This window comes from Microbacterium sp. MYb64 (assembly GCF_002979495.1).
In the GTDB taxonomy this organism is placed as follows: Bacteria; Actinomycetota; Actinomycetes; order Actinomycetales; family Microbacteriaceae; genus Microbacterium; species Microbacterium azadirachtae_A.
The window spans coordinates 1-53,377 of sequence record NZ_PCOW01000028.1 but is presented as its reverse complement, the minus strand read 5'-3'; the positions used below and the strand labels follow the sequence as shown (position 1 = coordinate 53,377).

Here is a 53,377-nt window from a genome sequence, read left to right as displayed (position 1 = left end):
CGTGGTCCCCCCACCTTGGGGTCGTCCCCACCAGCGCACCCCAGGGCCTCCGCTGGCGGGGACGACTCGAGGTGGTGGAAGCCCGTACGCTGGAGCCATGACCGGACTTCGCTGGGGCATCCTCGCCACGGGCGGCATCGCCGCCGCCTTCGCCGCCGACCTCCGCACCGCGGGTCTGGACCTCGCCGCCGTCGGATCCCGGTCCCAGGACTCCGCCGACGCGTTCGCCGCCCGCTACGGCATCGCGAGGGCGCACGGCTCCTACGAGGCGCTCGTGGCGGATCCCGAGGTCGACATCGTCTACGTCGCCACCCCGCACCCGATGCACCACGCCGACGCACGTCTCGCGCTCGAGCACGGCAAGCACGTGCTCGTCGAGAAGGCCTTCACGCTCAACCGCGCCGAGGCGCAGGACCTCGCCGACCTCGGCCGCGAGAAGGGTCTGCTCGTCATGGAGGCGATGTGGACCCGGTACCTGCCGCACATGGCGCGGCTGCGCGAGATCATCGCGGCCGGCACGCTGGGCGAGATCCGCACCGTCTCCGCGGATCACACGCAGACCCTGCCGACGGATCCCACGCACCGTCTGAACGCCCTCGAGCTGGGCGGCGGGGCGCTGCTGGATCTGGCCATCTACCCGATCTCCTTCGTCGTCGGCGTGCTGGGCGTGCCGACCGAGGTCAAGGCGGTCGCCCGCCTCCTCGAGACGGGCGCCGACGCCGAGGTCGCGACCGTCATGACGCACGACGGCGGAGCGATCTCGACCACGTTCTCCTCCTCGCGCACGGCGGGACCGAACACCGCGGTCGTGCTCGGCACGAAGGCGCGCGTGGAGATCGAGCGCTGGTGGTGGTCGCCCTCGATCCTGCGGGTGATCGACCCCGAGGGCGTCGTCCTGGAGGAGTTCTCCGCGCGGCCCGCCGAGGGCGAGGGGCGCGGGATGCAGTTCGAGGCGCTCGCGGCCGAGCGCTACATCGCCGACGGATCCCTGGACAGCGACCTGCTCCCGGTGGCGGAGTCGGTCGCGATCATGGGTCTGCTCGATGAGATCCGTGCGCAGATCGGGGTCCGCTACCCGAACGAGACCGTCTGACCGACTCCGGAGGAGAACCCATGGCCGAGCCGCAGGACACCCGCGTCGCCGTCTACCTGGACTTCGACAACATCGTCATCTCCTGGTACGACCGCGTGCACGGACGCAACGCGTACAGCAAGGATCGCCAGCGGATCCAGGATAACCCCGCCGATGCCGAGGTCGCGGAGCGGCTCAAGGCCGCGATGATCGACGTCGGCGCGATCATCGACTACGCGTCCTCGTTCGGCACGCTCGTGCTCACGCGGGCGTACGCCGACTGGTCGTCGCCGGTCAACGCCGAGTACCGCTCCCAGCTGGTGGCACGCGCCGTCGACCTCGTGCAGCTCTTCCCGGCGGCGGCGTATGCGAAGAACGGCGCCGACATCCGCCTGGCGGTCGACACGGTCGAGGACATGTTCCGCCTGCCCGACCTCACCCACGTGGTCATCGTCGCGGGCGACAGCGACTACGTGCCGCTCGCCCAGCGCTGCAAGCGGCTCGGCCGGTACGTGATCGGCGTGGGCGTCGCAGGCTCCACCGCGAAGTCGCTGGCCGCCGCGTGCGACGAGTTCGAGGCGTACGACTCGCTGCCCGGCGTCGAGCGCGCGGCAGCGCCGGCGCCCGCGGCCGAAGCGGCGCCCAAGAAGACGGTCGCCAAGCAGACCCAGGGGGCGCGCAAGCAGTCCCGCGCGACGGCAGAGAAGGACGAGCCCAGCACCTCGGATCAGGAGCAGGCGACCGCCACGCTCGTGCGCGCGCTGCGGCTCGGGCACGACAAGAGCGACGGCGACGAGTGGCTGCACAGCTCGGCGGTGAAGACGCAGATCCGGCGGATGGATCCCTCGTTCAGCGAGAAGGCGCTCGGCTACCGCTCGTTCAACGCCTTCCTGAAGTCGCGGGCCGACATCGCAGAGCTCGAGGAATCGGGCCACGAGCGCCTGGTGCGCCTGCGCGAGAGCTGAGCCGCCCTCTTCACTGGTTGCGGAAGGCGGCGTCGAAGGACGCGGTGGGCTTCGGCCAGAGCAGGGAGCGCACGTACTGCACGGCCTGGGCCGCGCCGTGCAGGCGGTCCATGCCCGCGTCCTCCCACTCGATCGAGATCGGCCCGGTGTAGCCGATCGCGTCCAGCGCGCGGAACGAGTCCTCCCACGGCACGTCGCCGTGTCCCGTCGAGACGAAGTCCCAGCCGCGGCGAGGGTCGCCCCAGGGCAGGTGCGAGCCGAGCACGCCCGCGCGGCCGTTCTGCGGGCGCATCCGGGTGTCCTTGCAGTCGACGTGGTAGATCCGGTCCTGGAAGTCCCAGATGAAGCCCACCGGATCGATGTTCTGCCACATCATGTGCGACGGATCCCAGTTGAACCCGAACGCCTCCCGATGCTCCACGGCCTCGAGAGCACGGACCGAGCTCCAGTAGTCGTACGCGATCTCCGAGGGATGCACCTCGTGCGCGAACCGCACCCCTTCGCCGTCGAACACGTCCAGGATCGGGTTCCAGCGGTGCGCGAAGTCCTCGAACCCCGCGGCGATCACGTCCTCCCCGACCGGCGGGAACATCGCCACGTACGGCCAGATCGACGACCCCGTGAAACCGACGACCGTGTCGACGCCGAGCTTGCGGGCCACGCGCGCCGCGCGCTTCATGTCCTCCGCCGCACGCCCGCGGACGCCCTCGGCGTCGCCGTCCCCCCAGACGTAGTCGCGCAGGATCGCATGGTGGCGGAAGTCGATCGGGGCGTCGCACACGGCCTGGCCCGCGAGATGGTTCGAGATCGCGAACGTCTTCAGGCCGTGACGGTCGAGGATCTCGAGCCGCGAGGCGATGTAGGCGTCGTCCTCGTCGGCGCGCTTCAGATCGAGATGATCGCCGGACGCCGCGATCTCCAGCCCGTCATACCCCCAGGAGGCGGCGAGGCGCGCGACCTCCTCGAACGGCAGATCCGCCCACTGGCCGGTGAACAGCGTGACGGGGTGGGTGCTCAAGAGCGTCCTTCCAGGTAGTTCTCGGCGATCCATGCCCAGCTCGCCTTCGCGCTCGCGAAGGGCTCCATGCTGGGTTTGTCGACCTCGACGAGCACGGTGCCCGCGAAGTCCTCTGGCAGCTCGGCGAGCGCCTCGCGGATCGGGACGTCCCCGAGGCCGGGCTCGAGGAAGAAGCGTCGCGACATCACGTCGAAGTACGGGGTCGGAGTCGTCCGCGCCGACGCCGCAATGCCCAGATCCATGTCCTTGACGTGCAGGTCCGAGATGCGGTCGGCATGCGCCGCGACCCACGCGACGATGTCCGCCCCCGTCCACGCCAGGTGCCCGAGGTCGGGGCCGGCGGCGAGCAGCGACGCCGGCACCGCGTTCAGGACGTGGTTGTACTCGGCCTCGGTCTCGATCCAGGTGCCCACGTGGTTGTGCAGCGCGGGAGTGACGCCCTCGGCCGTGAGCACTTCGGCGGCGGCGCCGATCATGTCGGTCACGCGGTTCAGCCGGGCCGCGTCGTACGCGTGGCCGACGGCCGCCGCCTCATCGATGCGCGGTCGTCCCGGAGCCATGTCCGCGGCGAGGAACACCCGGTCGAGCCCCATGAAGAGCGTCTCCTCCGCACGGCGACGGAGACCGTCGAACCAGCGGAAGCGCGCCTCGTCGTCACCCGTGTGGTCGACCCCGAACTCCTCAGGGAGTCCGATATGCACATACCCCGGGGTGACGCGCAGCCCCGAGTCGGCGACGACCCGTGCGTACGCCTGCAGGGTCTGCGTGGGCAGCACCTCCAGCATCACGGCGGGGAATCCGGACTCGCGCACCTCTGCGAGCACCCGCGGCTGGCGGTCGAGGAAGCTCGGCCGATCGAACTCCCAGCCGACGCTGCCGGGCTCGCCCGTGGACTCCCCCAGCGAAACGGTGATCCACTGCAGGGTGTTGAGCGAGAAGTGCTCCCGTGTGAGTGTCATGTCATCCCTCCTCAGCCGGCCGTGACGTCCGCGACCCAGCGCGCCGTGTACTGCGCACTCTGCACCGGGTCCATGCTCGCGCGATCCACCTCGATGATGATCCACCCGCCGAAGCCGTCTGGCAACGCGGAGAGCGTGTCGACGAGGTCGATCTGGCCGAGGCCGGGCTCCCGGTAGAGCCCGAGGTCCGTCGCGCGCTCGTAGCCCATGCCCTCCTCGCGGCTGCGCCGGGCCAGGTCGAGGTCGAGGTCTTTGAGATGCAGATCCTGCACCCGGTCCGCCCAGTCGGCGATGGCCTGCTTGGCATCGATGCCGGCCCACTCCAGATGGCCAATGTCGAAGGAGGCGCCCAGCCGGGACGCATCGATCGCATGAAGGACGTGCTCGTACTCGTGCTGCGTCTCGATCCAGGTGCCGACGTGGTTGTGCAGGCCGGGGCGCACTCCCTCGGCGTTGAGCACGTCGACGGCCTCGTCGATGAGGTCGGTGAGCTCGTCGAGGCGATCCGGGGAGAAGTCGTGCCCGACGGCCGGACGCTGCCACCGGATCGCGTCCTGGTTCACCTCTGCGGCGAGGAAGATCGTCGACAGCCCGAAGTAGTTCGACTCCTCGGCCTTGCGGCGCACCCCGTCGAACCAGTGGATCCGTTCGAAGCTGCCCCGCTCAAGCCTTCCTCCGTGCTCGCTCGCCAGCGGCACCTGGACGTAGCCCGGCGCGAGCCGAAGGCCCGACTCCCCCACCATCGCCGCGTAGTTCTGCAGCGTCTGGGTGTCGAGCACCTCCAGCATCGTCGCGTCGAAGCCGGCCTTGCGGATCTCGGCCAGAACGCCGGGATACTCGGCGACGAAGGAAGGATCCGCGAAGCGCCACAGGCTCGCACTGTCGAGGTCGTCCGGATCCTCCTTGACGTTGATCCACTGGATGGCGTTGAGGGCGAAGTTCAGATCGCTCAGGGGCATGACGGGTCCTTTCGACGGGTCACTTCAGTCCGGTGGCGGCGACGCCCTGGATGAAGTACTTCTGCAGGAAGAGGAACAGGATGAGGATCGGCAGCAGGACGACCATCGCACCGGCCAGCAGCAAGCCGAACGACACCGTGTTCGACGCCTGCGATGCCACGGACAGTCCCACGGGCGCCGTATAGGTGGCCTGGGACTGCGCCACGACCAGGGGCCAGAGGAAGTTGTTCCACGAGGAGAGGAACGACAGGATGGCCACGGTCGCGAGTCCGGGACCGGTGAGCGGGAGGAAGATGCGGAAGAACAACCGCACCTCCCCCGAGCCGTCCAGGCGAGCCGCCTCCATGAGCTCGAACGGCACCGAGTGCGCGAACTGCCGCATGATGAACACGCTCAGCGGCAGCACGAGCACGGGCATCACGATGGCGGTGAGGGTGTTGACCAGCCCCATCTGCACCACCACGATGAACTGCGGCACGAACAGCGCCACATAGGGCACGATCATCGAGACGATGACGAGCGGGAAGACGAACCCTCGTCCGCGGAAGCGCAGCTTCGCGAGCGCGTATCCGGCCATCGCGCTGAAGATCACGTTGCCGACGACGGCGACGGCGGAGACGATGATGCTGTTGAGCATGTAGTTGCCGAACCCGCGCTCGGCGAACAGTTGCACGTAGTTCTGGATCTGGAACGACTCGGGGAACCAGGCTCCGGGGCTGTGCAGGAACTCGGACTGGGTCTTGAAGGACCCGAAGAGCACCCACACGAACGGCAGCAGCATGAAGACCGTGATGACGGCCAGGGCGGCGTAGGCGAGCGCCTGACGCGTCGGCGAGAGCGTTTTCAATGTTTCGGCCTCAGCATTCTGAACTGGACGATGGCGACGATGCCGACCAGGAGGAGCAGGAGGACGGATCCCGCCATCGATGCGGAGATGTTGCCGAACCCGAACTGCTCGTACACCCAGAGCGCGATCGACTTCGTCGAGCCGAGCGGACCGCCCTTGGTGAGGAGGTAGGGCTCCTCGAAGATGTTGAGGAACGACACCGTCTGCAGCACGGTGACCAGCAGCGTGGTCGGCCGCAGCAGCGGCAGCGTGATCGACCACAGTGTGCGCCAGCGTCCTGCACCGTCGGTCGAGGCCGCCTCGTAGATCTCCTCCGGCACGGCCTGCAGGCCGGCGAGGAACAGGATCATGCAGGTGCCGGCAGTGCGCCACACGCCCATCATGACGACCGTGGTGATCGCCCATCCCGGGTCGCCCAGCCAGTTCGGCTGAGGGAGCCCCAGGGCGCCGAGCGAGTTGTTCACCGGTCCGGTGATCGAGAACGCGTACTGCCAGATCACGGCCGCGGCGACGATGTTCGTGATGACCGGCACGTACGCCGCCGCGCGGAAGAACGTGCGCAGCCGCCGGATCGCACTGTTCAGCATCAGGGCGAGCGCGAAGCCGAGCCCCATGCTCAGCGGCACGCAGAGCGCCACGAACATGACGGTGTTCAGGAAGGCGCTCTGGAAGCCGGCGTTGCCGATGATCTTGAAGAAGGCCTCGAACCCGGTGAAGTTCACCCCGAACGGATCCCGGATGTCCCGGGCGGTCATGTCGGTCAGGCTCGCGCTGAGCGCGAACACGGCTGGGATTCCGGTGAACAGTGCGAACAGCACCAGGAACGGGGCGAGAAACGTCCAGGCCGTGACCGCTTCGGCCCGGGAGCCCTCGTGCGCTCTCCTGGTGCCCCGGAGGCGCCGGGAAGGCACCTCCGGGGTGACAAGGGCACGGGTTGCCGTGGAGGTCATGACGTCCTACTTGCCCGTCCCGATCGACTCGGCCTGCTTCTGCGCCTCATCGAGCGCGTCCTTCGCGGACGTGTTGCCGCGGACGACCTTCTCGATCTGCTGGCCGATGACGTCGCCCACCTGGTTCCAGGTCGCGACCTTGGGCAGGTTCACACCGGTCTCGAGACCGGCCTTGACCGTCTCCAGCACGCGGTCGCCCTTCATGGCGGGATCGTCCCATGCGGCCTTGAGCGCCGGCATGTTGTGGAAGATCTGGTACCACTTCACCTGGCTCTGCGGGGTGGACATGAACCGCGCGAACTTCCACGCCGCGTCCTTGTTCTTCGAGTCCTTGGGAACGAACCAGCTGCCGCCGCCGACCGTGGTCGCGGCGTCGCCGCTCGGACCGGTCGGGGCCACCGCGAGGGACAGGTTCTGGTCGGCCCAGCCCTTACCGTTCGCGTCATCGAACCACCCGATGAACCAGGGACCGCCGTCGATGATCGCCGCGTTCTTCCCGGTCGTGGACCAGGAGACCGTGTCGAGGAACGCGGGCCCGTCCGGCGAGGCGAGGCCGTCCTTGATCAGCCCGGACCAGTACTCGAGCGCCTCGACATTCTCCTTGGAGTTGATCGTCCAGGTCTTCTGGTCGTCCGAGATGAACCCTCCGCCGTTCTGCTTGGCGAAGGTGAGCAGCTGGCGCGCCGTGTACGAGTCGTAGTTCACGTACAGTGCGAGCGGGTACTCGACGCCGGACGCCTTGAGCTTCTCGCCGAACGTGCGCATGCTCGCCCAGTCGGTCGGCGCCTCGACGCCCGCTTTGGCTGCCAGATCCTTGCGGTAGATGGTCATGTCGGCGTAGGCGTACCAGGGCACACCGTAGGCCACGTCGTCGACGACCGAGTTCTCCCAGATCACCGGGAAGAAGTCGTCGGGCTTGACGAGGCCGTCCGGTACGGGGGCGAATCCGTCGGTCGCCAGCAGCGCCGACTGCGACTCGGTGAACGAGTAGATGAGGTCGGGCACGGTACCGGCGGTGATCGCCGCGGTCATCTTGGAGATGAACTCGGCCTCCGGGACCTGGGTCATGTTGATGGTGACGTCGGGGTTGTCCTTCTTGAACTCCGTGAACATGTCCGGGAGCTTGGCGCCGTCGGCGCCCTGCGTCCAGATCTCCACGGTTCCCTTGGCGGGTTTGTCGTCGATCGCGGCGCCGGCGCCGCTGCCGCCGGTGGATCCGGCGTCGCCGCTGCGGCCGCAGCCGGTCAGCAGCAGCGCGCCGGCGGTGAGAACGGCGGTGCCGAGCAGCATTGCTCGACGCGACCGTCGGGTGGTGAGGTGCATCGCATTCTCCTCTGTATCGGGTTCGGGTGGTGTTCGGGTCGGGTGGGTTCGGGTGGTGGATCGCCCGTGCGGGCATCCGGTCAGAGCGCGGCCAACACGGCGCGCGCGATGCGCACCGAGATCGTGGCGCCCGTGAGGGTGGCATTGCAGGTGAGGGCGGTCGGGATGACGCCGTTGCCTGCGAGATAGAGGTTGTCGAAGCCCCAGACGCGCCCGTCCGTGTCGACCACGGAGGTGCCGTCGTCGACCGGGCCCATGCGCACCGTGCCCGTGTAGTGCAGCGAGGCGCCTGCGGGGAGGATCTCGGAGTCCTGCGCGGGGAAGACGCCGATCGCGTTCGCCGCTGCGCGCTGCACGTCCATGGTCCGGCGGATCTCGGCCTGATCGGCCTCGGAGTACGAGAAGCGCACGGTCATGTGCGGCAGGCCGAGCGCGTCGGTGCGGTCGTCGGAGAACTCGATCCGGTTCTCCGGGCGGATCTCGGTGGCGCAGTACCAGCCGACGCCCAGCACGTGCTGCCCCTCGAACTCGCGCTCCATGAGCTGTCCGTGCGCGGGGCGCGCGGCACCGATCGACGGGCTCCAGTACGAGCCGATGAACGGCTCGCCGGCGGGCGGCACCGGGATGTCTGCGGCGGTGAGGCCCAGGCGGGCCGCGTCGATGACGACGTCGCCGTCGATCGAGGCGTGCTCGTTGAGCCGCGTGCCGAGCGCCTCCGGTCGGATGCCCGAGGCCCAGAGCAGCTGGGGCGTGCGCAGCGCGTCCCCGGCGATGAGCACGACCCGTCCGCGGAAGGACTCTTCGTTCCCGGTCGCGAGATCGCGTCCGACGAGCCCGGTCACCCGGGCACCGTCGTGCTCGATGCGGGTGACGAGCAGCCCGGTGCGCAGCGTCACGTTCGGCTCGCTGCCGTCGAACAGATACGGAGCGATGTCACGGGGACCGGTGCGGGCGAAAGGGCGGTCCTGGTGCGGGACGCCCGCCATCGGCATGTACCCGAACTGCCGCTCCGGATCCGGACTCGGCACGGCGTCACGGAGCGCGGCGAACATCGGCTCGGTGAACGGGTTGTCGACGAGCGGTCCGACGTACGTGCGCAGCAGGCCCCGCGCGCTCTCCAGATCCTCGTCCCACTCCGCGCGCGGCAGGAAGTCAGGGATCTCCTCGGCGTAGGGCCACGGGGTGGCCGCAGTCCAGTGCACGCCCATGCCGCCGATGTTCCATGCGACGGAGGCCCCGGGGAACTCCGCGAAGTTGTGGCCGAGGAACGCCGCAGGGAAGATGCCGGTGGAGTCGGCCGTCCAGCCGTCGCCGTCGAGTTCGTTCATCGATGCGGCGCCGCGGACATACTCGATCTGTCGCGCCCGGCGCATCAGATCCTCGTAGGAGGCGTTCATGGCGTTCTCGTCGACCTCGACGAGGTGCTCGCCGTCGACGCCGGTGATCCGGGAACCCGCCTCGACCACGAGGATCGACGCCTCCGGGTTCTGCTCGTGCACCCGGCGGGCGATGATCGCGCCGTTCGGACCGGATCCGACGATGACGAGATCGTATTCCTCTGACATTGCTCTTCCTCTTCTTCGGTTCAGGAGCTCGTGGGTGGTTGCGCGGTGGGGGTCAGGGCGTCTCGGCCGGGACGTCGATCCAGCGCTCTTCGCGGGCCGCGAGGAGCACGGCCTCGGTCAGCTGGGCCGCGCGCACGCCGTCGTCGAAGGTCGGCAGGCCGTCCGGATGCTCGCCGGCGATCGCGGCGTAGACGTCGGCGACGAAGCCGTTGAACGCGTCCTGGTAGCCCTGCGCGTGCCCGACCGGCAGCCGGGAGAAGCGGGCGACACCGGGATGCGCGTTCTGCGGATCGCGGAACAACTGTCGGTTGCCCTCCCTGCGGCCGATCCACAGCTCCTCCGGACGCTCCTGATCGAAGCGGACGCTCTCCCTGGTGCCGTGCAGCTCGAGAGTGAGGGCGTTCTTCCTGCCCGCCGCCATCTGCGAGACCAGCAGCGTTCCGATCGCGCCCGACGAGGTCTCGACGAGGATCGCGACCGCATCCTCGTTCTGCACCGGATGCCCGCCCCGCTCGGCGAACGCCCGGCGGGTGCGGGCCGTGAGCCGCACGATGCGCTCCCCGGAGACGAACTCGAGAAGATCGCACAGATGAGACCCGATGTCGGCGAACGCACGGGAGGGCCCACCCTCGTCGGAGGTCGCCCGCCAGTCATCATCGCTCGGGAGCAGCATCCAGTCCTGCAGATACCCGCAGTCCACCGTCAGCAGCGTGCCGATCTCCCCCGCGAGCACACGAGCACGCGCCTCGCGCACCATCGGGTGATACCGGTACACGAACGGCACCGCGGCCACCACGCCGTGCTCGCGGGCAGCGGACGCGAGCGCTCTCGCATCGATCAGCGACGTCGCGAGCGGCTTCTCGCAGATCACGTGCTTGCCCGCCTCGATCACCCGCAGCGCCAGCGGCGCATGCGTGGAGTTCGGCGTGCAGACGTGCACGACCTCGCTCCCGCCCGCCAGCAGTTCGTCGATCGTGCCCGCACGCTCGACGCCGAGTTCGGCCGCGGCGACAGCCGCGCGCTCCGGTGAAGAGCTGGCGATATCGGCGAGGACCGCCCCCGCGGCACGCGCCGCCCTGGTGTGCGCCTGCGCCATGAATCCCCCGCCGAGGAAGCCGGATCGGATCGTCCCGATACCGGTGTGCGTGACCTCCGTTGTCATGTGGATGATTCTGACACGGATCGACACCCTTTTGTCAAGTACTAGTCAAAAGTCTTTTCGTAACCGACAGATGTCGCTCGTCGGATCCGCAATTGTCGTGTGGTTTACTGACCCTATGAGCGACCCCGACCGGCTGAACGGCGGCGCCTCGCCGGGTACGGGCGACATGCTGCAGCTGCTCCTGGACGGCCAGGCGCGCACCAAAGCCGACCTCGCGCACCTCACCGGCCTCGCCCGATCCACGGTCTCGGCGCGCGTCGACGCCCTGCTCGCCTCCGGCCTCGTGGTGCCCGCGGGCGAGGGGCTGTCGACCGGCGGCCGCCCGCCGTCGCGGGTGGCGTTCAATCCTCGGGTGGGCCTGGTCCTGGCCGCCGACCTCGGCGCCTCGCACGCGACGGTCGCCGTCTCCGATCTCGGCGGTCGGATCCTGGACAGCACGACGCGGCCGCTGCGCATCGCGGACGGTCCCGCGGCCGTGCTCGACGGCGTGCTCACCGACGGCCGCGCGCTGCTCGAGTCAGAGAGTCTGCGCGGCATCCCCCTCGTCGGCATCGGCATCGGCGTGCCTGGTCCCGTCGAGCACTCCACCGGCCGGCCGTACAACCCGCCGATCATGCCGGGGTGGGACCGGTTCGACGTGCCCGGCTACGTGCAGCGCACCTTCGACGTGCCCGTGCTCGTCGACAACGACGTCAACGTCCTCGCCCTCGGCGAGCAGGCCACGAGCTTCCCCGACGTCGAGGACCTGGTGTTCGTGAAGGTCGCCACGGGCATCGGCGCCGGGATCATCGCGGGCGGAAGACTTCAGCGCGGCGCTCAGGGCTCGGCCGGCGACATGGGGCATGTCAAGGTGCCCTACTCCCCCGAGTCCTCGCACGCCCCCGGTGAGGATCGGGATCTCGAGGAGCTCGCGAGCGGGACGGCGATCGCCACGGCGCTGCGGGCGCAGGGCCTCGACGCCGTCACGAGCTCGGACGTCGTCGAGCTCGTCCGCAACGGCAACCCCGCGGCGATCGAGGCCACACGGCAGGCCGGCCGCGACGTCGGCGAGGTCCTCGCGATGTTCGTGAACCTGCTCAATCCGTCGGTGATCGTGCTCGGCGGCAGCATCGCGCGCGCCGGCGAGCACCTCCTCGCGGGCGTCCGCGAGGTCGTCTACCGCCGGTCGATCCCGCTCGCGACGCAGCATCTCGCGATCGTGCAGACGCACACCGGCGAGAAGGCCGCGGTGCTCGGTGCGGCGATCATGGTGGCCCGCCACATCCTCTCCTCGGCGAATGTCGACGCCTACGTGTCGCACGCGACACCCCGCACGGAAATCCCGGCCTGACCCCCCTCTCTATCCGCGAGACTCCTCGCGCCCGTTCGCCTTTTTTGAACATGTTCGATAATGTGGGGACATGACCACGGATCCGCGCTCCTCCTACGCCGCGGCACTCGGCCCGCGCGTGGACGAGCTGCACCCTCGCCTGCGGAGGTACTTCGCGGCGATCCCTCACGGCGCAGTCGGCATCGGACGCGGCACCTTCGAGCGAGTCGGCTGCCGGAACCCCGTGGTGCGAGCGCTGCTCGGCCCCGTGCTGCGCGTCCTGCAGCGCCACGGCGCGGTCTATGCCGGCTGGGCGGAGAGCGTCCCGTTCACGGTGCGCAACCGCGACGGCGCAGGCCGATCCGCAGAGCGCACGCTGCACCTCCCCGACGGGGACTGGACCATGCGCGATCGCGTGCGCACCCTGCCGCACGGCCGGATCGTGGACCGCCTCGGGCGCCCCGGCGTGCTCGCAGCCGTCTTCGACGTGACGACCTCCGACGGCGCCCTCGAACTGCGCAGCACCCGTGTGGGCGCGCGGCTGGGGAGACTGCGGATCCGGTTCCCGCGGTGCATCGCTCCCCGGATCCGTCTGATCGAGAGCGCCGACGAAGACAACGGCCTGCAGCGGGTCGCGCTGACCGTGGACGTGCCGCTGCTCGGCCGCATCCACGAGTACGCCGGGACGTTCCGCTACGACATCGAGGAGGACGCATGAGCGAGCACGCGAACGACGGCACCCGCGGCAGGGTGGTGCTGGGCGGATCCACGGGGTTCATCGGCCGCGACCTCGCGCGGCGCTGGCGCGACGCGGGGCGCGAGGTCGTCACGATCTCCCGGCACGGTGCCGATCTGACCTGGGAGGATCAGGCCGGGATCGACGCGGCCGTCGACGGCGCGACCCTCGTCGTCGGGCTCGCCGGCAAGAGCGTGAACTGCCGTTACACGCCGGCGAACCGGGCCGAGATCTTCCGTTCGCGGGAGAGCACGACGGCCGCGCTGCGCACCGCTGTCGAGCGCGCCACGACCCCGCCCGCGCTGTGGGTGAACTCGTCGACGGCGACGATCTACCGGCATGCGGAGGATCGCCCGCAGACCGAGTCCACCGGAGAACTGGGCACCGGCTTCTCGGTCGAGGTCGCGAAGGCCTGGGAGCGCGAGCTGTTCTCGGGGGACCTGCCCGGTACGCGCCGCGTGGCGCTGCGCACCGCGATCGTGCTGGGCGACGGCGGTGTACTGGGCACGCTGCGGACTCTCGCGCGATTCGGCCTCGGCGGTACGCAGTACGACGGGCGCTGGCCGGTCGGCCGCACCCGGCGCGAAGCCGGGACCGGGCATGACTTCCGCGCCCGCGGCGGGCGGCAGCGGTTCAGCTGGGTGCACCTCGACGACGTGGCCGGGATCATCGCCTTCCTCGAACAGCACCCGGAGCTGGAGGGGCCCGTGAACGCCGCCGCACCGGGCGCGAGTGACAACCGCACGCTCATGGCGACGATCCGGCGCGCCCTCGGGGTGCCGTTCGGACTGCCGCAGCCGCGTTGGATGCTCGAGCTCGGCGCCCTCGGGATCCGCACCGAGACCGAGCTGATCCTGAAGAGCAGATGGGTCGCGCCGGAGAGACTGCTCGATGCCGGATACGCCTTCGCGCACCCCGACCTCGAGGAAGCGGTCCGCGCGTCCTTCGGACACGTCTGACCCCCGGAACAGGGCGAACTCAGCGGTCGCGGATCCGTTCCCGTCGCGACAAGCGTCGCTCAGACGGCCGGTTGGCGGCATCCATTGCGACGGGAGCGATCAACAGCGGCGACTTCTGCGACGGGAGCGCACCAACGCGCCAACGCGCCAACGCGCCAACGCGCCAACGCGCCAACGGACCCGCGGCACGAGGCTCGGGCGGTCAGCGCCCCTGGATCTGGCGCACGGCTCCGTCCAGCTCGGGGAACCGGAACACGTATCCGGCGTCCTCGAGCACCTGGGGCAGCACCCACCGGCTCTTCAGCACCAGCTCGGACTCGGTGCGCAGCACGGCCATCCCCGGCTCCAGCACGAAGCGGGGCGCGGGCAGTCCGAACGGCGCGCGCACAGCCCGGCGCAGGATCCGCATGAGCTCGATGTTCGTCACCGCATTCGGCGAGGCCATGTTCACGGGCCCCGTGATGTCGTCGTGGTCGCGGAGGAACCGGACCGCCTGCACGAAGTCCTGCTCGTGCATCCAGCTCAGCCGCTGCCGGCCTCGCGAGTGCTCGCCGTCGGGCTGCGGAGGATCGGTCGGGTGCGCGCCGATCCCCCGGTACCGCCGGTGCGGGAACCACCATCCGTCGTACTGCGGCCCGCCGAGTCCCAGCCGCGCCAGGCGCAGCAGCATCGTCATGACCGGAGCGCCGCGTCCGAGGACGAGCGACGTGCGCAGCGCGATCCGTCGAGTGCCCGGCAGCTCGCCGGCGAACAGCGCCGCCTCCCACTCCCGCGTCACATCGGGCGAGAAGCCCCTCTCCTCGAGCGGATCCGCCTCCGTGCGCGGCGTATCGAGCGAGTAGCGGTAGGCGGTCGCGGAGCTGCCGTTCATCCAGATGGCGGGCGGGCTCGCCGCCGTCGAGATCGCGTGGTGCAGGGCAGCGGTCGTGCGCAGGCGCGAGCGCAGGATCTCGTCGCGGTTGCGGTCGGTGTAGCGGCAGTCGATCCGCCGCCCGGCCAGGCCGATCACGAGCTCGGCGCCGTCGACGAGGCGCAGGATCCCGGCCTCGTCGTCCCAGCGCGCATCCGCGTCGCCGCCGCGCCCGATCGTGCGCACGTCGTAGCCGTCCCGCCGCAGCGCGTCGCGCAGGGCCGTGCCGAGGTAGCCGCTGCCGCCGCCGATCACGGCGCGGGGGCTGCGCGGCGCGGCGCTCATTCGGCCCCCGCCTCCCCCTGCTGCTTCTTGCGCTTCTCGATCTCGGCGCGCAGCCTCCACTCTTCGATCTCGCGGTCCAGGTCGGCGATCTGCTGCTCGGTGCTGCGCGTGTCGCCGGGCTGGGGCGGCGCCGTGGGCGCCGGCGATCCGGAGCGGCGCTCACGAGGCCGCGGCAGCCGGATCCCCTCCTGATCGTACTCGCGTCCGACCAGGAACCAGATCAGAGAACCGGCGAGCGGGACGATGATCACGAGGATGATCCAGAACATCTTGGGCAGGTGCTTCACCTGGTCGTCGCGCCGGGTGATGATGTCGATGAGCGCGCCGATCATCAGCACCAGCATGAGGATCGTGAACACCAGGCCCATGCCGACAGCCTAGGAGATCACGGATGCGCCCCGGCCACCCCTACGGCAGGGTGTGTCCGGCGGCGCGGAACAGCTCGTACCACTCCGCACGACTGAGCTCGACGTCGGCTCCCTCCGCCGCCTCCTGCACGCGGGACGGCGTGGTCGTGCCGAGCACCACCTGCATGCCCGCGGGGTGCCGCGTGATCCAGGCGGTGGCGATGCCGATCGGGGTGACGCCGTGCACGGCCGCGATCCTGTCGATCGCCGCGTTGAGCTCGGGATAGGCCGGGTTGTCCAGGAAGACGCCCGTGAAGAAGCCCGCCTGGTACGGCGACCAGGCCTGGATCGTGATGCCCTCGATGCGGCAGTACTCCACGATCCCGCCGCCGTCCCGGACGATGCTCTGATCGAGACCTGCCATGTTCGCCGCGAGCGGCTGCGCGATGATCGGGGCGTGCGTGATCGACAGCTGCAGCTGATTCGCCATGAGAGGCTGCGTCACCGCGGCCTTCAGCAGATCGATCTGACGCGGGGTGTGGTTGGAGACGCCGAAGGAGCGCACCTTGCCCGAGGCGTGCAGCTCGTCGAACGCGCGCGCGACCTCCTCCGGCTCCACGAGGGCGTCGGGACGGTGCAGCAGCAGCACGTCGATGCGGTCGGTGCGCAGCGCCGCGAGCGACCCCTCGACCTGTCGCATGATGTGCTCGTAGGAGAAGTCGAACATCCCCTCCGAGGGCACGATGCCGCACTTGGTCTGCAGCGTGATCTCGTCGCGCTCCGCGGCGGACATCCCGAGGGCCGCACCGAAACGCTCCTCGCAGACGTGCATCGCCCCGCCGTAGATGTCGGCGTGGTCGAAGAAATCGATCCCGTTCGAGCGGGCGGTGTCGTACAGCTCGCGGATCTGCGCGTCCGTACGGCCGTCGATGCGCATCATGCCCGCGACGACCGCCGGGGCGGATCCGGATCCGAATCGGATCTGCTTCATGCCCTGCTCTCCTCCTGCGCAGTCTGCTGCGCTGTGTGCGGAGCGGCGTTCGCCGCCCCCTGCTCCGCCGCTCGCGCCGCGAACGACCGGTAGTCCTGCTCGGCCAGGTCGGCGTAGGCATTGGCCCAGCTCACCAGGATATCGGCGAGCTGCGCACCCTTGCCGGCGTATCCGGCGATCTGAGCGGCCGCGGGCGCCTGCGCATGGGCGCGAGCCAGCGTGATCGCACAGGCGACCGCGTACTCGCGATACCCCTCGTCCTCGATCTCGTCGGTGTCGATCGAGCCCTTCATGTCGTGGAACTGACGCACGTAGTAGTCCTCGCGCGATCCCTTGATGTGTCCGAGGAAGGGATCCGAGAACGCCTGCAGGACCCGCTGCACGCCCACGACCCTCGCCCCCTCCCCGCCCTCGCGGATCCGCGCCTGGAGGTCGTCCGGCTGTGCGATCCCGCCGTACTCCGCGAGCACGCTGCGCCCCGCCTGTTTGACCTGCAGGAGCAGGGGCTCGGCATCGGCGGTGCCGAGCACGGCGAGGAAGCAGCGCGTGCCGACGCTGCCCACGCCGACCACGCGGCGCGCCACGTCGCGCACCCGGTACTGGCGCAGCAGCAGTTGGATGTCGATGTTCGCGGAGGCCGCGTACCGCTCGAAGGCGGTGTCGCTGACCTCGCGGATGTCGGGGTCGGCATGCGTCATGACCGGCGGCTGCTCGACGAACCGCAGGTGCCCGTCATCCCCGCGGACGGTGAGCCTGCGCGCCGCGCGCGCACCCGTTCGCTTCTCGGCGGCGGCGATCGCCTTCTGCAGGGTGCGCTGCGAATCGACGTCGAGCCCGTCCCGCGCCGCGGTCGCGTCGAAGTGCGCGAAATACCGCTGCAGCGGATCCGCCGACGCGGCCGCACGCAGCGCCCGCGCGTAGGCGAGGACGCACTGCCGCGCCGCGTCATCCGCGAGCGCCTGCCCGCGGCCTCCTCTGGCGCCGATGACCACGCTCGCGACGAGACGCTTGAGATCCCACTCCCAGGGCGCCCACGCGGCTTCGTCGAAGTCGTTCAGGTCGAACATCAGCGTGCGCTGCGGCGAGGCGAAGAACCCGAAGTTGCCGATGTGCGCGTCGCCGCAGGACGGCACGAGTATTCCCGTATGCGGCTCCCGCGCGAAGTCCGCGGCCATGATCGCGGCCGTTCCGCGATAGAACGCGAACAGGTCGACGGTCATGCGCTCCGTGCGCAGCGGGACGAGATCCGGCACGCGCGTGCTGTTCTGCCGGTCCAGGATGCCGAGCGGGTCGCGACCCGTCGCAGTGATCGTCGCGAGCGCGGTGCGGGGCACGCGGTCGCGTGCCGCCCTCCCCGCCGCGAGCCCCTCCGCGCGGGAGAGCATCGTGTCGCCGACCAGGTTGGTTTCGGTCATGGCCCATTCTCTCCCCGTGCCGGGTCGTTCGTTGCGCTTGCTTTCTGCTTTGCGTCGAGGCCCCCTCGCAGGATCCGCGCCTCCCTGTAGGTGCGTGCGTCAGTGGGGGCGTGGACGCTCAGAGGGGGCGTCGAGCGCCCGTCAATGAGGCACGCTCGAATGTCCGAGGTGCGGCGTAGCTTCGGGAGGGACGGCGGATCCACCGCCAGGGTTTTCCCACTGAAGGAGCGTGCAGCATGGACTGGAAGATCGAGCTCATCTTCGTGCCGGTCACGGACGTCGACCGATCGAAGGAGTTCTACGAGCGGATCGGCTTCCATGCCGACCACGACCAGACGCCGTTCGAGGGATTGCGCTTCGTGCAGATGACCCCTCCCGGATCCGCATGCTCGATCGCGTTCGGCACCAATCTCGGCATCGACCTCGAGCCCGGTCAGCAGAACACGATCCAGGTCGTCGTTCCCAACGCGGACGAGGCCCTCGCGCACCTGCGCGGCGTCGGCGCAGAGGCCACGGACGTCGACGACCAGGCCTGGGGTCGCTTTGTCACGTTCGCCGATCCCGACGGCAATCGCTGGACGCTGCAGGAGCTGCCGGACCGCAGCGAGCAGTCCTGATCCGAGGCCGGGGCGGGGCGCCGCGCGCACCCCGCCCCGGCGCTTCATCCGGCCGGCAGGACGACGTCGGCCCACGGCGACCATCCCGCGCTAGCGTTGACCCATGACCTCCCCGATCGACGCCACCACGACGCCCGCCTGGACCGATCTCACCGCCCTGCGGGAGTCGTTCTCGCCCGATCTGCGCGGCTGGTTCGCCGCCGACGCCGAGCGCGTGGAGAGCCTGACGTTCGATCTCGCCGACCTCCGCGTCGATCTGTCCAAGAACCTCGTGACGGCGGAGATCCGCAGCGCTCTCGTGCGCCTCGCCGAGCAGACCGGCGTCGCCGAGCGATTCGCCGCGATGCTGGCGGGCGAGCACATCAACACCACGGAGGACCGCGCCGTGCTGCACACGGCCCTCCGCCGCCCTGCGGACGCCTCCCCCGCGCTGGTCGTCGACGGCCAGAACGTGGACCACGACGTGCATGCGGTGCTGGACGCGCTGAGCGCCTTCGCCGACCGCGTGCGCTCCGGCGACTGGCGGGGCGTGACCGGCAAGAAGGCCACGCACGTCGTGAACATCGGGATCGGCGGATCCGACCTCGGCCCGGTCATGGTCTACGAGGCGCTGAAGCCCTACGCCGATGCGGGGATCCAGGCCCGCTTCGTCTCCAACATCGATCCGACCGACATCGCGCAGAAGACGGCGGATCTGGATCCGGAGACCACGCTGTTCGTCGTCGCGTCGAAGACGTTCACCACGCTCGAGACGCTGACCAACGCACGCCTCGCCCGCGACTGGCTGTGGGAGCACCTCGCCGCCGCCGGCGTCGACGTCGCAACCGACGAAGCGCGCAGCAACGCGGTCGCGCACCACTTCGTCGCGGTCTCCACCGCGCTCGACAAGGTGGCCGCGTTCGGCATCGACCCGGCCAACGCGTTCGGGTTCTGGGACTGGGTCGGCGGCCGGTACTCGGTCGACAGCGCGATCGGGCTGTCCTTGGCGATCGTGTTCGGTCCGGGCGCATTCCGCGAGCTGCTCGCCGGATTCCACGCCGTCGACGAGCACGTGCGCACCACGCCCCTGGAGCGCAACGTCCCGGTGCTGATGGGCCTGCTCAACGTCTGGTACACGAACTTCCTCGGGGCGCAGTCGCACGCTGTGCTCCCCTACGCCCAGCAGTTGAGTCGCTTCCCCGCGTACCTGCAGCAGCTCACGATGGAGTCGAACGGCAAGTCGGTGCGCTGGGACGGGTCGCCCGTGACGACCGACACCGGCGAGGTGTTCTGGGGCGAACCCGGCACGAACGGCCAGCACGCGTTCTACCAGCTGATCCACCAGGGCACTCGTCTGATCCCGGCCGACTTCATCGCCGTCGCGAACCCCGCCTACCCGCTCGCCGACGACGGTCGCGACGTGCACGGCCTGTTCCTCGCGAACTTCCTGGCGCAGACCAAGGCGCTCGCCTTCGGCAAGACCGCAGAGGAGGTCGAGGCCGAGGGCACGACCGGCGCGCTCGTGGCGGCGAGGACCTTCGCAGGCAACCGCCCGACGACCTCGATCTTCGCGCCCGCGCTGACGCCGGCCGTGCTCGGCCAGCTGATCGCCCTGTACGAGCACATCACCTTCACACAGGGCGTGATCTGGGGGATCAACTCGTTCGACCAGTGGGGCGTCGAGCTCGGCAAGCAGCTCGCCCTGCAGATCGCGCCCGCGATCGAAGGCGATCAGGATGCGATCGCCGCGCAGGATCCCTCCACCCGCGCGCTGCTCGCCTACTACCGCGAGCAGCGCCGCTGACGTCGGCGGGCCGCTGAGAGCGCGATCGCGCCGGCTCTCCGCCTAGAGTGGGCCGGGACCACCCCGTACCACGACGACTGCGGACGTGAAGGAGCCGGACGATGACGACGGAACTGCAGGAGATCCTCGACAGGCACGTCGCGAACGGCACCGCTCCGGGGATCGTCGTCGCGGACGGCGACGCCGCGGGACGGCTCGAGATCCTCTCCTCCGGCGACCTTCAGCCCGACGCGATCGTGCGCATCCAGTCGATGACGAAGCCCGTGCTCGCCGTCGCGACGCTGCGCCTGGTGCAGGACGGACGGCTCGACCTGGATGCGCCCGTGCAGCAGTGGATGCCGGAACTCGCCGATCGCCGCGTCCTGCGCACTCCGCAGTCGGCGCTCGACGACGTCGTACCGGCGGAGGCGCCGATCACGGTCCGTCACCTGCTGACGAACACCTCCGGCTACGGCATGACGACTGCCCCCGGGCCACTGCAGGACGCGATGGTGCACAACCGCACTCAGGCGGGCCAGGATCCTGTCGAGCTCGGCGCCCAGGACTGGCTCGACGCCCTCGCCGATCTCCCGCTGATGTTCCAGCCCGGCGCGGGATGGCGCTACCACCACTCCTTCGGGATCCTCGGGATCCTCCTCGGTCGCATCGCGGACCGTCCCCTGCCCGATCTCCTCGCCGACGAGATCTTCGACCCGCTCGGTATGACCGACACGGGGCACTCCGTCCCGCGGCAGGACGCGCATCGCCTCCCGGCCGCCTATCGCCGCGACGGCGCCGGCGCCCTTGTCGAGATGGAACCCGCCGGCGACGGCTTCTACGTCGCCCCGGCGCCCTTCGACCTGAGCCACGCCGAGCTGGTCTCGACGGCGACGGACTATGCGGCCTTCGCCCGGATGCTGGCCTCCGGTGGCCGGGCAGGCGACCGGGTCATCGTGCAGCCCGCGCTGCTCGAGCAGATGCGGACGGACCGGGTGCCGGCGCAGCTCAAGACGCCCGACAGCTTCTTCCCCGGGTTCTGGGACGGTATGGGCTGGGGATACGGCGTCGCCGTGCAGACGGCGGGGCCGCACCAGGGCCGCTACGGATGGTCCGGCGGGCTGGGCACCGATGTGTACGTCGACCTCGACGGCTCGTTCCGGGTGATCCTGACTCAGGTCGAGATGGGCGCCGAGGCGATGGCGCTCTTCGCGGAACTCGCCTGAGCGTCATTCCGCGAAGACGCCGGATCACACCGCCGCTGCCGCCGCGATCGGGCCCGAGGCGCCGGGATCAGGCGCGCCGGTACTGCCCGACCATGGGGCAGTCGAACGGATCCCGCGCGGCGAGGCCCACCCGGTTGAGGTAGTCGATGACGATCGCGTACGACCGCCACAGGGAGGTCTCCGTGTAGGGGACGCCGTGCGTGGCGCAGAACTCCCGCACGATCTCGCTCGCCTGTGCGAGGTGCATCCGCGACATGTTCGGGAACAGGTGGTGCTCGACCTGATAGTTCAGGCCGCCCATGAGCCAGGTGGCCCACCATCCGCCGCGGATGTTGCGCGACGTGTACACCTGCTTGGAGAAGAAGTCGAGACGCGCGTCGGGTGCGATCACTGCCATGCCCTTGTGGTTCGGCGCGAAGGACGCCCCCATGTACACGCCGAAGACGGCGAGCATGACGCCGAGGAACGCGGCGGCCTTGCCGAGCGGGAGCACCAGGAAGATCGGCGTCAGCACGAGCGCGAAGCGGGCAGCGATCAGGACGATCTCCGTCCAGCGGCCCTTCACGGGCGCGCGGCCGAAGAGATGCTTGATGCCGAGGTAATGAAGGTTCAGGCCCTCGAGGGTCAGCAGCGGGAAGAACAACCAGCCTTGCCGGCGGGTGATCATCCGGATCAGGCCTCGCGACTGCGCCGCATCCTCTTCCAGGAACGAGATGGTGTCGACTTCGATGTCGGGATCCTTCCCGACGCGGTTGGGGTTCGCGTGGTGGCGGCTGTGCTTCGAGTCCCACCACGAGTAGCTGATCCCCACGACACCTGCCGCCAGGATGCGCGCGAGACGGTCGTTCGCCGGCCCGGAGGCGAGGATCTGCCGGTGCGCAGCCTCATGCGCGAGGAAAGCCACCTGCGTGAAGAGGATCCCGAACGCGGCGGCGATGAGCAGCTGGAACCAGCTGTCATCGAAGAGGATGAAACCCGTGATCGCACCGCCGAAGGCGACCGCGAGCCCGGTCGCGATGAGGATGTAGAACCGCGGGGTGCGCTGCATCAGCCCCGTCTCGCGTACCACCCTGGACACCTCGACGAACGCGCGGGCCACATGCGGGAAGTCCTCTTTGCGGGCGTAGGTCTGCCGGACGGGGCCCAGGCGCGAGGGGATTTCGGTGTGTACGGATGACATCGATGAGCGCTTTCCCTGGGTCCGGCGGAGAGGCCGGAGCTGGAGCCAAGGGCGGACGCCGATCGCTGGGACCCACGCTACGCGTTCCCATATGCGTGGACGGGCATGAGCCGCTGTGCATCCACCTCGAAAGCACCCTCAAGAGGCCCTTGGGCCGCGGGCGGTGCGGCGCCTAGGCGATGGACAGGAGACGGCCGTCGCGATCCGCGGCGTCCAGGGCCTCCTCAGCCGCCCGACGCCCCTCCGCGATGAGCCTCGGTACGTCCTTCATCACCCATTGCGCCATGCGATCCATCTCCGGCTGGATGAGGATCACGGTCGGGTCGGCGACGAGGTCGGCGGTGGCGGTGACGGTGCGCATCATCCGCACGTTCTCCCACTTGGCGTGCAGCCGGACGACGATCGTGCGCTCCGCGCCGAGCGCGCGGGTCACCGAGTCCGGGACGTTGTCGACCATGCCGCCGTCGGCGAGCAGAGCGCCGTCGCGACGGACGGGCGGCAGCACGCCGGGGACGGCGACCGTGGCACGGAGGGCCGTGCTGAGCGGTCCGCGGTCCAAGATCACGCCGCGACGCGTGCGCAGGTCGGTGGCGTAGGCGCCGAAGCGCCGCGGCAGGTCCTCGATGAGGGGGTCGTGGCCGAGGATCCGACGGATCGCGACGGTCACCGCATGCGTGTCGAGCAGCCCCCACCGCGGGCGCAGCGACCAGCGGGCGATCGCGCCCCAGCGGAACCCGCGCACCGCACGCTCGATCGTGTCGGCTCCGAAGCCCGCGGCGTAGGCGGCGCCGAGGAGAGCACCTGCGCTCGTCCCGGCGACGATCCCGGGGCGGATGCCGCGCTCGGCGAGCACCTGCAGCACTCCGGCCTGCGCGGCGCCGTACGCGCCGCCGCCGCTCAGCGTCAGCCCGAGGGTGTGATCGTCCGTCACGTGTCTCCCCTCGCCGGCCGTCAGGCGACGCTATCAGTGGCCGCCTTCGCAACGGCTGAGACGGAGGTATGGAGAAGAGTTCATCGTCCTGGTCCCGAACCAGAACGATGACCCCTCTGCACCTCCAGCGGGCGCGGCACTCCCCAGCGCTGCGCCACAGTGAACAACCAGAATATTGGCTGCTCGCTGAGCGTTTCATCGGAACGTTGGGCCTGGACGTCGAGGCCCCCTCTGAGCACCGAAGCCCCCTCGCAGTTGCGTAACTGCGAGGGGGCTTCGGTGCTGCGAGGGGGCCTCGGCGGAAGTGGGGCGCCAGGGACGTCAGCACTCGTCCTCCTGCGCGCCGACGGCGCGCGCCCTCATCGGAGGGAGACGACCGTCCGACCGCGCTCGGTGCGGGGAGCCATCACCGCCGCCGGCGCCCGGTCGAGATCGACGATCTCTCGAATGCGCGCGATCATGTCCTTCGATGCGATCAGGCCCAGCAGATAAGTCAGTTGCGGGCGATCGGCGGCGACGACGAGCGACGTCACTCGCACCCCGCGCACGGAGGCGGGCTCGCCGCCGGGCATGACGCCGACGTATCGCCCGCCGTCAGCAACGACCGCGAGTGCCTCCGCGCCGAGCTGGGCGGTGTCGAACACCGCGTCGTAGGATCCGGCCAAGCCGTCGAGGAAGGCCGCACCGGTCGACTCGACGAACGCGCGGTCGTGGTCTCGAGCGAGTCCGGTCACGGCGAAGCCGAGCTCGCGGGCGATGGCGATCGCGAAGCCGCCGACCATTCCCGCGGCGCCCGTCACCAGCAGGCTGCCCCGCTCTTCGCCGAGCGTGGCGAGCGCCTGGAGCGCGGTGAGGGCGGCGACGGGGACGACAGCACCTTCTTCGGACGAGACACCATCCGGCAGGTGGGTCAGTGCGTCCTCCGGAACGCTGACGTACTCGGACACCGCGCCGACCTCCTTGTCGAACGTGTCGATGATCCCGACGACGCGTTGTCCCGGGCGGAACTCGGAGGACGGGTCGGACTCGGTCACGGTTCCGGCGAAGTCCCAGCCGAGTCCGACGGTCGCGCGCTCGATGTAGCCGAGCTCGTGGAAGACGCCGGCGCTCACCGCGGCATCGCCGGAGTCGATGGCGGCGTGGTGGACTTCGACCAGGACCTCTCCCCTCTGGCGAAGGGGAGCAGCGACCTCAGCGATGGCCGGAGTGCCGGGAGGGGCGACGAGCAATGCGCGCACGAGTGTCCTTTCGATTCGGGCGGGTAGTCTCAGTCTGATCAAGCCGTCCGCGACGCGGAAGAAGGCACTCTCGAGTGCCTATGGATACTGTGGGGATGCGATGACGACGCTCACTGCACGGCAGCGCCGGCAGACGACCCGTGATGCCTTCGAGCAGTTCTTCGAGAGCTGCCCCAGCCGGCAGGTGCTCGACCAGCTGTCGAACAAGTGGGTGGCGATCTGCGTGCTGACCCTGAGCGAAGGCCCGATGCGGCATGCGGAACTCGCGCGGGCGATCCCCTCCGTGACGCAGAAGATGCTCACGCAGACGCTCCGGGCTCTCGAGCGTGACGGCATGGTCCATCGTGCGGTCGAGCCGACGGTGCCCGTTTCCGTGACCTACTCGCTCACCGAGCTCGGAGAATCGCTTCTCGGCCTGCTGGACTCGGTCGTCCAGTGGTCCGACCGCCATATCGACGAGATCGAGCGGAGCCGTAGCTCCCATGTCGGTTGGGAAGCCGGCGCGGCGCCGTCGTCCTGACGGAGACGCCGCGCCGCACGGAACCGCCGTCGCTCCGGCGCTCAGCCCGCTGTCGCGCGCAGCACCTCCCGATGATCCCGCAGGCGTGCGACGAATGCCTCGAAGCAACGGAACGCATCCGCGTCGAGGTCGAACCGCAGAACCTGGAACGTGATCTGCGCCCCACGGGATCCGATCGCGACCTTGACGCCGCGACGACCGGGCTTCGCTTCGATCGTGAGGTATTCCACGTCGAAGAGGAAGATGCCGGGAGGCCAGCGGGTGCTGGCGACCGTGAGCAGATGCGCCTGCCAGGTGAGGTGCAGATCCTCTGCGAGAGCGAGGCGTTCGTAGGGGTGCTCGCTCACGCGGCTACACCGAAGGATTCTGGCTGAGGGCTTTGCGGAAGGCGTCCGCCTTCCTGCGATCCTGCGCTTTCACGCTCAGGCTGGGATCGTTCTTCACATCGAAGCGCACCTCCTCCGACGTCGACTCCACGAGCACTTTCACGGCGGCACCGGCGTCGGGCGGCCAGAAGTCCGTCACCCAGCGGGGTTCGTCGATTCTGGCGCGCATGATGCTGCCGTCGGCGCGGACCACGTCCGCGACCCATTCCCTGGTCGGCGTGAGACCGTCGCCGGACACCCTCTTGATGTTCACGAGCACGATGGTCGCCACCGCGTTCTCCCATTGCCTCTTCCGTCGTCCGAACATGCGGCCGCCCCGTCCCTCCGTGTCGATGCCGGCGGCCCGTCCAGGTGATGCCGCCTTCGGGGCGGCCCTTCCTCCGCTCCCCCGCAATGCTCCGCCTCTCCGGCCGATTCCGGATGAGGGGGCGTTACTCATCTGCGACCGAGCATCACTCAGAGGCAGCCCGGCGATGGCATCAGAGTTCGTCGCGGCCGGCCACCCCGAGCTTCTGATAGACGGCGTACAGGTGGTTGTCCACGGTCCTCGGAGAGAGCGTGAGGCGGGCCGCGATCTGAGGGGTGCTGTGACCGGCACGGGCGAGCGACGCGATCTCGCTCTCCCGACGGGTGAGCCGGGCGGACTCGCCGAGTCGTTCCAGCATCGGCGTGCGCGCGTCGTCGGCGAGACGACGCAGATGCACCGCGGTCTGCCGCAGTCGGGTTGCGGGCCGCGCCGAGCTGTGCAGCGCGGCCGCGGTGAACGCCTCGGCCGCCAGGATGTGGGAGCCCAGAGACTGCCATTCCGTGCCGACGGCGGCGAGTCGATCCGCATTCTGCTCGGCCTCTGCGATCGCATGCTCGGCGAGCAGAGCGATGTCACGACTGTCGGAGGCCTCAGCGATGCTTCTCAGCAGCGGCGCCGCCGCTTCCGGCTCTCCGAGTCGCGAGACGCTGTGCAGCAGCACCGCCGCGACCGCTCGCTCCCCTCGCGTGACGAGTTCTTCCGCGCGCTCGACGAGGCGCCAGATGATCTCCCGGTCCGCGCCGGCGGCCAGATCGACCCAGACCGTCGCGAGGAGCGCGATCGAATTGTGCTCGGCGAGTCGATCGTGGAAACCATCCCGAACGGCCACGGCCTCATCGATGCGCCCCTGCCAGGTCAACGCGAGCGCCAGCCGTGAGGATGCCTGATCGTGGAATCGCGCCTGGTGCTGCGCGCCGACGCTGCCGATCACCTCACGGCACCACTGCTCGCTCCTCCGCAGATGCCCCTGCGCGAGCGCACAGTCGGCGAGGATCAGCTGCGCGTAGGCGATCGTGTGCTCGTCGTCGACCGCGATCGCCTCTGCCAGGCCCAGATTCGCCGTGGCCTCCGCTGCGACCAGCTGCGAACACCAGAGCTGGGCCATCGCCAGGGCGACCCGCGCGCGACGGAGGGTCGTCACCGGCTCGTTCTCGAACATCGCCGCATGCACAGCCGCCTCCGCGATGGCGAGCGCCTGCGCCGAACGCCCCTGCGAGACCGCGGTCAGCGACGACACGACGGCGACAGAGAGCTGATCCGGCCCGATATCTCCGACGTCGCCCTGAAAGGGGCTGGGCCCGAGAGCCGCGGCCGCCGCATCCGCGCGCTCGAGATAGGTGAACAGGATCGCCCGCTGCTCCGCCAGTGTGACAGCGAGCTCCGGGTTCTCTCGTGCGACCTGGTCGAGGACGGCGAGCGCGTCGACCTCCCCGAAGCGGCGCCCGGCGTAGGCGCTCGCAAGGGCACGAGCGATGCTGACGGTCCGCACCCTGGGTCCCGGATCCGCGCTGTCTGCAGCACGGGCGGCTTCGAGCACCGCGATCGACTCCTCGTTCTCTCCGAGGATCCACAGCGAATACCCCTGCAGCAGGAGCATCTCGGGGTCCGGCCCGCCGACGGCGAGGGCCGCGGCCGCGAACCGCGCCATCATCGGGTAATCCTGTGCCAGCGATGCGAGGCTCGCCGCTCGCGCGAGGGACGCCGCGTCGGCGGGTCGCCCGGCGTCCAGGTTCCAGGCGGCGATGCGCAGCTCGTTGCTGCCTCCGGAGGAGATCGCCGCGGTGGCGCGCGCCTGATCGACAAGGATGCCGATGCGTTCGAGCCGCGAGAGCGATGCCCGAATCGCCTCCCCGTACTGCGGGTGGCCGAGCGTGAGCCACAGCGTGCCCTCGTGCTCGCGGAGGGCGATCATCCCCTGCTGTTCCAGCCTCGCGGCATGAGCCGCATCTCCGTCGCCGACGGCCTCCTCGAGCGAGAGAGTGTGGCAGACGGCGAGTCGACGGACGAGATCTCGATCGGGCGGACTGAGCGTCGCGAAGCGAGCGCGGATCAGTTCCTGCAGGGCGATGGTGCCCTGCGGCGGCCCCGAGAGCCGCCAGATGCCGTTGTGCGACTCGAGGTCTCCGGCTTCATGCGCACCCGCGACGAGTTCGCGCAGCATCAGCGGGTTCCCCTCGGACGCGGCATGGAAGTCCCGCACGGCGCGGTGTGCGACCGGATCGTCCAGCACCGCTTCCAGGAGTTCGGCGCATTCGTTCAGAGTCAGCGCCGGCACGTCGACGCGCACGCCGGCCCCACCGGTCCAGAGCGACAGCACGGTGTCCGGAATGGGCTCCCCGTCGCGCAGCGTCGCGACGAGCCGCACTGCCTCGGCGGCCAGGAGCTGTGCGATCAGGGCCAGGGACAGCCGGTCCAGCGACCCGAGATCGTCGACGACCAGAAGGATCCTCCGACCGGCCGCATCGTCGTGCAAGGCCCGCCGGATCGTGTCGAAGGGCGCATTGGAGTGGTGGGCGAGAGCGTCGAGGTCGAGTGCGGCACCGGGGAGGGCAGGCAGGAGCGCGCCGAGCGGGATCTCGGCCAATGCCTTGTCCGCAGTCACGCGCAGCACACGCTCCCCCGCATCGGCCGCCTCTGTCGCGACCTCTGCGGCGATCCGCGACTTGCCGACGCCGGACGGCCCGCACAACAGCAGCGCCTTCGCGCTCCGGGATCGCAGCGCCGCCCGCACCGCGGCGAGCTGCGAGGCGCGGCCGACGAAGGGCCATCTCCCGCGCACGTCGAGAGCCGCGACCGGGACCTTCTCGGGTCGCGTGGTCGAGTGGTCGGCACGCATGATGGGGACATTCTGGCAGGCCCCCTGCCCGGTTCGCATCGACATCTGTCGTGAAGCACGGGGCGAGGCGCGATCCGAGTAGTCGCCGTCACGAATCCGAGTGACGGGCACTCATGCGGAGGGGCTCGAGTCCCTCCAGGATTGCCCTGTCCCTGGGCGGACCCTGCCCGCATGCGCTTCACGGCGCACGAGATACGTCACGAGCTCTGAAGGAGCCCCATGCCCGCTTCACCGCACCGCCGATCATCCCCCGCTCGGAGAGCCGTCCGCCTGGCCGTCGCGGGCCTGGCTCTGAGCCTCACCGGCGCGCTCTCGCTCTTCGGGGCCGGCGCGGCTTTCGCAGCCGATTCCTTCTTCACTCCCGTCGCTGCGACGGATGCTGACGGGACGGTCCAGAACCCGCCTCTGACAACCGCGCCGGAGATGAGCCGCGAGCAGGCCGCGGTAGCGGTGGCCCCCGCGGCGAACACCGCACCGACCGCGAACCCTGACACCTACTCGATGGTGCAGGGCGACGTGCTCGCCATCGATGAGCCCGGGGTGCTCGCCAACGACACCGACGCGGACGGCGATGCGCTGCACGCATCCTCGGTGCAGGGCATCGACAGCGCCACCACCGTGCTCAACCAGGCCGGTTGGCTCAAGTACATGCCTGATCCCTCCTTCACCGGAGTGACGACGTTCCAGTACCGCTCGAGCGACGGTGAGGCCGAGAGCAACTGGGCGACGGTCACGATCACCGTCACCCCGAAGCCCGAGCTCCCGCAGCCGGTGGCGAACCCCGACGCCTACTCGGTGATGCAGGGCGACACCCTCCACGTCGATGCCGCGGGCATTCTCGCGAACGACACCTCGGCGAGCGGGGAGCAGCTGGCGGTGGCACCGCTTTACGTCGGCAGCAACCCCGTCGAAGGCCTCGCGGTGAACGCCGACGGCAGCTTCACCCTCACCACGGAGCCGTCGTATGTCGGCGACTTCCAGTTCTCCTATGCGGCGATCGGCCAGGGCTCCCTGGCGACCAGCAACGTCACGACGGTCACTGTCACCGTGCTTCCGCGGGCGGCGTCCGAGCGGCCCGTCGCTCAGGACGATCAGTACACGACGTCGAAGGATGTGCCGCTCGTGATCCCGGCCGCGAGCCTCCTCGCGAACGACTCGCTGCCGAACGGCGACATCGCGGACTGGTTCGAAGACGCCGGCGAGGTCTCACGCCACCTCGACGGCAGCTTCGTCTACACCCCCGCCCAGGGCTTCGTCGGCACGAAGACGTTCACCTACAACATGGCCGCCCATTCCGACGACCCTGTGAGCATCCAGAGCAACTGGGCGACGGTGACGATCACGGTCACCGATCCGGGGACGGCACCCGGCCCTGGCGCCGCACCCGATCCCGGCACCAAAGCCGAGGGCACCACGCTTGCGCAGACCGGCGGGGCGGACTCGACGCCGGTCGCGTGGGCCGGTGCCGCGCTTCTGCTGCTGGGCGCCGCAGCGTCCGCGATCCCGGTGCTGCGCCGCGGGCGGACACGAGGCCTCTAGCTCGACTGTTCCACCCCGAACCCGAAAGAGGTCCGGCCCGCGAGATTTCGCGGACCGGACCTCTTTCCGACGCTGCGTCACTCCGCGCCCGTGTTCCGGTCCGGATGAAGTCGCGCCATCAGAACCAGCTTGCCGGCCCGCCCCGTCGGCTCGGTGCGATGCGCGTCCGCCGCGTGTTCGAGCGCGAACAGTCCGCCCACGACAGGCCGCAACTGTCCGCGCTCCAGCATGTCCTGAACGGCGGAATAGGCATCGTCCGCGTCCGCCGCGCTCATGTTCCAGAGAGCGGTCCCGCGGATGTCGGCTTCCGCGGCCATGAGCTCTCGCGGCGCAATCGTGACCTGCCCGCGCGCGCCCACGATCACGACGCGCCCATTCGGAGCCAGGACGCGCAACACAGTGCCGAGATTGAGGTCGGCCCGCATCTCGATGACGACATCCGCGCCGCGTCCGCCCGTGAGACGCCCGACCAGCTCGAGGTGGGCAGGATCGCTGTGGTCGATCACGTGATGAGCGCCGGCGGCACGGACGATGCGACGTCCCTCTGGCGTCGACGCGGTGCCGATCACCGTCATGCTCCGGGCCACGGCGATCTGGACGGCGGGCAGCCCCACCCCTCCGGAGGCACCGTGGATGAGAACGGTCTCGCCTGTGCGGGCCTGCCCCCGCTGGATGAGCGCCCGGTAGGCGGTGATCGCCGGTACTCCGATTGCAGCGCCTTGCGCGAAGGAGAGATGGCTGGGAAGAGGGTGGACGAGGGCGGCGTCGCAGTCCAACGTGTCGGCGTAGGCGCCGGTGATGCGGGCGGGAAGGAGGGACACCCAGACCCGCTCGCCGACGTGCCGGTCGGTCACCCCGGCGCCGACATCGACGATGATGCCTGCCGCGTCGAATCCCGGCGTGTAGGGCAGCTCCGGGGCGAGGAACTCATAGGTTCCTGCACGGATGTACGTGTCCGCGGGGTTCACTCCGGCCGCTTCGATGGCGACCCGGACCCGTCCCGCTCCCACGGGCGCCGATGCCGGAGGGTCGGCGACGAGCTCCAGGACGTCAGGCTCTCCGAACCGCGCCACCCTGATGCGCCTCATCAGAGCTCGCTCGGGTTGCTCATCGCCTGTCGGAACGGCCGGACCTCGACGTCATCCCACACGCGCCCCACGACGTACGGGTCGTCCGCAAGCCAGGCGTCGAGCGTCGCGCGGTCTGCGAACTCGACGTGCAGCGACGAGCCGATCGGAGTCCCGCGGGGGCCGAGGATCGCGCCGCCGCTGAGTACTCGGCCCGCGCTCAGGTCCTGCAGTCTCGCGAGATGCGCAGGTCGCATGCGGACGCGCCTCTCCTGCGCTCCATCATCCGGGTGGTCGACAGCCGTGATCACGAACTGCTCCATCTGTCCGTCTCCTCTCGGAATGGTCCATGCCTCGGGGGTGAATGCGCTCGATCGCGGTGATACCGGGACCCGTCACAGTTTCGCGGTGGTCGCGAGGAATCTCATCTCGGCGATGTGGCCAGCTGCGGGAACGACGTCGCGGGGACGTTCGACATATCCTGGCAGCTCCCGCAGACCATCGGCGCCCTCGATGAGGCGGAGTTCCAGCGGCCCGGCGCCCTCTGACCGGATCGTCATCTCGATCTCGCCCTCCCGCAGCGCCTCGATCTGCAAGGAGGGAACGCCTCCGCTCGCCACGAGCCTGCCCTCGACAGTGATGGACCGAATCGCGCCTCGAACCGGCTCGAGGTACAGCGTGCGCGCCGAACTCCGTGACGAGAAGCGGACCGTGAGCTCGCGGTCTCCGTCGGTGGCACCCTCGCTCAGGACCGTGACGACCGGCGCCGGTGCTCCGCTGGGCTCGGCCGTACCGGTACGGCCTCCCTCCTCCAGCATCGGGAAGGACCCTGTCAGATCCTCGTGACGGTCCACGAGACGATCGCTCCAGCCTGTGGGATCGGCGTCACCGCTGACCCAGTGCGCCTGGCCCGTGTCTCGGTCTTCGACGTACGCGAGCGCGACCGGAATCGGATGCGAGCGGGTGTTCGCGTTGACGACGAATCCGGCGACCACGAGGGCGCTCGCGACGACGAGCGCGCCGACGGGGAGCACGAGGCGCCGGAACACCGCAGGCCGGAGCCGGTCGGACCCCGCGGTGAAGAGAAGGTCGGCGACCGGCGTGAGCAGCAGGAGCAGCAGCGCGGCGAGGAACAGGGCGAGACCGCTGCCCGATATCCCTGCTACCGGGAGCAGCAGGACGACGCTGGGCACCAGGATCAGGATCGCAACCGAGCATGCCGCGACCGTCGACACCGTCGCCCAACGTGCGCGGACTCTTCCTCGGATCCCGGCTGCTCCGACCGATGCGGTTGCGATCAAGGAGAGGCCTCCCGCGAGCGCCGGCAACGCGAAGACGTACGATCCGCCGGGGACGGCGGCAGCGGCGAACAGAGCGAGCACGGCGGTCCAGACGAGAGCGCCGAAGAAGAGCGAGCTCCCCTGATCCCACCGTCGGGCCAGGGCCAGCCAGCCGAGGTGGACACCGATCACGGCGACGACGAGGCCGGCGCGGAACCACCCGGGGTTCCATGGCTCGTCCAGTTGGGCGTATGCCGGTTGGACACCCGTCATCAGCGCCCACAGGCCCGCTCCCAGGCCGAGCGATATCACGAGCGGCGGCATCGCCATCAGAACGCCGAGCGCCAGACGCCGCAAGGTCGCCGCACCGCGTCGCACCAACAGCACGCCTGCCGTGAGCACGATCGACGCGGCGACCGCGGCGATCGGCCAGACGAGAGCAGCCGGATAGTGCGCGAGCCGGCCGAGGAGCGGGAAGTACGTCGCATCGCGCGGAGCCGGTTCGCCGAGTTCGGCGAGGTCGGCGTCCGCGAGAGCCCTCGTCACCGCGAGTGCGTTGGAGCCCTGATGCTGCAGGGAGTCGATCGACTGTCGTTCGATGCTGTCCTCGGGCGAGTGGTAGACCGCGGATCCGTCGAGGTAGGAGCTGTTCAACCCGGTGAAGCGTCCCGAGTCGAGCACCGGGGTCAGGTCTGTGTCGTTCGGGAGGAGCCGGTAGAGGTCACCCGCGAGGCTCGTCGCGACCGGATACGGCGCATTCGCACCGAACAGGTCGATGAGTCGCTCATTCCCGCTGCTCGTCTCGAACATGACGGCCGGCCCGGATGCGCCCCGTGACTCGATGTTCAGCGCGACCCCGCCTCGTCGACCATCCGGATCGGATGCCACGAAGGCCTCCGCGCCGAACATCCCGGGTTCCTCCGCGTCTGTGAAGAGCAGGACGATGTCGTTCTTGGGGGTGCCGTCGTTCGCGAGCGCGCGACCCACCTCGAGAAGCGTCGCGACACCGGCGCCATCGTCGCCCGCGCCCAACGAGGCCGGGGCCGCGTCATAGTGGGCGACGAGCAGCACGGTTCCCGATGGATCGCTTCCCGGGATCTTCCCGACCACGTTCTCGACGTGCGCTGCGGCGGGATACTCGGTGTCCCCGGACGATCCGACCGCGCTCTGCACGCGCGCGTCGATGGCCGAGGCACGCAGCTCCTTCAGGATCCCGCCCCGCACGACCGCCGCCTCGGCGGAGCCTGCCGGATGCGGGCGCCGACTCGCATCGGCCTGATGCACCCGCGCCCGTTCTGCGCTGAACCCGCTCGCCTCATCGCCGATGCGCGCGGCATCCGGCGGGGAGACGCTCGCGGCGGCCCACCAGGCGAGGAGGGAAAGGACGGCGATGGCGACGAGGCCCGCGAGAGCAGGGCGCGCCGAACGTGGTCGTGAAGTCATCTCATGGCCCGCTGCTTCTCGTTTCGATGTCGGGTCGGATCCCCGGCAGGATGCCGATGGGAAGGGCTAGTACTCCTTCACCACGGTGACCGAGCGATCGAGTTCCCGGAACCCCAGCCGGCTGTAGAGGCCGACCGCGCCGGTCGGGCTCTCGCTGTCCACGTCGAGCACGGCTCGCTCGAGCCCCTCTGCGCGAAGAGCGCGCAACGTGTGCGCCAGCAGCGCCTGGGCGATCCGCCGTCCCCGCCACCCGCGTGCCACGCCGAGCATCTCGATGTAGCCGAAACGGAAGCCGTTCGGTTCCCACTCCGCCTCGTTGATCATCGTGCCCAGCACGCCCACGACGTCCTCGGAATCGTCCTCGCGCTTCGCGAGCACCACCGCGCTCAGTTCCGGGCGGAAGCTCTGGAGGCGAACGAGCGCCCCCCAGTCGTCCGGGGTCAGCGGCTGGGTGCCCCAGTGATCGCGAAAGGCGTCGTTGATCACCTCGCGCGCAGACTCGGACCACTCGTCCGCAAAGGGCGCGATCCGGAGATCCGGAGCGAGCTCCACCTCCGGGATCGCGTCACGCAGATCACGGTCCATCGTCAGCCACCATCGTGCCGGGACGAATCCCGCCGATTCCAGCAGCGCGCGCTGGGCCGTCGCCTTCGACTCGATGCCGGCATTCAGCCATCCGGGCAGGTCCGACTCCGACGCGGCCAGCAGCTGCAGACCGCGGGCCTCCTGCCAGGCGAGCAGCGCCGTCCCGATCCCCTCCCGCCGGCGCGAGGGGTGGACCTTGCCGTCGAGGCGCACCTTCACCAGCGTGGAGGCCTCGCTGCCGGTGGTCGCTTCGCCGTAGGCGACGATGCGACCGCCGGCGTCGAAGGCGATCGCGCTGTCCGTCTCGGGGTCGAAGGTCGGGGCGTCGAAGCCCTCTTCCAGCATGTCGAGAGTGTGCACGACCCGCGGGTGATCGACGGCGCCGCACGCCCGATCGAATTCGAGCAGAGCGGGCAGGTCCGCCCGCGTCACGCGCCGCCACGTCAGGTCGTCGCCCGCGTCCGGCAAGGAGACGGAAGCGGGAGCGTCGACCCGGGATCGGAGCGGACGGGCCTGTGGCGGTGAATCGAACGTCACTGAGTCTTCCTTTGGTGAATGCGTCGGACGGAGAGCGATGAGGACGCCGCCTCAACACTCGCTCGACTTCCCTGGTCGTGTCGAGATCTGTTGCCGGTTCGGCACATCATGTCGGCCCACCTGCGGGACGGGGCGAGATCTCGCCTCGGGACGCATCAGGGCGATCGCTCCCCTGGGCTTCCGCCTTCGCCCTCTCGGCATCACCCTTTCTGCGGGTGTGGGCTCGCACGTGCATCATCTCCCCCTGCGTGCCGAACAGGCTCAGCAGCTCGACCGGGCCCCTGCCTGTCGAGCCGAACCAATGCGGCTGCTCGGTGGGGAACTCTGCGACCTCACCGGGACCGAGGTGGACGTCATGCGGACCGAGCCTCAGGCGCATCGTGCCCGAGAGCACATACAGCCACTCGTACCCCTGGTGGGTGCGGAGCGACGGCTTCGATTCCGTGGCGGGGATCACGAGTTTGTACGCGCGGGGCTCGGTGTTCTGGCGCGTCAGCGGCACGACGGTTCGCCCCTCCACCCGCGCATGAGCGAGCTGGACCCGCGGGTCCTGGACGCTGGGCGCGGCGACGAGATCCGCGAGGGGGACCTCGAGCGCCATCGCGACGCGCAGCACGAGCTCGATCGTGGGTCGTCGCTGCCCGGACTCGAGTCGCGAGAGCGTGCTGGACGAGATGCCGGTGCGACTCGAAACCTCGCTCAGGGTCAGGTCACGTTTCTCGCGCGCCCGCCGCAGGCGCGAAGGCAGCTGATCGAGCGCGGCCGCGACAACGTGCTCGATCGCCATCCCGCCATGATCCGACGCCCTCGCACGGCCCGCAACACGCGTTGCGGAATCAGCAAACGTGGTCGGCGTTCCCACCCCGTGGATGCGACGATGCCCCCGGACGCCTGGGGATCGAGTCGGGTCGAGAAGTTCCTCTGGCTGTTCTGGCAACGCCGCTCTTCTTCTTCCGACGTTCGGGTGACCATGAAGGTCACAACAAGGAGGTCTGGACATGTATTGGGACGCAATCGTGCTGGGCGGCGGTGCCGCGGGGCTGAGCGCAGGCATCGTGCTCGCGCGCACTGGGGTCGAAGTGGTGCTGGTCGAGGACCGCACACCGCGGAATGCACCTGCATCGCAGATGCATGGCTTCCTCTCCCAGGAGGGGACGAACCCCGAGGCGCTGCTGCAGAAGGGCCGCGAGGAGATGATCGGGTTCGGCGGACGGATCCTCGCCGCCCGCGCCATCCGGACGTCGCGACGTGCGGGTGACTTCGTCGTCGCACTGGAGGACGGCAGCGAGATACAGGCACCGGCCGTCCTCGTGGCGACGGGTCTCCGTGACGTCCTGCCCGCCGTCCCCGGCGCCGAGACCCTGTGGGGCGACCTGGTGCACCACTGCCCGCATTGCCACGGACGCGAAGTGGAGGGACGGAGCATCGCCGTCATCGGCGGGAGCAACGAACCCATGTCCGTTCACCAGGCAGGTCTGATGAGGCGGTACACGGACGACGTCACGTTCTACACCAACGGGATCGCGCTTCCAGAGCAGGCACGCACCGAGTTGGATGCCGTCGGCGTCGTGATCGACGACATCCCCGTCAACGGGATCGAAGCGACGACGGGAAGTCAGGTCGTCGTGTCGTTGGAGACCGGACGCCAGATGACCCACCAGAGCGTCTTCGTCGCCCCGACGATGGAGCCTCGGGACGCCGTCGTCGAGGAACTGGATCTGACGCGCGCACCCGGTGGATCGTGGATCGAGGTCGGCCCCACGGGGAGGACGTCCGTGGCCGGCGTGTGGGCCGCGGGGAACGTGGCGAATCCGCGCGCCCAGGTGATCACGGCGGCGGGCGAGGGCTCGGCCGCGGCGGTCGACATGTCTGCGTACCTGCTCGACCGCGACCTCCGCCGCGCGGTCGGCGGAGAAGCCGCCTCCTGGTTCGTGCGGTAACGGGCGGCGCCGGGGACCGGCCCGGAAGAGGGGCCGTCGAGGGGTGGCGATGGGATCGCCACCCCTCGACCCGTATCTCAGCTGAGAGCCTTGTCGACCCTCTCGGCGAACGCGTGCAGAGGCATCGCCCCGGAGAACGAGCTCAGCATCGTGTCGCCCTGAGCGATCGCGAACGTCGGCACGGCTGTCACCCGGTACTTCAGGGACAGATCGGGATTCGCGTCGACGTCGACCCGCGCGACGGTCACGCTCGCGCCGCGCTCGGCCGCGAACTGATCGACGATCGGGATCATCGCGCGGCACGGCGCGCACCATTCGGCCCAGAACTGGATGATGACCGGTGATTCTCCCTCGAGGGCCGACTGCAGCGTGGCGCTGTTCGCTTCCAGGACAGGCATGGGCGGGTCTCGCTTTCTGGTTGAGGACGAAGAACTCCACACTCGCTCCTCTACATGCCCGCGGTCGAGAATGATTGCTGCTTCAGCACCGCCGCCTCGAGCCGTTGCGCCGCGAGAGCGCGCTCGACGTCCGCGAGGTGCTCCTCGATCAGCCGGCGGAGCCCGTGAGGAGCCTCAGGAGTCTCGTCGAGCCAGCGCCTCGTCGCCCGCGCGAGCTCGGGACTCGCCAGAGGGTGCGGGTAGAAGCCCTGGCTCAGCTGTTCTGCGACCACGTGCCCCCGCGACTCCCAGGCGGGGAGCATATCGGTGAAGAACCGCTCGGTGAAGGGCTCGAGCACCGACGCGTCCTCCACCTCCAGGAAGCCCTCGCCGATCGCCTCGATCATGAGATTCGACTCTTCGCCGCTTCCGAACGCCGCGGACCAGGCACGCGCCTTGTCCTCGAAGGAGGGAAGGGCCGCTCTGACACGCGCGGCTGCCCTCTCTCCGGATGCGGTGGGATCCGCTGCGAGCTGCGTGTCGATCATCGTCTGCGTCACACGCCCGCCGGCGGCGAGCGTGGTCAACAGCGTCCAATGCATGTCGGTGTCGATCGTGAACCCCGAGACGGTGACGGTCCCCGCACCCAGCGCAGCGATGACGTCGAGCTGGTCGGCGGTGACGGCGAGCTGGAGGAATGCGGTGCCGAACTGGAGCTGCGCATCGGATCCGGGCTGCGCCCTCGTCGCAAGCGCCCAGACCGCCTCGGCGGCATCCGCGCGAGCCCGGCGTCGTCCCTCCGGCGGCACGAATGTCGAGACGGCGTCGAACAACTGCCCGAGCAGCAGGCGCAGGATCCCCGAGTGCGTCTCCCCCGCCGCGTTCGCCAGCACGACCTGAACGAATCGCGAGGCGGGATACTCCGCGTCGCGCGTGGCATCCCACAGCGTCCCCCAGATCAGGGCGCGGGTGACCGGGCTCTCGATGGTGGCGAGGCCGCCTTCGGCGCTGCGGAGGGAGCGCTCATCCATCCTGATCTTGGCGTACGTGAGGTCGTCCTCGTTCAGGACGAGGAGGTCGGGCCGGGCGACGCCGACGAGTTCCGGCACCGCCGTGAGCGCGCCTTCGACGTCGATCTCGATGCGTCCGACCCGGTGGATCGAAACGCCGTCGTCGTCATACAGCCCGATCGCGAGGCGGTGCGGTCGCAGGGTCGGCTGGTCGTGCGACGCGGTCTGCCGGACATGGAAGGAGCTGAATCTCCCCGCTCCGTCGAGTTCGAACTCCGCGCGCAGAGTGTTGACCCCTGCGGTCTCGAGCCATAGCGCAGACCACCGCGCGAGGTCCCTCCCGCTTCGCGCTTCGAGATGATGGAGGAAATCGTGGAGTCCGGCATTCGCGTACTGATGTGCGACGAAGTAATCGTGCACCCCCAGGAGGAACGACTCGCGACCGACCCATGCGACGAGCTGCTTCAGTGCCGAGGCGCCCTTGGCGTACGTGATCCCGTCGAAGTTGTTCAGCACGTCCTCGAGGTCCCGCACTTCGCCCGCGACCGGATGCGTCGAGGGCAACTGGTCCTGCCGATAGGCCCAGGCCTTGTCCGATGCCGCGAAGGTGGCCCAGCCGTGGGTCCACTCCGCGGCCTCCACGCTCGCCAGGATGGAGACGTAGTCCGCGAACGACTCATTGAGCCAGAGGTCATCCCACCAGCGCATGGTGACGAGATTGCCGAACCACATGTGTGCGAGCTCGTGCAGGATCGTCACGGCTCGGCCTTCGCGCCGTGCTTCAGAGACCCGCCCGCGGAAGAGGAACTCCTCGTCGAACGTCACGGCGCCGGCATTCTCCATCGCTCCCGCGCTGAGCTCCGGAACGAACAGCTGGTCGTACTTCTCGAAGGGGTACGGGTAGCCGAAGATGTCCTCGAAGAACGCGAGTCCTTCCCGTGTCGTGGCGAAGACCTCCTCAGCGACGAGATGCTGTTCGAGCGACCTGCGGCAGAACACGCCCAGGGGAACCCTCCGCCCGTCTCGGCTCCGCCACTCGCTGCGCACGGCCGCGTACGGCCCCGCGATGAGCGCGGTGATGTAGCTCGAGACCACGGGCGTCGGTGCGAACGCCCACCGCGCGATGTCCTCGCCATCGCGGTCGCCGACGGGAACGGGGACGGGCGTCGATTGATTGCTGACGACCTGCCAGCGCGCCGGCGCGACGACGGAGAACTCGAACGTCGCCTTGAGGTCGGGCTGCTCGAAGACGGCGAAGACGCGCCGGGAGTCGGGCACCTCGAACTGGGTGTGCAGATACACCTCGCCGTCGACCGGGTCGACGAAGCGATGGAGCCCTTCTCCGGTGTTGGTGTACCGCTGGGTCGACTCGATCCTCACGTGATTCCGCGAGGCCAGGCGCGGGAGCTGGACGCGCGAATCCGCATACGCTTCTCGAGGATCGAGCAGACGGCCGTTCAGTTCCACGCTCTCGACGGAGTCAGCGATCAGATCGAGGAACGTCGCCGCCCCCGGTCGGCTCCCGAACCGCACATCGGTCACAACAGCGAAGGTGTCCTGCCCGCCGGTGAGGTCGATCTCGACGACGTAGCCGTCGACGCGGATGAGTTCGGCGCGCTCGTGCGCCTCGAGCTTCGTCAGATTCCGTCCAGGCACGCCCTGCTCCTCGATTGATCTCCCGTTCCGCGGGCTCGCGAGAGGCGTCCGCGTCGGGCGGGATCAGTCCATCGGACGAGGACGGCCTCCCGGTTTGGCCTCTCGTTACAAGATCAGGAGGTCAAGATCAGCGCAGCGGCCAACGTCGAGCGAGATCGCCGCCGCCCATCTATCTCTCGTTCTCCGCACGATCGTTCCCGATACAATCAATAGCATGAGCGCGACCACCCCCACCGACGAGACCGAGCTGCGAATGACCCTCGACACGAAGATCGTGATCTGGGTCGCCTGCGCAGCGCTGGGCGTCAGCCTCGGCCTGGCCTTGCCGTGGCTCCTGCAGAACATCGCCAGTTGGCCGATCCCCTTCATCGACCAGCTCAAGTTCCTGGGTTCCTTCGACGCGCCGATCATGGTCATCGGCCGTCCGGCGATCCTCGGAATCATCGGCATCGTCATCGCCTTCTTCATCACCTATCAGAGTGCGCGGCTGAGGATCAGCGACACTCAGATCACCATCACCGAGGGCGATGACTCCCGGCTGATCTCTCGCGACCAGGTCGGAGGGGTGTTCCGCCACGGCGGCAAGGTCCGCATCGAATCACCGGAGGGCCGGGTCCTGTTCGACGACGACGTCGAGGGGGGCAAGCACCGCATCGCGGCGGCCTTCCAGAAGCACGGCTACCCCTGGGAGGGAGCCTGAGCCCCCCCCCGGGCGCCGACGACTTCGGCCCGGCGATCGGGACTCTCTCGTCAGGGAGTGCGCATGCGGTCCAATGAATACTCGACGCTGGCGTAGGCCCCGCCCTGCGGCTGCCCGGCGGGAAGCTCGCCGAAGTCGCCATGCTCGGCAGCGTCGTCGACCGGTGCGTAGCCGATCGCCTCACCCGACGTCAGACTCCACCAATGCTGCGTGTTCCGGGAGACCGCGTAGAAGGTGGCGTGCTGCTGGGGAGCGGTCATCGCCGCTTCGAACGCACGGAGAGCGTCGCCTGGGCTGAGCCAGGTGCGCAGTTCTCGCGCGGATGTCGGCGCTTGTTCGTAGCTGCCGATCCGCATGACGATGGTACTGAGACCGAACTTGTCCGAATAGAGACGGCACAGCGCTTCACTGGCGACCTTCGACGCCCCGTAGAATCCGTCCGGACGAGGGGGCATGCCCTCGTCGACGACCGTGTCGGTGCTGTAGAAACCGGTCGCACGGTTGCTGCTGGCGAAGACTACTCGACCGACCCCGGCGCGTCGCGCGGCCTCGAGTACGTGGTAGGTCCCCACAATGTTGATCTCTGCGAGCTCGTGGAAGTCCGCCTCATCGGGGACACCACCCAGATGCACGACACCCGCACAGCCGGCGAAGGCGGCCTCCAGCGCGGCGAGATCGCGAACATCGCACTGGACGGGACGATCCGACGCGGAGACCGGTACGACCTCCGCGATATCGATCGACACGAGGTCGGTGTCGGGCAGAGACTCACGAAGGGCCCGCCCGATGGTTCCTGCGGCGCCCGTAACGGCCCAGCGTTGCCCCTTGAACGTGTTCACGGCGTCAACGCTAGCCAACGAAACCGACATCGGCTCCGCGCGGCCCCACCCATGTCACGCTTTCGATGCGTCCGCCGCTGAGCGGAATCTACCGTTTGAACTACGATCGTGTATCACTTGATAGACTTCATCGATGGAGCTCTCTGACGTCGCCATCACTGCAGGAATCCCTCGCGGACAGCGACCCCGCGTCGCCCGGCTCTACTGGCAGGCGTTCCACCGGAAACTGCGCCCGGCACTGAGCGACGAACAGCGAGCCGTCCCCTACCTCGAGTCGCTGCTGGCAGACGACCGCGTCGTCTGCGCACATGCGGACGGCACCGTCATCGGGGTCGTCGGGTTCTCCCTTCGGGGTCGCGCCGCCGTCGGGTTCTCCTTCGCAGAACTGCGTGCGCGATACTCGACCTTCACCGCACCGGTTCGTGCGCTGCTGCTCGGCGTCCTCGAGCGGCGCACGCATCCTGGGAGCCTGCTTCTCGACGGGATCTCGGTCGCGCCGGAAGCCCGCGGCCTCGGCGTCGGAACCGCGCTGCTCGCGCACGTGCGTCGGCTCGCACTCGATGAGAAGATGGACGCCGTGCGGCTGAGCGTCGTCGATACCAACCCTCGGGCGCGGGACCTCTATCAGAGGCTCGGCTACGTCGCGGAAGAATCCGCATCGATCGGCCCGCTCCGCAGGCTCTACGGATTCCGCACCGCGACCGAGATGGTCCTATCGCTCGAGGGGAAGAGGTCCTGACATGAGCGACATCCGTGTCTCACCGCGGGTCGTCATCGAGGCATGCTTCGACGAGAACGGGGTCGCCGAGCTCGCTTACGTCTATGACGTGGCCCTGGCGGCCGGACTGGCGGATCAGCCCGTCCGTCTCGCCATCCGTCGTCTCGAGGCGACGGGGCATCTCCGGCAGGAGGGGCGCGGGCGCAAGGGACGCCTCGTCCTCACCGACTCCACGCGTGCACGGGAGGACGCGAACGTCGGGTACATCGCGCTCGCCTACGCGCAGGATGCCGGCGACGCGCCGTGGGACGGGCGCTGGCGTCTGTACACCTTCTCGATACCCGAGCGAAACCGGTCGGAACGGGACGGCCTGCGCAACGCGCTGCTCCGTCTCGGTGCGGCGTCGCTCGCCCCCGGGGTCTACATCAGCCCGCACGACCTCGCCTCGAGCCTCGCCCACGAGACGGCGACGACGACCCTCGCGCGATATCTCATCACGGCGGAAGTCGTTCATCTCGGCGGGGCGGGATTCGGCGATCCCCTTGCCGCCGCCGAGACCCTCTGGCCCGCGAAGCCCCTCCTCGATGCTTACGCCCCTCTCGCGGAGGCGCTGCACGCCGCGGAGCGACAGAACGCCGACCCCGCCGATCCCGCGACGGAGACCGCGAGGGCCCTCGCTCTCGCCGAGGCGTTCACCGATGCTCTCGAACGCGATCCGCTGCTCCCTCCCGAACTGCGTCCGCCCGATTGGCCGCCCGCTCGACTGCGAGGGGAGTTCCGCGACTCGTGGGCACAGCACCGGAAGCGCAATCCCGGCCTATCCCTCTTCGCGGCCTACCCCGCCGACTAGTCACCCGGCGAATCGCCGCACGGGCATTCCGCGGTGGCCGGTACGGGCGGCGAAGACGCCACCGGCCTCCGGTTCGTCGCCGTCGCCCAGGCCCTGACGCGACGTCGTGATGAAGAGGATGTCGAGATCCGCGCCGCCGAAGACGCACGCGCTCACCTGCGTCACCGGCAGTTCGACGATGGTGTGCAGCCGCCCATCCGGCGAATAGCCGTGAACGGCGCCCCCTCCCCAGAGGGCGACCCATACCGATCCGTCGGCGGACACGGCGAGACCGTCGGGGAGCCCTTCGGCAGGCTCGATCTCCACGAAGCCACGGCGATTCTCGAGCTCACCGCAACGGTAGTCGAACACGTCGATGCGATGTGTGAGCGAGTCCACGAAGTAGCCTCGCGAGCCGTCTGGGGAGAAGTCGATCCCGTTCGAGACGGTGACGTCCGGCACGACCACCTCCATCCGAAGATCGGCATCGAAGCGGTACAGCGCGGATGCGCCAGGACGCGCGTCATACGCCATCCCCCCGGCGAGGAGCCGGCCATCGGGATCGACCGTGCCGTCGTTCATCCGCACGTCGGTCTCCGCCCAGCAGTCGACGCGCCGGACCGGGAACCCGTCGACGGAATCGGCGAGCGCGATGCCGCGCTCGACGGCGACCACGTATCCCCCGGATCGCCGGGGCCGCACGAATGCCGCGATCGGCTCGTCGAGCTGCAGCCTGGACACGCCGTCGGCCCGCAGCGTGAGGATCGCACCGGCATCGAGATCGACGAAGCGCAGACCGCCCCACTCCTCCGCCCAGACCGGCCCTTCGGCATGATGGGCGATCGGACCCGTGAGCGGAGCAGCCGCCACGCGCACCGGATCCGTGAGAGAGGAGCTCATCCGCCGAAGACCTTTCCGCCGTACATCAGTTCGTCCTGATCCGCCCAGACCTCCTCCGCGTACTCCCGTCCGGCGACCGGAGGCCGGACGTGCCCGAGCACGCTCGGGGCCGGCTGACCAGGACCCGCTGCGGCAGGGTCGGGCGACCAGTGGTCATCCTCGTAAGCCGCCCGCTCGGCCTCGTCGCGGAAGTCCGGCACGTCGATCGGGGCGCCGCCGCTCAGGGCCGACCGGTACGCCAGAATGCCGACTGCCGCCATGGTCACGCCCCGGTAGACGTCGAAGTAGGGCGCCGTTCCGGAGCGGACGGCATCCGCGAAGATGAGATTCATGAAGAAGTCTCCCCCGAAGTGGGTGCTCTTCGAGGCCTTGTCGTTGTGCTGCGGGAAGTCGGGCTTGTAGACCATCTCCTCGGGCACCCCGTCCGGCTTCTCCCAGGTCTCCCGCCACACCCGCACGCGGTCCTGCCCGTGATGGCCCCCGATCCGCGTGTTCTCCATCAGACCGCGGTTCCCGTGGATCCGCACCCAGTGTCCACCACCTCGCAGATCGTACTGCAGCAGCTTCACCAGGGCGCCGTTGTCCATCGTGAGGACGATCATCCCCGCGGTGTCCATCCGGCGGACCGTGCGCGCTTTCTCGGCATCGCCCTCGTCATAGGGCACGACGAAACCGGTCACGCTCTTCGGCGTGGTGCCCGTGATGTGCATCACCGGCGCCAGAGCGTGCGAGCAGTAGTAGGTGACGGGGAGCCAGTTGCGCCAGTGATCGACGCCCGGCGAGATGCTGTTCAGGAACTGCGCCGACATCGCGTGGATGTACTCGCCCTCGCCGTAGCGGAACTCCCCGACGGCGCCTTCGTCGTACAGCCGCTTCATCTCCTGGTTGAAGGCCATGTAGGGGTACTGCTCGGCGAGCATGTAGACGAGCCCGGAACGCTCGACCTCCCGCACGAGGGCGACACCCTCCGCCATCGTCATGCACGCGGCGGTCTCGCTCATCACATGCTTGCCCGCCTGGAGAGCCCTGATCGCGAACGGGGCGTGCTGGTGGAAGTAGTTGGCGAGGACGACGGCATCCATGTCGTGCTCGAGGAAGGCGTCGTAGTCGGTGTACGTCGCGACACCGTGCTCGGCGTTGATCTCGTCGAGCCGTTCCGCCCAGGTGTCGCAGAGCGCCACGAGCTCGATGCCGAGCTCCGCTGTGCTCTGTTCGATGAAGGCGAGGCCGCGGCCGATGCCGACGACTCCGACGCGGACGGTGCGCTGCTGTGTCATGTTCTGTGATGCCTTTCGATGTGCGAGGGGTCTGTGGTGCGGCGTCTCAGCGGACGCCTCGGATCGGGATGAGGGCGATGGCGGCGAGCCCGATGCACGCTGCGGCCACGGCGAAGAGGGCCGGGTACCCGCCGAACCCGCTGATGATGAGGGCGGCGACCGCGGGGCTGAGCGCCTGCGGGATGTTGGTGGCGATGTTCAGGATGCCGAGATCCTTCGCGGCGCTCGCGCCGCCCCCGGGGAGCACCTCGGTCATCAGCGCGGTGTCGCACGCCATGTACAGCCCGTAGCCGAAGCCCTTGATCGTGAACATCAACAGCATTCCGGTCATGTTCGGCATCGCGAGCGGTACGAGCAGCCCGACGATCATGATGCCGGAGGCGAGGTAGACGAACGCCTTCCGCCGTCGCACCCTGTCACTGACCCACCCGGCGACGCTCACCGAGAGGAGAGTGGTGACGAAGGCCGCCATGCTGAGGACTCCGACCTGGATGTTGGCTTCCCCGAGCGGCATCCCGATGAAGTCGGTGAGGATGAACAGCTGGTAGGTGAAGACCAGGAAGTACCCGAGGATGAAGAGGAATCGCGCGGTGAAGGCCCAGGCGAAGTCCGGATGCCGGAGAGGATTCACCCAGAAATCCGCGAGGAAGCTCCGCCAGCGGAAAGCGGTGAAGTCCACATCGGTGCTGGAGCGATCCTTGTTGAGGAGCACGAAGGCGACCGTCACGACGAAGACGCCCCCGCCGAACACCAGGTACCCGATGCCGACATCGGCCGCGATCCGGCCGGCGAGCACGACGCCGAGGGTGGCTCCGGCCAGCGTGCCGATGCCGACGGCCGTCGACGCCACACCGCGGCGCGAGCGCGGGAACCGGTCAGGGGTGATCGCGCTCAGCGGTCCCTGCAGGGCGTTGAGCGACACGAGCATCACCGCCCACACGATCGTGATCAGGAAGATGTCGTGCAGCGAGCCGAGGACGATGAGCGACAGCGCGCCGATGAGGGCGCCCGCGAGCATCCACGGTGCGCGGCGCCCGAGACGCGATCGAGTGCGATCGGAAAGCGCCCCCACGATCGGCTGGGAGAACATGGCGATGATCGAGGCGACGGTGGTGACGATGGCGAAGTTCGCCACCTTGTGCTCCTCGTCGATGTTCGCCATGTGATTGGGCAGCAGCACGGAGGTGAGACCGAGGTACGCCGCGAAGAGGACGAACCATGCCACGGTCAGCGAAGGCAGGAGGCGTCGGCCCGCGACCGGGCTGAGCGAGCCGCTCTGGTCTAGAGCCGCCACCGCTCGGGGTGCGGAATGGGAAGGTGCCACGGCGTACTCCTCTTCATCGAGTTCGGGCGATCGCCGATGATCGTTCCGATGAAGTAACTATCGCGCAACTCACCTTCTTGAGTCAATAGATAGTTTCATGAGTTCGGGGATGCACTCCCCCCTAGGCTGTTGCCGTGAGCATCCCCGACGTCGACGCCCCACCGGCACCCCGAACGATCGTCGAGGCATGCTTCGACAGCACAGGACACGCGTCGCTGCGCTTCGTCTACGATCTCGCCAGCACTCTCGGGGTCGACGATCAGCCCGTGCGCCTGGCGATCAGGCGCATCGAGGCCGCGGGCCTCGCCACGCAGGAGGGCAGGGGTCGCAACGGCGTTCTGGTCCGCTCCGGCGCCACGCCCCGCACGGATCCGGTCACCGCCGGCCGCCTCCGGCGCGCACTCGCCCTGGAAGACGAATCCGACCCCTGGGACGGCCTCTGGCGACTCACGGCCTTCTCCCTCCCTGAAGGACGACGAGCGGACCGCGATGCGCTGCGCTCCGGGCTCTCGCGCTTCGGTGGCGTGAGCATCGCGCCCGCCCTCTTCCTGTCGACGAACGACCCGCGGCCGCCCCTGCGTCACTACGCTGCGCTTCCCGACCCCGAGGTGATCGATCAGCTGATCGTCGCCGAGGTGACGCGAATCGACATCGCCGGTCTCGACGACCCCTCCGCGATCCTCGCCAGGTATTGGGACCTCGGTCCGGTGAGGGAGGCGTATGGCGCAGCGGATCGAGCACTCGCTCGCTTCGCTGCGATCGATGCCGCCGATGACCCCGTACGCCGGGCCGCCGACGCACTCATCCTGTCCGAGCCATTCGCGGCGGCCCTCGCGATCGACCCGCTGCTGCCGAACGCGCTGCTGCCAGCGGACTGGCCTCCCCGTCAGGTGCGTCGCCGGTTCGTGGAGGAATGGTCGCGGCTGACCCACGGCGCCCCCGACCTCGACCTCTACCGGCAGTACGCCGCAGAGACGCCCTGACGCGCGACGGATCGGACGGTCCTCCGCGCCGCCCCTCGCGGCGCTGTCGGGCAGGCCAGGGCGCACCGGAACAGGATGGTGCGCGAAGCCAAAGCCCTTCCGCCGGGTGACGAGCACGATGGTCCCATGCACACCGACGTCGAAGGCGGCTCCGCTCTCCTCCAATCGCAGACGGCCGCAGCGCGTGCCAGCGAGCTCGCCCGTGTCAGGGTCGTCGATGTCCACGAGATGGGAATGCTCGAGGAGGTCAACGACCTGCTCACCTCGATCTGGGGAACCACGACGCAAGGGGCGCCCATCCCGCTCGATGTCCTGCGCAGCATCAGCCACGCCGGCTGCTCGGTGACCGCCGCATACAACACCGACGGCGAGATCTGCGGAGCGGCCGTCGCCATCGTCTCGGCGGAGACCGCCTCCGCCTATTCGCTGATCGCCGGAGTGAGGGCCGGGCGGGCGGACTCCGGCGTGGGCTACGCCCTCAAGCAGCATCAGCGCTCCTGGGCGCTGGCCCACGGACTCGAGCGGATGGTCTGGACATTCGACCCTCTCGTGAGCCGCAATGCGCGCTTCAACCTGTCGAAACTCGGCGCCACCGTCGACGAGTACAACCCGAACTTCTACGGCACGATGCTCGATGACATCAACGCGGACGACGAGAGCGATCGACTGGTCGCGACCTGGACCCTCGCCGGCGACAGAACGGTCGCCTGCAGCGAGGGCGCCGCGCACGACCCTGCGCTTCCCGACTTCCGCTCTCATCAGGTCCGCAGCTTCGGACCGGACGAGAGACCAGCGGTGATCGAGTCCGCCGGCGTCCTCTGGTGCCGAGTGCCGCGGGACATCGTGTCGCTCCGCACGCAGCGCCCCGCGGAAGCACGCGAGTGGCGCCGAAGCGTCCGCGAAGCGCTGACCGACGCATTCGATGCCGGCTACACCGCCACCAGCGTTACCAGATCAGGCTGGTACCGACTCGCCAAAGGAGTCCATTCGTGAAGATTCAGACCATCGAGCTGCGCCGGGTCGCCCTGCCGCTCGTCTCGCCGTTCCGCACCTCGTTCGGGTCGGTGTCCGAGCGCGAGACGATCCTCGTCCGTGTCGCGACCCCGGACGCGGAAGGGTGGGCGGAGCACGCCGCGGAGCCGGGTCCGCTGTACAGCTCGGAGTTCCTCGACGGCGGTGAGCTCGTCATCCGCGATCATCTGCTCCCCCGCCTCGAGGCCATGGGCGAGGATCTCACCGCGGAACGAGTGGCAACCGCTCTGGCACCGGTCAAAGGGCACGCGATGTCGAAGGCCGTGCTCGAGACCGCGATCCTCGACGCACAGTTGAAGGAGACGGGAGTCTCGTTCGGACAGCACCTCGGAGCCGTGCGCGAATCCGTCCCCGCCGGGGTCTCGGTCGGCATCCTCGACAGCCTCGACGAGCTCGTGAACGCCGTCGGCGAGTACCTCGCACAGGGATACCGGCGGATCAAGCTCAAGATCGAGCCAGGGTGGGACGTGGCTCCCGTGCGTCTCGTCCGCGAGACCTTCGGCGACGACATCCTGCTGCAGGTCGACGCCAACACGGCCTACACCCTCGCGGATGCCCGCCACCTGGCGCAGCTCGATCCGTACGACCTGCTCCTCATCGAGCAGCCGCTGTCCGAGGACGACATCCTCGGACATGCGGCCCTCGCCGCGCTGATCCGCACCCCCATCTGCCTGGACGAGTCGATCGAGTCGGCACGCGATGCCGCCGCGGCGATCGCTCTGGGCGCCTGCAGCGTCATCAACGTCAAGCCGGCGAGGGTCGGCGGGTACCTCGAGGCCCGGCGCATCCACGACATCGCTGCGGCGAACGGAGTGCCGGTGTGGTGCGGCGGGATGCTCGAGACCGGAATCGGCAGAGCCGCGAACGTGGCGCTCGCGGGACTGCCGAACTTCGTCCTCCCCGGCGACACGTCGGCATCGGACCGCTATTACGCGCAGGATCTCACGGCACCGTTCGTGCTCGAGGACGGCGCCCTGCGGATCCCGACCGGCCCGGGAATCGGCGTCGAGATCCTGGACGACGTCCTGACGGAGTTCACGACCTCCGTCGAGACGATCCGGTTCTGAATCCGGGGAACCGACCTGCCCGTCCTCCCTGCGATGGCACGGAGGACGGGCGGTTCAGGCTCAGTCGAGACTCAGGAACTCCCGGATCTCCGTCGCCCGCGCTTCAGGATCGATGAGGTTGTAGCCATGGTTCTCCGCCAGGAAGCGGACGGTCACGGTGTCCGAGACGCGATTCAGATCGTTCAGATCGCGGCGCAGGCCCTGGTTGTACGCCGTCATCATCTCGAGCGTCTCGCCTTCGATGCCTGCCGTGTCCTCGCACCTGTGCAGCAGGAACGGCACATCGACTCGGGCGAAGATGTCCATCCAGTCGAGGCTCGTGAGCACCTGCATCATCTCGCTCAGCCGATCGCGGCTCATCGAGAGCGTCGGCCGGCCGTGATCGTCCGACCGGAGCGACCGCGCGAGCGCTGTCACCTCCCTGGAGACCGGAAGCCCGTACGCAGCGGCCTGTGTCGCCTGGGCCGTGACGATGGCCGTGATCGTCTCCGGTTCGAGCGATCCGTCCGGCCAGGACGAGATCGCGGCGTCGAGACTGGTCCGCAGATACTCGGAGGCGACGTCGGGGGCGATCCCCACGTACTGCTCCGGGCGGCCGGAACCGTAGCCGTCCATGTTGATCACTCCGGAGACCCCGCCGCGGCGCACCGCGTACAGCGCGGCGACCATGCCGCCGAGCGAATGTCCGACCAGGACAGGCGCATCCAGCCCCATGATGTCGATGACGCGGCCGACGTCGTCGAGGACAGCGTCCCAGGTCCACGGGCCCTCGCCGGATCGCCCGTGGTTGCGGAAGTCCATCGCGACGAGCCTGGAGCCCTTCCCGAGCAGGTCCGGGTAGGGACTCCAATCCTCGAGGTTGCGCAGGGCGCCGTGCAGGAGCAGCATAGGCGCTCCCGCTCCGCCGTAGTCGCGCACGCTGATCGGACAGTCGCCCGTGATCGTCGTCTCGTGGAAGCTGCTCATCGGTTGGTCTCTCCTTCGGGCGTGATGCGACCGGGACGGTGCCACAGGGGCGGGGCGGCCGATCTCAGTATTCGACGCAACCGATCGCCGCGGACTGCTGACGAGGACCATTCGAATGGACCTTGTCCGTCGGAACCGACAACATCGACGCAGAACCACGCCCGCCGCCGGTTGCAGAACGAGCGGGGATCGATGAACGGCACGAGATCCGGAGAACTCGTGACCGGCGCGCACATGCCGACTCCGTCCTCAGGCGACGAGTTCGGACGTCAAGGCCTCGACGAAATCGTCGATGTCCTCGGCCTCGGTGTCGAAACCGCACATCCAACGGACCTCGCCCCGGGCGGCGTCCCAGTCGTAGAACGGGAACCGGCCCCGCAGTCGCTCGGCGACCGCGGCCGGCAGGCTCGCGAACACCGCGTTCGACTGGGTCGGCTGGGTGAACTCCACTCCGGGCAGCATGCCGGCATCGATCCCTGTCTCCAGCGCATGGCGGAGTCGAGCAGCCATCGCGTTCGACCGGCGGGCATTCCGCAGGAAGAGATCGCCCTCCAGCAGCGCGAGCAGTTGCGCCGAGACGAACCTCATCTTCGACGCCAGCTGCATGTTGGACTTGCGCAGATAGTCGAGGCCGTACGACGCGTCGGGATCCAGCACGACGATCGCCTCGCCGAACATCATCCCGTTCTTCGTGCCCCCGAAGCTCAGGACGTCGACTCCGGCATCCGTGGTGAACGCTCGCAACGGCGCGTCGAGGGCGGCCGCCGCATTCGAGGCACGCGCGCCGTCCATGTGCACTCGCATGCCGAGCTCATGCGCCTGCCGGGTGATCGCTCGGATCTCTTCGACGGTGTACAGGGTGCCGATCTCCGTGGTCTGCGTGATCGACACGACGAGCGGCTGCGCCCGATGCACATCGCCCCACCCCCACGCTTCGGACGCGACCAGTTCGGGGGTGAGTTTCCCATCCGGGCACTCGACAGGGAGGAGCTTGAGTCCGCCGATCCGCTCCGGTGCGCCGTTCTCATCCGTGTGGATGTGGGCGACGCTCGAACAGATGACGGCTCCCCAGCGCGGCAGCATCGACTGGAGTGCGGTCACGTTGGATCCGGTTCCGTTGAAGACCGGATACGCGAGGGCATCATCACCGAAGTGCGTGCGGAAGACTGCGGCGAGCCGGTCGGTGTAGACATCCGCGCCATAGGCGGTCTGGTGACCGCCGTTCGCGCGCGCGAGCGCGTCCATGACCTCGGGGTGCACCCCCGAATAGTTGTCCGACGCGAATCCCCGTCTCGTCCGGTCGTGCGACACCCCGGTCATCGCTGCGCACCCGTCTTGCCTGCGGTGTCGTCGTAGAGCGCGATGCGCGCCCCGTTCATCGTCCCCGTCTCGGTCCACAGGCCTGCGATCGCGTCCGCGAGATCATCGACGTCGGTGTGCCCCGGGAACCGCCGCTCCGGTGCCGCCGCACGCATCGCGTCATCCACGAGCGCCTTGACGACGAAGATCGTGGCCGAAGACTCCCCACCGCCCACGTCGATACGGGCATCGCTTCGGAAGCCGTCTGCGACGCTGAGCGCCCAGGCCTCCGTCGCGGCTTTCGCGGCGGAGTACGACGCGGAAGCAGCTGTCGGCGACTGCACCGACACTGCGGAAACGATCGCGAGCCGACCCGCATCCGACGCCACGAGGTCGTCGTAGAACGCACGGGTCGTGTTGCGGAGTGTTCCGATCATGACGCTGTTGAAGAAGTCCCAGTCCTCGTCGCTCTGGCTCACGATGCCCTTCGCGCCTCGCCACCCGCCGACCAGGTGGACGAGACCGTCGATCGGCCCGAGACGCGCGCGGACGGTCGTGGCCATGTCGGTCACCTCCTCCCTTGAGGTGAGGTCGCAGCTGAGGGTGAGCGCCTCCGGAAACGCCGCCCGGAACTGCTCGAGCAGGTTCGGGATGTTCCCGACACCGACCACTCGTGCGCCATGGCGGATCAGCGTCCTCGCCACGGCGAGTCCCGATGGACTCGTCGCTCCCGCGATGACGACGACTCGACCCCGCAGAGCGCCACTCATTCCGACTCCCCCGTGATGCCCGACGTCGATTCGATGATGGGTTTCATCTTCTTGTCCAGCGTCTCGAAGAACATCGAGAGCGGGAACTCGTCGTCCAGCACGGCGTCGGTGTAGCCCTTGGGAGCGCCGGCGAGGATCTCGTCCGACAGGCCGCGAGCCCACTGCGACGCCGGGTGCGGCGTGAGCGTGCCGCGGACCAGCTCATAGGCGGCGAGCCAGTGGGCGACCTTCGGCCGGTCGATCGAGTGCCAGTACAGGTCGTCGATCGCATCTCCCAGGGCCACCACGGCGTCCGGCACGTTCTCCCAGTCGAACGCGAGCGCGGTGTCGGTCCAGTGCAGCACGCCCCGCTGGTGCAGCCACGCGAACAGCAGCTGCCCGCCGACGGCGTCGTAGTTGCGGGTGCGGTTGCCGGTGATCGAGAAGCGGAAGATGCGGTCGAAGATCACCGCGTACTGCACGAGGTG

General features: G+C 69.1%; 50 protein-coding genes. 17 read left to right on the top strand and 33 right to left on the bottom strand.

The annotated features are described in order from the left end of the window. The first annotated feature begins 97 nt into the window (after positions 1-97). Together CQ044_RS18005 and CQ044_RS18000 are read left to right on the top strand one after the other, a co-directional pair. The gene (locus CQ044_RS18005; protein WP_105689742.1) at positions 98-1,093 is read left to right on the top strand and encodes a Gfo/Idh/MocA family protein; all 996 of its coding nucleotides are present in this window, start codon (positions 98-100) and stop codon (positions 1,091-1,093) included. 20 nt (positions 1,094-1,113) lie between these two features. Further along, positions 1,114-2,037 (top strand): NYN domain-containing protein, encoded by a 924-nt coding sequence (locus CQ044_RS18000; protein WP_105689741.1) that lies wholly within the window; start codon positions 1,114-1,116, stop codon positions 2,035-2,037. Between the two features lie 10 nt (positions 2,038-2,047). On the opposite strand, the gene CQ044_RS17995 is transcribed toward CQ044_RS18000, so the two are convergent. From CQ044_RS17995 to CQ044_RS17960, 8 genes are all read right to left on the bottom strand, one after another. Beyond that, positions 2,048-3,088 (bottom strand): sugar phosphate isomerase/epimerase, encoded by a 1,041-nt coding sequence (locus CQ044_RS17995; protein ID WP_105689740.1) that lies wholly within the window; start codon positions 3,086-3,088, stop codon positions 2,048-2,050. Then, positions 3,052-4,014: a sugar phosphate isomerase/epimerase gene (locus tag CQ044_RS17990; RefSeq protein WP_105689739.1), complete on the bottom strand. Its 963-nt coding sequence runs from the start codon at positions 4,012-4,014 to the stop codon at positions 3,052-3,054. Before CQ044_RS17990 ends, CQ044_RS17995 begins: the two co-directional genes overlap by 37 nt. An 11-nt stretch (positions 4,015-4,025) precedes the next feature. Continuing rightward, positions 4,026-4,973 carry a sugar phosphate isomerase/epimerase gene (locus CQ044_RS17985; protein ID WP_105689738.1) on the bottom strand — a complete coding sequence of 316 codons (948 nt, stop codon included), beginning with the start codon at positions 4,971-4,973 and terminating at the stop codon, positions 4,026-4,028. 19 nt (positions 4,974-4,992) lie between these two features. Then, entirely contained in the window at positions 4,993-5,820 is an 828-nt protein-coding gene (locus tag CQ044_RS17980) for a carbohydrate ABC transporter permease (RefSeq protein ID WP_258133366.1), read from the bottom strand. Next, positions 5,817-6,770, bottom strand: a complete 954-nt coding sequence (locus CQ044_RS17975; RefSeq protein ID WP_105689737.1) for a carbohydrate ABC transporter permease — start codon at positions 6,768-6,770, stop codon at positions 5,817-5,819. Before CQ044_RS17975 ends, CQ044_RS17980 begins: the two co-directional genes overlap by 4 nt. 6 nt (positions 6,771-6,776) lie before the next feature. Then, a complete protein-coding gene (locus CQ044_RS17970; RefSeq protein WP_105689736.1) occupies positions 6,777-8,093 on the bottom strand; it encodes an extracellular solute-binding protein in 1,317 nt (438 codons plus the stop codon). An 80-nt stretch (positions 8,094-8,173) separates the two neighbouring features. Beyond that, entirely contained in the window at positions 8,174-9,658 is a 1,485-nt protein-coding gene (locus CQ044_RS17965; protein WP_105689735.1) for a GMC oxidoreductase, read from the bottom strand. 52 nt (positions 9,659-9,710) lie between these two features. Then, on the bottom strand, positions 9,711-10,820 hold the full coding sequence (locus CQ044_RS17960) for a Gfo/Idh/MocA family protein (protein ID WP_105689734.1): 1,110 nt from the start codon (positions 10,818-10,820) through the stop codon (positions 9,711-9,713). Positions 10,821-10,935: 115 nt separating this feature from the next. On the opposite strand from CQ044_RS17960, the gene CQ044_RS17955 reads away from it, so the two are divergent. The 3 genes from CQ044_RS17955 (at position 10,936) to CQ044_RS17945 (ending at position 13,824) form a co-directional block, all read left to right on the top strand. Continuing rightward, complete coding sequence (locus tag CQ044_RS17955; RefSeq protein WP_105689733.1) at positions 10,936-12,150, top strand: ROK family transcriptional regulator; 1,215 nt, start codon at positions 10,936-10,938, stop codon at positions 12,148-12,150. Between the two features lie 70 nt (positions 12,151-12,220). Continuing rightward, positions 12,221-12,847 (top strand): DUF4166 domain-containing protein, encoded by a 627-nt coding sequence (locus tag CQ044_RS17950; protein WP_105689732.1) that lies wholly within the window; start codon positions 12,221-12,223, stop codon positions 12,845-12,847. Next, entirely contained in the window at positions 12,844-13,824 is a 981-nt protein-coding gene (locus CQ044_RS17945) for an epimerase (RefSeq protein WP_105689731.1), read from the top strand. The genes CQ044_RS17950 and CQ044_RS17945 overlap by 4 nt, the downstream gene beginning before the upstream one ends. A gap of 202 nt (positions 13,825-14,026) precedes the next feature. Here CQ044_RS17945 and CQ044_RS17940 read toward each other — a convergent pair whose 3' ends face one another. Genes CQ044_RS17940 through CQ044_RS17925 form a run of 4 tightly spaced genes read right to left on the bottom strand, consistent with a single transcriptional unit; the run spans position 14,027 to position 17,772 of the window. Further along, the gene (locus CQ044_RS17940) at positions 14,027-15,019 is read right to left on the bottom strand and encodes an epimerase (RefSeq protein WP_105689730.1); all 993 of its coding nucleotides are present in this window, start codon (positions 15,017-15,019) and stop codon (positions 14,027-14,029) included. Continuing rightward, the gene (locus CQ044_RS17935; protein ID WP_105689729.1) at positions 15,016-15,387 is read right to left on the bottom strand and encodes a PLD nuclease N-terminal domain-containing protein; all 372 of its coding nucleotides are present in this window, start codon (positions 15,385-15,387) and stop codon (positions 15,016-15,018) included. Before CQ044_RS17935 ends, CQ044_RS17940 begins: the two co-directional genes overlap by 4 nt. Positions 15,388-15,427: 40 nt before the next feature. Beyond that, a complete protein-coding gene (locus CQ044_RS17930) occupies positions 15,428-16,357 on the bottom strand; it encodes an aldo/keto reductase family oxidoreductase (RefSeq protein ID WP_105689728.1) in 930 nt (309 codons plus the stop codon). After that, the gene (locus tag CQ044_RS17925; RefSeq protein ID WP_258133365.1) at positions 16,354-17,772 is read right to left on the bottom strand and encodes a DUF2252 domain-containing protein; all 1,419 of its coding nucleotides are present in this window, start codon (positions 17,770-17,772) and stop codon (positions 16,354-16,356) included. Before CQ044_RS17925 ends, CQ044_RS17930 begins: the two co-directional genes overlap by 4 nt. 236 nt (positions 17,773-18,008) lie before the next feature. Here CQ044_RS17925 and CQ044_RS17920 point away from each other — a divergent pair, with 236 nt between their 5' ends. From CQ044_RS17920 to CQ044_RS17910, 3 genes are all read left to right on the top strand, one after another. Then, entirely contained in the window at positions 18,009-18,389 is a 381-nt protein-coding gene (locus tag CQ044_RS17920; protein ID WP_105689727.1) for a VOC family protein, read from the top strand. A 103-nt stretch (positions 18,390-18,492) separates the two neighbouring features. Beyond that, on the top strand, positions 18,493-20,172 hold the full coding sequence (gene pgi / locus CQ044_RS17915; protein ID WP_105689726.1) for a glucose-6-phosphate isomerase: 1,680 nt from the start codon (positions 18,493-18,495) through the stop codon (positions 20,170-20,172). Between the two features lie 101 nt (positions 20,173-20,273). Then, complete coding sequence (locus CQ044_RS17910) at positions 20,274-21,374, top strand: serine hydrolase (protein ID WP_105689725.1); 1,101 nt, start codon at positions 20,274-20,276, stop codon at positions 21,372-21,374. A 67-nt stretch (positions 21,375-21,441) separates the two neighbouring features. On the opposite strand, the gene CQ044_RS17905 is transcribed toward CQ044_RS17910, so the two are convergent. The 3 genes from CQ044_RS17905 to CQ044_RS17895 form a co-directional block, all read right to left on the bottom strand. Then, positions 21,442-22,554, bottom strand: coding sequence for an acyl-CoA desaturase (locus CQ044_RS17905; protein WP_105689724.1), 1,113 nt, complete (start codon positions 22,552-22,554; stop codon positions 21,442-21,444). A 172-nt stretch (positions 22,555-22,726) separates the two neighbouring features. Then, entirely contained in the window at positions 22,727-23,485 is a 759-nt protein-coding gene (locus CQ044_RS17900) for a patatin-like phospholipase family protein (RefSeq protein ID WP_181158380.1), read from the bottom strand. 359 nt (positions 23,486-23,844) lie between these two features. Continuing rightward, positions 23,845-24,723 carry an alcohol dehydrogenase catalytic domain-containing protein gene (locus tag CQ044_RS17895; protein ID WP_146116827.1) on the bottom strand — a complete coding sequence of 293 codons (879 nt, stop codon included), beginning with the start codon at positions 24,721-24,723 and terminating at the stop codon, positions 23,845-23,847. Positions 24,724-24,823: 100 nt separating this feature from the next. On the opposite strand from CQ044_RS17895, the gene CQ044_RS17890 reads away from it, so the two are divergent. After that, a complete protein-coding gene (locus CQ044_RS17890; protein ID WP_105689721.1) occupies positions 24,824-25,243 on the top strand; it encodes a helix-turn-helix domain-containing protein in 420 nt (139 codons plus the stop codon). 41 nt (positions 25,244-25,284) lie between these two features. On the opposite strand, the gene CQ044_RS17885 is transcribed toward CQ044_RS17890, so the two are convergent. The 3 genes from CQ044_RS17885 to CQ044_RS17875 all read right to left on the bottom strand — a co-directional run bounded on the left by CQ044_RS17885 (position 25,285) and on the right by CQ044_RS17875 (position 28,772). Then, on the bottom strand, positions 25,285-25,590 hold the full coding sequence (locus CQ044_RS17885; RefSeq protein WP_105689720.1) for a hypothetical protein: 306 nt from the start codon (positions 25,588-25,590) through the stop codon (positions 25,285-25,287). Between the two features lie 4 nt (positions 25,591-25,594). Then, positions 25,595-25,900, bottom strand: a complete 306-nt coding sequence (locus CQ044_RS17880; RefSeq protein WP_146116826.1) for a hypothetical protein — start codon at positions 25,898-25,900, stop codon at positions 25,595-25,597. Positions 25,901-26,108: 208 nt separating this feature from the next. After that, positions 26,109-28,772 (bottom strand): LuxR family transcriptional regulator, encoded by a 2,664-nt coding sequence (locus CQ044_RS17875; protein WP_181158379.1) that lies wholly within the window; start codon positions 28,770-28,772, stop codon positions 26,109-26,111. Between the two features lie 219 nt (positions 28,773-28,991). On the opposite strand from CQ044_RS17875, the gene CQ044_RS17870 reads away from it, so the two are divergent. Continuing rightward, positions 28,992-30,311, top strand: coding sequence for an Ig-like domain-containing protein (locus CQ044_RS17870; protein WP_105689717.1), 1,320 nt, complete (start codon positions 28,992-28,994; stop codon positions 30,309-30,311). A 77-nt stretch (positions 30,312-30,388) separates the two neighbouring features. Here CQ044_RS17870 and CQ044_RS17865 read toward each other — a convergent pair whose 3' ends face one another. The 5 genes from CQ044_RS17865 to CQ044_RS17845 all read right to left on the bottom strand — a co-directional run bounded on the left by CQ044_RS17865 (position 30,389) and on the right by CQ044_RS17845 (position 36,010). Then, positions 30,389-31,399, bottom strand: coding sequence for an NADPH:quinone reductase (locus CQ044_RS17865; RefSeq protein ID WP_105689716.1), 1,011 nt, complete (start codon positions 31,397-31,399; stop codon positions 30,389-30,391). Beyond that, the gene (locus CQ044_RS17860) at positions 31,399-31,701 is read right to left on the bottom strand and encodes a YciI family protein (protein ID WP_105689715.1); all 303 of its coding nucleotides are present in this window, start codon (positions 31,699-31,701) and stop codon (positions 31,399-31,401) included. Before CQ044_RS17860 ends, CQ044_RS17865 begins: the two co-directional genes overlap by 1 nt. 72 nt (positions 31,702-31,773) lie before the next feature. Beyond that, positions 31,774-34,101: a M20/M25/M40 family metallo-hydrolase gene (locus CQ044_RS17855; RefSeq protein WP_105689714.1), complete on the bottom strand. Its 2,328-nt coding sequence runs from the start codon at positions 34,099-34,101 to the stop codon at positions 31,774-31,776. 66 nt (positions 34,102-34,167) lie between these two features. After that, on the bottom strand, positions 34,168-35,118 hold the full coding sequence (locus CQ044_RS17850; protein WP_219844993.1) for a GNAT family N-acetyltransferase: 951 nt from the start codon (positions 35,116-35,118) through the stop codon (positions 34,168-34,170). A gap of 211 nt (positions 35,119-35,329) precedes the next feature. Next, a complete protein-coding gene (locus CQ044_RS17845) occupies positions 35,330-36,010 on the bottom strand; it encodes a helix-turn-helix domain-containing protein (protein WP_105689713.1) in 681 nt (226 codons plus the stop codon). A gap of 211 nt (positions 36,011-36,221) precedes the next feature. Here CQ044_RS17845 and CQ044_RS17840 point away from each other — a divergent pair, with 211 nt between their 5' ends. Next, positions 36,222-37,163, top strand: a complete 942-nt coding sequence (locus tag CQ044_RS17840; RefSeq protein ID WP_105689712.1) for an NAD(P)/FAD-dependent oxidoreductase — start codon at positions 36,222-36,224, stop codon at positions 37,161-37,163. A gap of 77 nt (positions 37,164-37,240) precedes the next feature. On the opposite strand, the gene CQ044_RS17835 is transcribed toward CQ044_RS17840, so the two are convergent. Continuing rightward, positions 37,241-37,561 (bottom strand): co-chaperone YbbN, encoded by a 321-nt coding sequence (locus CQ044_RS17835; RefSeq protein WP_105689711.1) that lies wholly within the window; start codon positions 37,559-37,561, stop codon positions 37,241-37,243. Positions 37,562-37,611: 50 nt separating this feature from the next. Then, positions 37,612-40,206, bottom strand: coding sequence for an aminopeptidase N (gene pepN / locus CQ044_RS17830; protein WP_105689710.1), 2,595 nt, complete (start codon positions 40,204-40,206; stop codon positions 37,612-37,614). Between the two features lie 214 nt (positions 40,207-40,420). Here pepN and CQ044_RS17825 point away from each other — a divergent pair, with 214 nt between their 5' ends. Further along, positions 40,421-40,906, top strand: a complete 486-nt coding sequence (locus tag CQ044_RS17825; protein ID WP_105689709.1) for a hypothetical protein — start codon at positions 40,421-40,423, stop codon at positions 40,904-40,906. A gap of 50 nt (positions 40,907-40,956) precedes the next feature. On the opposite strand, the gene CQ044_RS17820 is transcribed toward CQ044_RS17825, so the two are convergent. Then, the gene (locus CQ044_RS17820; protein WP_219844992.1) at positions 40,957-41,745 is read right to left on the bottom strand and encodes an NAD(P)-dependent oxidoreductase; all 789 of its coding nucleotides are present in this window, start codon (positions 41,743-41,745) and stop codon (positions 40,957-40,959) included. A 133-nt stretch (positions 41,746-41,878) separates the two neighbouring features. Between CQ044_RS17820 and CQ044_RS17815 the strand changes: the two genes are divergently transcribed. Continuing rightward, positions 41,879-42,484, top strand: a complete 606-nt coding sequence (locus CQ044_RS17815) for a GNAT family N-acetyltransferase (RefSeq protein WP_105689707.1) — start codon at positions 41,879-41,881, stop codon at positions 42,482-42,484. Position 42,485: 1 nt separating this feature from the next. Next, complete coding sequence (locus CQ044_RS17810; protein ID WP_105689706.1) at positions 42,486-43,313, top strand: PaaX family transcriptional regulator C-terminal domain-containing protein; 828 nt, start codon at positions 42,486-42,488, stop codon at positions 43,311-43,313. On the opposite strand, the gene CQ044_RS17805 is transcribed toward CQ044_RS17810, so the two are convergent. The 3 genes from CQ044_RS17805 to CQ044_RS17795 are packed head-to-tail and all read right to left on the bottom strand — an operon-like array spanning position 43,314 to position 46,793. After that, entirely contained in the window at positions 43,314-44,192 is an 879-nt protein-coding gene (locus tag CQ044_RS17805; RefSeq protein ID WP_105689705.1) for an SMP-30/gluconolactonase/LRE family protein, read from the bottom strand. Next, the gene (locus CQ044_RS17800; protein WP_105689704.1) at positions 44,189-45,469 is read right to left on the bottom strand and encodes a Gfo/Idh/MocA family protein; all 1,281 of its coding nucleotides are present in this window, start codon (positions 45,467-45,469) and stop codon (positions 44,189-44,191) included. The genes CQ044_RS17805 and CQ044_RS17800 overlap by 4 nt, the downstream gene beginning before the upstream one ends. A 46-nt stretch (positions 45,470-45,515) precedes the next feature. Further along, entirely contained in the window at positions 45,516-46,793 is a 1,278-nt protein-coding gene (locus tag CQ044_RS17795) for an MFS transporter (protein ID WP_105689703.1), read from the bottom strand. Between the two features lie 134 nt (positions 46,794-46,927). Between CQ044_RS17795 and CQ044_RS17790 the strand changes: the two genes are divergently transcribed. The 3 genes from CQ044_RS17790 (at position 46,928) to menC (ending at position 49,875) form a co-directional block, all read left to right on the top strand. Further along, positions 46,928-47,776, top strand: a complete 849-nt coding sequence (locus tag CQ044_RS17790) for a PaaX family transcriptional regulator C-terminal domain-containing protein (protein ID WP_105689702.1) — start codon at positions 46,928-46,930, stop codon at positions 47,774-47,776. Positions 47,777-47,902: 126 nt separating this feature from the next. Further along, positions 47,903-48,769: a hypothetical protein gene (locus CQ044_RS17785; protein ID WP_105689701.1), complete on the top strand. Its 867-nt coding sequence runs from the start codon at positions 47,903-47,905 to the stop codon at positions 48,767-48,769. Beyond that, positions 48,766-49,875, top strand: a complete 1,110-nt coding sequence (gene menC / locus CQ044_RS17780; protein ID WP_105689700.1) for an o-succinylbenzoate synthase — start codon at positions 48,766-48,768, stop codon at positions 49,873-49,875. The genes CQ044_RS17785 and menC overlap by 4 nt, the downstream gene beginning before the upstream one ends. A gap of 60 nt (positions 49,876-49,935) precedes the next feature. Here menC and CQ044_RS17775 read toward each other — a convergent pair whose 3' ends face one another. From CQ044_RS17775 to CQ044_RS17760, 4 genes are all read right to left on the bottom strand, one after another. Next, positions 49,936-50,841, bottom strand: coding sequence for an alpha/beta hydrolase (locus CQ044_RS17775; RefSeq protein WP_181158378.1), 906 nt, complete (start codon positions 50,839-50,841; stop codon positions 49,936-49,938). A 249-nt stretch (positions 50,842-51,090) separates the two neighbouring features. Then, positions 51,091-52,161, bottom strand: coding sequence for a low specificity L-threonine aldolase (locus CQ044_RS17770; protein WP_105689698.1), 1,071 nt, complete (start codon positions 52,159-52,161; stop codon positions 51,091-51,093). Further along, on the bottom strand, positions 52,158-52,910 hold the full coding sequence (locus CQ044_RS17765; RefSeq protein ID WP_105689697.1) for an SDR family NAD(P)-dependent oxidoreductase: 753 nt from the start codon (positions 52,908-52,910) through the stop codon (positions 52,158-52,160). The genes CQ044_RS17770 and CQ044_RS17765 overlap by 4 nt, the downstream gene beginning before the upstream one ends. Continuing rightward, the coding region (locus CQ044_RS17760) for a DUF6421 family protein (protein ID WP_258133364.1) at positions 52,907-53,377 on the bottom strand (471 nt) is incomplete at its 5' end. The genes CQ044_RS17765 and CQ044_RS17760, both read right to left, overlap by 4 nt.

Bases quoted from the DNA above. Each gene is read 5' to 3' on its own strand.
- CQ044_RS17890 (WP_105689721.1), top strand. From the start codon at position 24,824: ATGACGACGCTCACTGCACGGCAGCGCCGGCAGACGACCCGTGATGCC.
- CQ044_RS17775 (WP_181158378.1), bottom strand. From the start codon at position 50,841: ATGAGCAGCTTCCACGAGACGACGATCACGGGCGACTGTCCGATCAGC.
- CQ044_RS17965 (WP_105689735.1), bottom strand. From the start codon at position 9,658: ATGTCAGAGGAATACGATCTCGTCATCGTCGGATCCGGTCCGAACGGC.
- CQ044_RS18000 (WP_105689741.1), top strand. From the start codon at position 1,114: ATGGCCGAGCCGCAGGACACCCGCGTCGCCGTCTACCTGGACTTCGAC.
- CQ044_RS17860 (WP_105689715.1), bottom strand. From the start codon at position 31,701: ATGGAGCAGTTCGTGATCACGGCTGTCGACCACCCGGATGATGGAGCG.
- CQ044_RS17930 (WP_105689728.1), bottom strand. From the start codon at position 16,357: ATGAAGCAGATCCGATTCGGATCCGGATCCGCCCCGGCGGTCGTCGCG.
- CQ044_RS17840 (WP_105689712.1), top strand. From the start codon at position 36,222: ATGTATTGGGACGCAATCGTGCTGGGCGGCGGTGCCGCGGGGCTGAGC.
- CQ044_RS17870 (WP_105689717.1), top strand. From the start codon at position 28,992: ATGCCCGCTTCACCGCACCGCCGATCATCCCCCGCTCGGAGAGCCGTC.
- CQ044_RS17920 (WP_105689727.1), top strand. From the start codon at position 18,009: ATGGACTGGAAGATCGAGCTCATCTTCGTGCCGGTCACGGACGTCGAC.
- CQ044_RS17945 (WP_105689731.1), top strand. From the start codon at position 12,844: ATGAGCGAGCACGCGAACGACGGCACCCGCGGCAGGGTGGTGCTGGGC.
- CQ044_RS17845 (WP_105689713.1), bottom strand. From the start codon at position 36,010: ATGGCGATCGAGCACGTTGTCGCGGCCGCGCTCGATCAGCTGCCTTCG.
- CQ044_RS17865 (WP_105689716.1), bottom strand. From the start codon at position 31,399: ATGAGGCGCATCAGGGTGGCGCGGTTCGGAGAGCCTGACGTCCTGGAG.
- CQ044_RS17955 (WP_105689733.1), top strand. From the start codon at position 10,936: ATGAGCGACCCCGACCGGCTGAACGGCGGCGCCTCGCCGGGTACGGGC.
- CQ044_RS17970 (WP_105689736.1), bottom strand. From the start codon at position 8,093: ATGCACCTCACCACCCGACGGTCGCGTCGAGCAATGCTGCTCGGCACC.
- CQ044_RS17925 (WP_258133365.1), bottom strand. From the start codon at position 17,772: ATGACCGAAACCAACCTGGTCGGCGACACGATGCTCTCCCGCGCGGAG.
- CQ044_RS17990 (WP_105689739.1), bottom strand. From the start codon at position 4,014: ATGACACTCACACGGGAGCACTTCTCGCTCAACACCCTGCAGTGGATC.
- CQ044_RS17905 (WP_105689724.1), bottom strand. From the start codon at position 22,554: ATGTCATCCGTACACACCGAAATCCCCTCGCGCCTGGGCCCCGTCCGG.
- CQ044_RS17805 (WP_105689705.1), bottom strand. From the start codon at position 44,192: ATGAGCTCCTCTCTCACGGATCCGGTGCGCGTGGCGGCTGCTCCGCTC.
- CQ044_RS17825 (WP_105689709.1), top strand. From the start codon at position 40,421: ATGAGCGCGACCACCCCCACCGACGAGACCGAGCTGCGAATGACCCTC.
- CQ044_RS18005 (WP_105689742.1), top strand. From the start codon at position 98: ATGACCGGACTTCGCTGGGGCATCCTCGCCACGGGCGGCATCGCCGCC.
- CQ044_RS17835 (WP_105689711.1), bottom strand. From the start codon at position 37,561: ATGCCTGTCCTGGAAGCGAACAGCGCCACGCTGCAGTCGGCCCTCGAG.
- CQ044_RS17995 (WP_105689740.1), bottom strand. From the start codon at position 3,088: ATGGATCGCCGAGAACTACCTGGAAGGACGCTCTTGAGCACCCACCCC.
- CQ044_RS17985 (WP_105689738.1), bottom strand. From the start codon at position 4,973: ATGCCCCTGAGCGATCTGAACTTCGCCCTCAACGCCATCCAGTGGATC.
- CQ044_RS17960 (WP_105689734.1), bottom strand. From the start codon at position 10,820: ATGACAACGGAGGTCACGCACACCGGTATCGGGACGATCCGATCCGGC.
- CQ044_RS17910 (WP_105689725.1), top strand. From the start codon at position 20,274: ATGACGACGGAACTGCAGGAGATCCTCGACAGGCACGTCGCGAACGGC.
- CQ044_RS17975 (WP_105689737.1), bottom strand. From the start codon at position 6,770: ATGACCTCCACGGCAACCCGTGCCCTTGTCACCCCGGAGGTGCCTTCC.
- CQ044_RS17855 (WP_105689714.1), bottom strand. From the start codon at position 34,101: ATGACTTCACGACCACGTTCGGCGCGCCCTGCTCTCGCGGGCCTCGTC.
- CQ044_RS17940 (WP_105689730.1), bottom strand. From the start codon at position 15,019: ATGAGCGCCGCGCCGCGCAGCCCCCGCGCCGTGATCGGCGGCGGCAGC.
- CQ044_RS17935 (WP_105689729.1), bottom strand. From the start codon at position 15,387: ATGGGCCTGGTGTTCACGATCCTCATGCTGGTGCTGATGATCGGCGCG.
- CQ044_RS17810 (WP_105689706.1), top strand. From the start codon at position 42,486: ATGAGCGACATCCGTGTCTCACCGCGGGTCGTCATCGAGGCATGCTTC.
- CQ044_RS17950 (WP_105689732.1), top strand. From the start codon at position 12,221: ATGACCACGGATCCGCGCTCCTCCTACGCCGCGGCACTCGGCCCGCGC.
- CQ044_RS17875 (WP_181158379.1), bottom strand. From the start codon at position 28,772: ATGCGTGCCGACCACTCGACCACGCGACCCGAGAAGGTCCCGGTCGCG.
- CQ044_RS17815 (WP_105689707.1), top strand. From the start codon at position 41,879: ATGGAGCTCTCTGACGTCGCCATCACTGCAGGAATCCCTCGCGGACAG.
- CQ044_RS17765 (WP_105689697.1), bottom strand. From the start codon at position 52,910: ATGAGTGGCGCTCTGCGGGGTCGAGTCGTCGTCATCGCGGGAGCGACG.
- CQ044_RS17800 (WP_105689704.1), bottom strand. From the start codon at position 45,469: ATGACACAGCAGCGCACCGTCCGCGTCGGAGTCGTCGGCATCGGCCGC.
- CQ044_RS17770 (WP_105689698.1), bottom strand. From the start codon at position 52,161: ATGACCGGGGTGTCGCACGACCGGACGAGACGGGGATTCGCGTCGGAC.
- CQ044_RS17785 (WP_105689701.1), top strand. From the start codon at position 47,903: ATGCACACCGACGTCGAAGGCGGCTCCGCTCTCCTCCAATCGCAGACG.
- pgi (WP_105689726.1), top strand. From the start codon at position 18,493: ATGACCTCCCCGATCGACGCCACCACGACGCCCGCCTGGACCGATCTC.